Here is a 57499-nt window from a genome sequence, read left to right as displayed (position 1 = left end):
GACATCGAGTATACGATGTTTGAACTGCTGTTGAATCAACTCGAAGGATTGACGCGTTTTCATAAATTAGTTCCGAAGACCAAAGGAAAGAGCCATCGCCAAATCCTTACCTTGTACCGGGAAAGTGACAAGAAAGATAAAGCGTACATGATCGCGACTATTTCCAAACTCATCAACACGCCTGAATATGCAAGAGTAAACGATCGTTATATCCTTTCGCCCAATGGAAAGAAGATTCCAACGAAGGAAAAACATATCGTCGGATCGGAAGATATTTAACGAATCCAGAGCGCCAACCTCCCCAGGCTTGGGGAGGCTCCCTGACCGGGAGGCAGCTTGCGTCAAAGTCGGTCGCTCCTTATCCTTCGTCGGCGGCCTAATTATTACACGTGTTATAAAACAAGTTGTTAAGTCCAACCAATCACCGGGGTTAGGAGGGTGCAGAAAGATAATCATTTACAAGGGAGGGCAAAACAAAATGAAAGAGACATTTCAAGGTGAAGAGTACCGAGTCCAACTCCAGGTATTCGACCTAACGGGGGAAGATGTTCCCGTTAATTTCCAGATAGTTAAGCCAAATTTCTGCGTGACGACGTTGCCGGTTACAGCTCATCCTTCGACTCCGTTTTCTCGCGGCAATCAAGCTTATTATGGTCCAGACTTTGGAGCTGCTTGGGGAATTGTACGGGCATGGACAGAGCGTCCGAATTTATGTATGCCGGATCGATGGAAGAAGTATCAGGCATGGAGGATAGAGAAAGATAGAAAGTTTATTATTATAACTAAATAATTTACTTTAATGTGTTATTGGTGTATAATACAGATATAGTAGTAAAAGCAAGGAGAGAGACGACGATGCACTTTTCAGATGAATTTATTACGGATCTTCTTGAGCAAATCGATCTTACAGAGGTCATGGAGATCCACGGCATAGAGACGAAGCGTGGTCAAGGCAGAAACGATTATTTCGTCGCCTGGTGCTGCAGCAAAAGAGACTTCGATAATGGCCGTATTACAAAGGATAACATCTACAAGGGGAGCCGTCGTCCTCTTTATCAATGTAAGTCCTGTCAAAAGGGTGGAAACGCCATCAACTTTGTTCGGGAATACACCGGGAAATCGTTCCGAGATGCGGTCATTTGGCTGGCGAATCACGCGAAAATGGAGCTGCCTAACGAATTTAAGGACCCGCAGCGTCAAGCCTGGGAAAACCGGAAAGCTCACGCGCTCCGGGAAGCCATTTCCTTCTACCAAAGCAAGGAACATGATTATTTTCTAAGCCGGGGAATCAACCGTGAGGTTCTAAAGGTGCTCGGAGCCGGTTACGCTCCAGGTGGCCGGTCGCTCCGTTCTCATTTAGAGGCGATGGGTTTCACGAAGGAGGAACTTATCGACTTCCGCCTAGTCAATCCGGCGAACGGACACGACACTTTTTTCTACCGGGCTATTTTCCCAATTTACATGAATGGCCGGATCGTGGACATTTACGGCCGGGCAGTTGACGACTCCAAATCGAACGTGCGGCATTTCTATTTGTACGGCACCGATATTCTACACAATATTGATCGTATTGACCCAAAACGTGTTGTTAAACTGTTTGAGGGACATACCGATATGGCCGTGGCCGAATCGTTTGGAGTAACAAATGGCGTTACTCCAGGAGGCGCAGGGAAGTTTTCCGAGTTTCATGCTCGGCTCCTAAAGAAAAAGGGTGTAGAACGTGTAGCAATCCTGTATGATGGGGATAAGGCAGGGCAAAAAGGGGCGCTAGAAGCCGGGGAGCTGCTAGAGGCCGTAGGCATACAAGTTACAGTTGTGGAATTGCCAGAAGGCCAAGACGTTGCTAAAATGCTTAATGTTGGCGGAATGGACAAGCTGAATAGCCACTCGCGTCAAAGTAAGCCGTTTCGAAAATATAAAGCCTTTTGCCTTATGCGGGAGCTGCCGTTAGAATACATCCAGGACTTTCTGAATGAACAACAAAAAGGAGCCGTGCTTAAATGACTTCGGGAAATAAAATGAAAAGCGAATTGCTTAAAAAAGCTAAAGAGGCACATGCAGCCATCCAGGAGCAAATTGCTTACTTGGAATCCGATTTCTCGGACGATTATAACGTGATCCTCAATGGCGCTATATTGTCGCCGGATAAAATTGCTGCGGGGACAAGAATGATGGAGGCATTGCGTCCGGTAGAAGCTGGGCTTACGGCTGCAGCCTACATCCAATATCCGTTTGCTGTTATTATGCGTCAATTGAGCTGCCAGCGCTATTATTCATCCCAGCAAGCCGCTTCGCTGCTCGGGAAAACGAAAGTGAGTTTTCTGCGAGACTTTGTTTATGACATTTACGATCCGAACCTGAACGAAAAAGACACCAAAAATAAGATCGCCGGGTTTGTTCTTGGCCAAGGCGAACGGCCACCGTGGGTTATCTTTGCGGATTCGCTGGAGGAATATGCAAGAAGGAACGGCATTGAATTGAATGAAATTAAGGAAGACGAGAATGATTAAAGGAGTGATTAGCATTTAATGAAAGCTATTCGATTATTCCTTATTGCAGTTGCGATCATCGTTTTGACGATCGTCGGCATCTGGCAGTTTAAAAACCTAATAGGTATTGTAGGACACATTTAATTGTTTGTAACAAAGGGCCAGGCTCGGGTCGTTCTCCCTAAGCCTAGCCCTTTACATTTTTCGACGTTTTGAAAAAATAGATTGATAGATTTGGAAACACATGCTATATTGAAAAAAGTAAACCAATTGAAAATACAAATTCCTACTTCCTCCCGACGGATTCCGAGGCCCGGTTGGAGAGTGAAGTAGGAACGAGAACTGTCTATGTCTCCATTATAACCGATATTCTACTAGAATATCAATAGGGGAATCTATTTTTGTATGAAAAATGTAATACATTTTTCTACTAATAGATTCCCCAGCGGACCCGGAGCATAGACAGGTTGATTGAAAGAGTTTTCTTTCGCCAACCTGTTTTTTTATTTGCCTTTTTTCTAGCTATTTTGTTGACCCCAGGTAGTAACACTCTCCAACCAATAAGAGAGTGGTGCATACATAGAAAAAACCACCCGGCAGCAGAAGACCAGGTGGGAATTGTTTTAAAGAGAATCTTCACCCGTGTTTGGACCTGTTCCAGCAGATCCGAACACCATCTTGCATCAAACACAAAAACTGAATAGTTTTAAAAGGCGTTCGATTCGATTTTTCAAAAATCGATTATTGAAGGTCAGATTTCTTATTGCCTTTTTAGTATAACACGAGTAATGATTGGAGGCAATTAGGAAGATGGTCATGGTTAGCTCTCGCCTGGCTACGTGGTTACAGCATGAAATGAGGCAGGATACCACGCTAATCCCCTGTCCATCGTACCAGGCGGGAGCCTTACCCCTAATGTGCGATTATCTCCGGGTTGCTACGTTTTGGTCGTAGCCACTGGCGTGTAACCAACGCTAAGTGAAGCCGGCCTTGCCCCCGTTTTTCGATCATGTCGTGTAGACACTAGCACGGGCGGGGGCATGTTGGGCGTGTAGACACATAACCAAAAGCCGAGAGGTGAGTCCAACGTAAGGCATAACGAAGCTTGGCAGGGTGTGACTCCTTCCTGCCTTAACCGTTCCGAAAAGTTTACCGAAAGGTGATGTAGTAAAGCATCGTTTGTACCGCTACTGGAAACCGTAGGGGAAGATGAGACTACAGATGAGGGTGGCTGTGAAACTCGTGGTGAGGGGTAGATATATAGGAACCGTCAACTATCCGAGGGAATTTCCCTCATATACAGCGTGGCGACCGGCGATAACGTTGTTACCGGAATTGCTACAATTCACTGTTCCCAGGCCGCAGCCTGGTTTTATTTTTTTTGCGGCTATATCTCGGGATTGGGTGAATTGTGGCTTAAACCCATTAGCAAAAGAAATATTACCCTTCTCAGCCACAATTCATCCAATAAGGCAGGGAGGGGCGGTGGGGAGAATGTTTTAATAAAAGAAACGCATAGCGTTTCTACCTTTTCTAGCGGGCTGTGGATACCCCTGCTTAAATGATAGTATCTATCCACAGGGAGGACGCTGGATTGATTTATTTTATAAGGGAGCTTTATATAAGGAGCGAGTACTTGGAGAATGAAGGATATGTGGAGATTTTTTTTGGGGTGAGGTGGACGTAGCCCAAGCGAAGGCGCGGGAGCCCGTAGGCATTGCCGTTCCTTCCCGCTGCCCCTTCCGTCCGGAGCGTGCTGCAGCTCCGCCTTCCGCCGATCCGCCGGCGCTCCTGGTGCAGCCCGTAGGCGCTGCCGTTCCTTCCCGCTGCCCCTTCCGTCCGGAGCGCTGCAGCTCCGCCTTCCGCCGATCCGCCGGCGCTCCTGGTGCAGCCCGTAGGCGCTGCCGTTCCTTCCCGCTGCCCCTTCCGTCCGGAGCGCTGCAGCTCCGCCTTCCGCCGATCCGCCGGCGCTCCTGGTGCAGCCCGTAGGCGCTGCCGTTCCTTCCCGCTGCCCCTTCCGTCCGGTCCGGGTTCCCTTTTCTCGTTGTAACGTAATTTTTTTTGTAACGTAATGTAATTATGTAATTTGTAACGTAATATGTAATTATGTAATTTGTAACGTAATATGTAATTATGTAATTTGTAACGTAATATGTAATTATGTAATTTGTAACGTAATATGTAATGTGTAATTTGTAATTGTATTATGTAACAATATTGGATATAATAGAACTAATAGAATTAAAAGGAGGAATGAACATGAGTGCAATTTCGAAGGAAATGATTTTTGAGGCCGCGGATACGCTTGTGCAGCAAGGACAAACGCCAAAGGTCGCTTCTGTTCGCCAATTACTCGGAAAAGGTAGCTTTACGACTATCAACGAAGCAATGAAGGAATGGAGAAACGCTCGGGTTCCCCAGGAAGCTCCTGTCCGGGAGACAGCGCCGCAAGCTGTTTTGGATCGTTTCTCCACGCTTGGTAACGATATATGGCGTATTGCGATGGATCTTGCTAACGAAAGCCTGAAAGGTGAACGCGAAGCATTAGAAGCGGCAAGAGTGGAAATGGACGAACAGCAACGCGAAACCGCGGAAATGGCGGACGAGCTTGCTAACGAGGTTGAGGTACTTCGTGTTAAAAACGAGGAATTAACGGGCTTGCTGGATAACGAAAGAGCTGCGCATCATGAGACACGTACTTCTCTTCAAGCGGAAACCGATAAGGTTATTAAGTTGACTGCCCAGTTAGAGGCAGATACTAGACGAATTGATGATTTGAAAGAGGAAAATCGCAGCACTCGATCGCTTTTGGACCAGGCCTACAAAGATCGTGACCGGATGATTGAAATTGATCGGAAGCAAGCGGCGGAAATTGCACGTTTGGAAGGCCAGGCCGAGCAGAATAAGCGTGATAATGATAATCTTGCCGATCATTTAGGCCGAGCCCAAAACGAACGTGATAAGGCTTTAGAAGATAGTAAGAAAGCCCAAGAATTTGCACATGCCTCAGAGATCAAGGTAGCTACTCTCCAAGCTGAGATTGATTCACTCAAAAAGCAAATCGAACAACAATCTAAAATGTTCGAAACCCTGACGGCCAGTTTGAAAAAAGAACCTACAAGAAAGTCACAGGGAAGTTCCGACGAAATAAAATCATAGGCGCCCCCTCCCCATCCCGTTCCTAAAGAGAAGTCCCCTTTGGGGGGCTTCTTTTCGGTTCGTCAACCTTCAAGCCTCTAGGGTTTACAACTGGGGAATTTGATTGACGTCGTCCTTTTATACGATAAGATAAAGGAAAACCATTTGAACCAAATTAGTATTGTATTAATTTGAAATTTATTGTATGTTATAAATATATCATAATTAACGTTGAAAGGAGGTTTTATCATTTGTCCATCACATTGAAAGATGTTTACCCGAATTTGGAGAAAGATGATAAGGAAACGATTTTGCACGGCATCCTTATGAATCACTACGAGCAGCTAAAGGAAACAAAAGCTTTAACAATATTACGTGTGTTATACGAAACACACCCGGAGCCAATTGCCATTAACAAGCTTCATATCCGTATGGGAATTTCTCAATACAAACTATACGAGGAACTTGCACGACTTGACGGGGCCGGCTTTATCTATAAGAAGCTGGACAGCTCCGATCGTAGAATCACGAATATCTACATTTCGTCGCAAGGACTGTATGTTCTACAACAACACGGCGGTAACAAATAATTTGGGGAGGTTTACATAGTATGGCGGGGAAAGCAAAGCGTTTTGGTGGAGATGCAGGCAATTCAGCGTTCAAACTTGCGGTTGAAGGGCTTGAAGAGAGAATATATATTCCTTCGGTTTACTCGGAGGCCATCGTTGGCGAGAGCGACGACCGGGCCGAGGAAGAAGTTGCCGACATCTTGGATCACCTGGATTGCACCATTACAAGTCCATATTTGAAAGAGCAAAAGCGGTACATCATTGGCAACAAAGTTGTAAACGACAACCTGTTAGCGTCTTATATGCCGGTTGGGGTGAAAAAGTCCCGCGAAGAGTTCCCGTTCATTTTAACGCTCGTCGCCCTTGCGAGTGCAGCAATCAAAATGAATCCGGGCAAGAAAAGTATTTCGGCCGAATTTGAAGGCGGGATCTCCCTCCCTGTTAAGCAAATCAGTATAGAAGAGGCCCAAATTGCCGAGTCTCGGTTAATCGGCACTCACACGGTTGTCCTTCACTTGCCGGGCCAAGATATTAAAGTGACCTTACATATCCCGTTCGTGAAGTGCGGTACGGAGGCAGCTATCGCTGCGTACTTCATTTGCTACGACTATCAAGGGGCCGTAAAGAACGAAGACTACTTAAAGGCCATGCACATGTTTTTCGATCCGGGTGACGGTACAACGGAGTTCGCGGTTACGGTCGGGACTACATATAAGAAAGATTTAAGTAACGGTGTGCCGATCGGTGTTGCTACCTCCCTCGATCAAATCATCAATACCTACAACGGCAGTCATGACAATTATCAACTGAAAAGTCGTGCCCATGCCGTGAAGATTCTGCTTGACGTGAATCACCCGAAGCATATCGGCGTGAAAGAAGTATCCGTAAGGCCGCTGAAAGTACTTGCTGCCAATCTCGGGACGCAATTTACGAACCAATTGAAAATTGCGCAGGATACGCAATTCATTCATGGGCTGGGCGGCGGATCGCTGATCCTCCGGGAACATATTCATCCGATTATGGAAAGTCGCGGCTACAACAAAATTTCTTTCTTGCCAGAACCGGTTTTCACAAATGCCAATTCCCTTTTGATTTATGCCCTGTCGCCGCGCTTCCAAGCCTTTAAGGAAAAGTATTTTGCTCATGCGGCAGGTGAATAACCATGCCGAGGGAACCCAAGGTTTATAAGCCTGGGGATCGTTATAGCGGGTATCTTGGCCGGAAGACGCCGAAGGCTGTTTTAAAATGGTTGAGCATGCAAAGCGATTTATCCGAATCGTTGGTCAAAGCCATTGTGAATCAAATTCGAACCCAGGGCATGACAGATATAAGCGGAGTGGATGACATGGACTTTGGGCTTACTGCCCCATCACAAAGGGCTATGCCCTCCCCTTCTCCTGCTTCGATGCCGTATGTTATAGAGGAAACGAAGACGGCGGATTCATCTACCCCTGCAGTGGCGGAAATCGCCCCCGCTGCCAAGCAGGAGACGGCCAGCGCAAGTGCTGCTATGGACGGTGCTGATTCCACAATCCCACGCCCTAGTCGTACCGAAGAGGCCGAGAGTGCAAATCCGTCCGCTGCATGGGGCGGTCTGAAAGATGTAGGCGATGGAGAATTATTTTAATGCGATGAAAAGTGTATTACAAACGTATGAGAAACATCATACAAGTGTAATACACTATTTTTTTGGTTTCTTGTTGATGACTTTCAAACCTAATTGCTGCTGCGCTTTCCGTCCTAACCATGCAAGCTGCATCGCCTGTTCTTTCGTGATTGTCTCATTCTTGGACATTGGCTATTCCCCCTTTTCACCTATTTTTAATCATTATTGGCGAAAGAAAATTTTTTAAACATGCATGTCCTAGTCTCGTCCCTCATACCTTGGATTAGATGGAAAAGTGGACAAACGGACAAGTGGCCCATAGCTAGAGGGGGCATAATTACAAATTGAAGGAGAGGGAGTATCATGGGAAACCTAAACCCAATTTTTAAACCAATCATGCAGCAGCCACCGGCTAAGGCGAACCCGATCGGAGGCAGCACTCCTATTCCGTTGCAGGAAGTCCCCGAGAAGTCGCCGCGTCGAATGCGCTCCGATAAAAAGGATGATGTGAAATTTCCGGTTACAGAGGATATGTGGAAGGCATTGACTTGGGGGTATCGTCGTTATAAAAAGCTGCATCCGAAAGAAGAAATATTTCAAACCGGGTATAACTCAAAGCTGATGGAGAAAGCCCTTTCCCTTAATCCATCCTCTTTCGCGGAAGTAGAGTACAAGGACACAAAAGTCTATAAGCACGTCAAGCTGATCCAATTTTACAGTGACAAATTGTTTGATCTAACGCTTTTATGGAAATGTTCCGAACGCGAAGCTGCGTACCGTGTCATGTGGAATATTGTTAAAAAGGGGGAGCTGCTGTGAAGTCCGGGCAAGGCTTATCCTTAATACAGGAACGTATGGCGCAGTTATTCTTGCCGCCTCGAAAAGGTTTATTTACGCGAAGACAACGGCCCAAATGCATTTCGATGAACGTTCAGGCTTCCAAGGATGATATTTTCAGAGCCGACGTCCTCCTAGATGACCTCCGCCATATTAGCCATGACTCCGTGACTCCGTTCACTCTTGACGGTCTTATCTCCCTTCTCTACATCCAGTTCATTGACCAGATCATACAGGGCGATGTCGAAATTGAACCAGGGGTGCGCGAACAAATCGACCTCCTGGCATTGTCCTATGCTCTTATGACCGCTTATGAACAATATGTTCTCGGAAAACCCAAAGATGTAGAGCTGCAACCCGTAACGCCGAACCGCTATGTTCTTCAACCTGTAGCCCAGCCAACAATTCGACGCCGCATGTATGAAATTGAAATTGAGCTGGATCGATCCGCCGCGCTTCGTGGGGAAGTTACCCTTCGGGACATGCGCCATTTGAATCCAGCCATGCAGCTAAACCTTCCGCAGCTCATTGCGTTGCTCTTTGCTCAATTCATGGCCGCGATCCGCACCGGTAATCAGCGTGAAGTTTTGGAGGATCTAATCGAATCCGCAATCCGTTATTTTGGGGAATGATCCAATTCCCTAAAGAGGCGGCTAATTCCCGCGCCACCCCTAAAAGCGAAGCGACCCGGAGAAAAGCACTCCGGTTCCATTCGCTTTTTTTGCTGCGCTGAGCTCCGCAAAGCGGGGTACCTGGCGGAGCGGAAGTCCACCCCAATTTTCGCCCCCGTGAGGGGGCTGCGACCGCCATAGCATGGCGGCTCCGCAGTATCAACCCCACCAACCTCCCCAGGCTTGGGGAGGCTCCCTGGCCGGGAGGCAGGTTCCCGAACACAAGGTTCGGGAACGACATGCAGGGTCGGAGAAGGGAGGCCGCTTGCGTCAAGGTCGGTCGCTCCTTATCCTCCGCCGGCCTCCGGCCTCCGTCCGGTACCGCTCCCTCGCTTGACACGCTGCAATAATTTATAACGCGTGTAATACTTTCTCACACAAATGTATTATTTTTATCATACTTTTGAAATATATTTCTCATACATACTTATATGATAGTATACTTTTAATTTACTTTAGTATTTACTTTAATATCATTTTGTGTTACAATAATAACATAAACAAAGGGAATACACTACTTAGGAGGTACTAAAAATGTCCTATTTCACAATGGCTAGAGCTTACGAAGGAATTCGCCCGCTTAGCACCGAGGATCTTTTGACCGCAGTAAAAACAACACTGAACAACGAGGGTGATCTTTACATCGATGGCGTGCTTGTGATGTCCGTCCTGGGGATGACCATGGAAGACAATGCCCGCCGACTGGAAGCATACGGAATAAATCATTATATTGCTGGCGGCTGCCACCGGTTTAAATGGGCGGACGAAAGCAAAAACGTTCGTAAATATTACGTTCATTTCTTCGAGCATAGCTTTTGGAAACCAAATTGCATGGACGTGAAAATACATGATTACCGCACGAGGTTGAGTGAGCGGGAATTTAGTTCAATAGAGGACATCTTTGCCGCGATCCGTTTGGAATATCTCCCGCGGATCCCGGAAGAGAACATAAGCATTCTGGAATGGGATGACGAGGGGTGCCGATCGCACAAGTTGCTACCGGAGCAACAAAGCACCTGACCACCTGACCGGACGGTCTGAATAAATGGGCAGTCCGGATCTACTAAACAAGGAGCTGAAAAATACGATGCCAGGAAGGTATGTGGAGCACGATTTTGAGCGGATGAAGGAAGACCGCGAGGCACGGCACGAGCTGCTTCAATATGTTCGAATTATCGCCATAAAAGGGAAATTCAATATGCGATACGAATACGATTGGCTCCGGCGCGGTGTAAAGCGTTGGTATTGCTGGAATCTCTGCATTCAGTATGAACCGGAGGAAATGGAACAAATTTTAAAAAAAGCGCAAGAAGCTGGGGAAAGGATTCACATTGAGGAGTATCGCTATGAGGGGTGCAGTTAGTGTACGGAACGTGGGTTTATGCCGTAACTGGTCCGGGGGACTCTCCCCGACCTGGATTGGCCAGCAGCGAGGGAATAGTCATTAGCGACTCTCAAGACCGCTGGGGGGAATGGTGGATTATTTTATGGACCGATGGGGTTAGCGCAGGACGGCAGGAGCCGATCGCAAAGCATTCTCTACGGCCAAACACGAACGTGCAAGGAATCGGGGTTTATTACGAGGAGAAAGCGGAGGCGTGAGAGGTTGGCACAAGTCATTGGAAAGGAAATGATATACACCCGGCACAATACGACCATAATTCGCCGGGCAAATGCAGTTACGGAAGTGTTTCACGGACAAACTTTAATAGACAAGGTGAAAACGCCGTCGATCGGAACCGCCAAAGAGTTTGACGCCTTCTGCCGGGAGTACATGAATGGAGGAGTATACAAGCTCAAAATCGAGAATGTGAAGCGTCAGAAGAAATGCCGCCGGCCCTGACCGTTTCGATCTCGCCGCCCCGCGGTTCGGTCCTGCGGGGCGTAACTATTACGCGTGTTATACCGGGGCGCATCGGAATCACCGGTAGCGTGGGCTGCAGATGATCGGTCCGACCGCCCTCGACGGCGCGCCGAAAGCAAAGCTAGTCCTCTTCCGGAAACACTAGGAGCGTGAGCTGCAGCTGTCCCGTCTGGCCGCTCTCGCCGGCGTGCCGCCACAAAGCCGTTCCTCTTCCGGGAGCACCAGGAGTGCAAGCTGCAGCTGATCGACCCGGCCGACGTCGCCGGCACACCGGTGCAAAGCTGACCTTCCTCCGAAAGCATCAGGAGCGCGAGCTGCAGCTGCTCGGTCCGGACGCTGTCGCCGGCATGCCGGAGCAAAGCCGGTCCTTCTTCCGGAAGAACCAGGAGCGCGAGCTGCAGCTGCTCGGTCCGGACACCGTCGCCGGAGCGCCGGCACAAAGTCGGTCCTCTTCCGGAATCACCAGGAGCGCGAGCTGCAGCAGCCCGTCCGGTCGTCGTCGCCAGCGTGCCGGAGCAAAGCCGGGGTTCATCCGGAAGAATCAGGAGCGTGAGCTGCAGCAGCCCCGTCCGGCCACTGTCGCCAGCGTGCCGGCGCAAAGCCAGTCCTCTTCCGGGAGCACCAGGAGTGCAAGCTGCAGCTGATCGATCCGGCCGCTCTCACCGGCGTGCCAGAGCAAAGCCGGTCCTCTTCCGGAAGCACCGGGAGGGCGAGCTGCAACTATATGCCAGCTAAGAGTTACTTGTAGGCTGGAGCGAAGGCCCTAAAGGAAGCGAAGTGCTTTGCACTTCGCTTTGAATGTATTTTGCCAGGGGCGGATTCAAGGAAGCCCTACCACGCGAAAATCCTTTCGCGTGGAAAGCAAGTTGGTCGTCCGTCTACTTCTTTCGCTAATTGCTTGACTGTTCCCATCGCTTTCCCCGGCACCTCTAATCTTGGCAAAAGAAAAAGCCGGTAAAGCGTAGGCTGAGGGCATTTTTCCTTACGCTCCGACCTTACCACTACGCGCCTAGTCACAATGCAATGCCAGGCCCCTTCGGGGTGGACGATGTAGATTCAAGAAGGGGATCGTAGCCGGACTAAACCGCCCGGCTACTGATCCCTTTATTCAATGTCCAGCATTGCATTGTCGGCGCTTCGTGGTGCGGTTTTCCGCGTAAGGAAAAATGCGAGGGAGCTGATTCGCGAAGATGGTAAGAATTTCTCTGTATTCGTTAAAGCAAGTGAAGGAAAAAAGTGGACTTTATGATCTGACATCCAGGTTTATCCGTAGTCCAAAGGACGTGCATAAACTTCTAATCGAAGTTCTTGCATTACATGAAGAAGCATCCGAGAAGTTTGGGATCATCACTTTAAACACGAAAAATGCTATTGCAGGTATTCATGTTATCTCCACCGGCACATTAAATTCTTCCTTGGTTCATCCGCGCGAAGTGTTTAAAGCGGCAATTCTCAATAATGCCGCGTCGATTGTTTTATTTCATAATCATCCATCCGGGGATCCGACTCCCAGCAGCGAGGATGCAAGCATAACGGGCCGTATCGTGGAGTGCGGTAATCTGTTTGGTATCGAAGTCCTTGACCATATCATCATAGGAGAAGATAGGTTCACAAGTATGAAGGAAGCTGGGCTCTGTTAAGAGCCCGCCCTTTCGGACGGGGAGATAAGGTAGCAGCGCTGCCGCGCTGCCTTTATCCGCAAATTCGATTGCTGCGGCGGTCCTGCACGTTGCGCAGTCCTCGCCGCAGCAATCGAATTCACGCTAGAAAAAAAATACACCGCCCCGAAGGGCGGGTTTGGGGAAAGCGGGTTTGGTGGATCCCGCAGTTCACCTTTTAAATATAAGCTCAATATTGATTTGCTTTCAAGTATGTCCTTACACTTTTTTAAAATGTGAAATGTATGATATTTGCAATACAAATGTATGAGAAAAGTAATAATAAAGTATGATAAAAGTATGATAAGTGTATGAGAAAATTAAGTGGCACTGTCCCGAAGGATTCTTCTGGAGCGAAACTTTTGGGGTTGGGTGGAAAGCAAATTCTTTACTACTAATTACTTTTATATAGAAGTAATGTTTAGTCCAACTACTTCACATACTCATCATTCTTCATGGGCTAACTTTGCTCATTACCCCATGAATCCTAGATGAATTGACATTACTAGTATATAAAATTATGTGCCGAAAATGGGTCATTCCAGCAATTCCATAAAGAGATAAAGGAATGGGATATGTTACGATAATATTGGTGAGGATATGATGCTTAATAAACCTATTAAACCTATGCTATTGCAGCCTTCAAAGGAAATCATGCCGGACTCGAAGTATTTCCATTCCTTGAAGTGGGACGGCATTCGCGGGACGATGCATTATGATCGCAAGCGTATCCGTTTATTCTCCAGACATTTAACCGATTGTACGAATTCATTTCCTGAACTACACCAGGTTCAGTTGCAAGCCGATAACTGTGTAGTGGATGGGGAATATATTGTACTGACCGTAGAAGAAAAAGACGGCATTGCACGGCCCTGCTTCGATAGCGTCAATTTTCGATTCAAGGCAAAAAAGAAACAGCGGATCGAGCAGTTGATGCCGTCCATGCCGGTACATTTTGCTGCCTATGATCTTCTTTATCTAAATGGCCGCGATTGTACGCATTTACCGATCGAAAAGCGGCTACACCTGCTTATGGAGGTTGTCATTCCGTCCTCATTCATCTCGGTGACTCCTACGTATGATGACGGTGCTGCCCTATTCACGAATGTTCAAGCATTAGGGCTTGAGGGCATCGTGAGTAAAGCTCGCGGCTCCAGGTATTATTTGGACGCGAGGCCTCCGCTATGGTTCAAGACAAAGGCGTATATCTACAAGGAAATAGCGATTCGAAAAATTCATCTTGCGAAATTCGGTTGTGTAATGATGGATAAGCAGATGAACGTCGGTGTGCTGAAATTTGCGCCTCCGGCAGCTCGTAAACGGATCTATCAGGCGGCGCGGCCGATCATCCGATCAGTTCAGCAAGAATGGGCCGAGCTGGATGGAGAGATTCGCTGTCTCGTGAAATGCCAAGGATATACCAAACACGGGATGCTGCGATCGGCCAGCTTCGTTGAGTTTCTTTCCGTATAACGTATGTTATATTACATTTTGGATACGAAAAGAGAGGCGATCGTTCTTAACCCATTTTGCAAGATTTTAAAACCATATTTGGCCGCTAATTCCCGCCACCCCTAAAAGCGAAGCGACCCGGAGAAAAACACTCCGGTTCCATTCGCTTTTTTTGCTGCGCTGCGCTCCGCAAAGCGGGGTACCCGGCGGAGCGAACCACCACCCCAATTCTCGCCCCCGTGAGGGGGCTGCGACCGCCATAGCATGGCGGCTCCGCAAATATCAACCCCACCAACCTCCCCAAGCTTGGGGAGGCTCCCTCGCCGGTGGCAGGTTCCCGAACGCAATGTTCGGAAACGACTGCAAGGGTCGGAGAAGGGAGGCCGCTTGCGTCAAGGTCGGTCGCTCCTTATCCTCCGCCGGCCTACGGCCTCTGTCCGGTACCGCTCCTTCGCTTGACACGCTGGACTTGTGCCTTATTCCGAAACGGAGGAAAGCCGCGCCGCTGCTGATACTATCGCAAACTTCTTATTTACTTTCATGTCATTTTAGTTTATAATAGTAAATGTAGAGGTTACGATAATAACACTTGAAGGAGATGGCGAAATGTCCATAACGACAGAAAAAGCGTATTACCTAAATCTTGAAACGAGCAAAGTAGAATTGCATTTTGACAAGTCCGAGTATAAAGCGTTACCCGAGCAACAAAAGAAAGAACTTCAACGGTATTTCTTGTTTAGCGGCTCCCGTTCTGCTTGGGTTTCGAGGAGCACCAACAATCATTATTCTGCGATCCAGACGGCAAAGGAATTAGGCTTTGTGGATGGGGGTAAAATTGGGGAACGCCTTTCCTACGCCGAACAGCTGCAAAGGAAATCAGAAAGGGCCGAAGCAAGAGCCGAGCGATATGAGCAGTACGCGGACAATGCCGAACGCAGAGCAAAGGCAATGCAATCGGATTTTAAAGAGAATGCGAAAGATTGGTCATGGTTAACGCAGCCGAATATTAACAGCAGTAGAGGGAGAGCATTCACAAAACAGCGGGAGCGGATTGTGGAAAGATATGAACGGGGGTTTGAGGCATACAGAAAGAGCGAGTATTTCAAGGAACGGGCTGCGACTGCACAAGGTACCGCAAGTAGAGAACAGCTCAACAATAAGACATATCTGAATAACCGCATCGAAGAATGTAACAAGAACATACGAGCTTTACAGAAAAATATCGTAAAGGCCGAAGAATGCAATAATAGCGAGTGGATAGATTCGCTACTTGAAAAAATGGAGTATCAAATAGATAAATTAGCGTTTTTTCAGAACTGTATGGATGAGCTGGGGGGCGTTGCGTATAGCAAAGATAACGTCAAGGCTGGTTATCTTGTGAAAATTCGTGGTCGCTGGGAGACAGTGATTAAGGCAAATCCAAAAACGGTTGAGGCGAAGTGCCATGCATCCGGCTTGATCTTGAAAAATGCTTATGCCGAGATTCAAGAAATGAAAATCCCGGAAGGCTGGACAGACCAAAAGGAAAAGTTAGAAAACCCGTTTAAAGTTCGTGACATACTCATAACCTCATTCGCAAGTAATGCAATAAGGAAAGCTTTTCAAGTTGTTAAGACGACAGATAAGAATGTCGTTATTCAGGAAATCAAGGTCGAGAGCGGTCAACCTTTGATCGATCAATTTGTAAATGATAAGCAAGAACGCCGAGTTGTTAAAAAGGATCGAGCCGGTAATTTTGTGGCTAATTACGATGATTGGTATTTGTATTTGTATAAGGTCGCCGGGGCAGCTTCGTAAGCTGCCCGACCAACCCATAAGAGAGAAATCACGGGAGGGATTAAACATGGATCCGAAGTACATTGAGATTTTCAGGCAGCTGTATAGCAGACTCACCACTCCGCAAATTAACGAGGCTCTTAGAGCGGCAGGATTCACGCATTCCGATTGGATGGATTTTCTGGCATTCATGAAAGGCCAGAAGACAGAGTAAAGCCAAGCGCCGGATCAGCCTGCGCGAGCAGCCGCCACCCCTAAAAGCGAAGCGACCCGGAGAAAAGCACTCCGGTTCCATTCGCTTTTTTTGCTGCGCTGCGCTCCGCAAAGCGGGGTACCTGGCGGAGCGAACCACCACCCCAATTCTCGCCCCCATGAGGGGGCTGCGACCGCCATAGCATGGCGGCTCCGCAAATATCAACCCCACCAACCTCCCCAGGCTTGGGGAGGCTCCCTCGCCGGGATGCAGGTTCCCGAACGCAAGGTTCGGGAACGACATTCAGGGTCGGAGAAGGGAAGCCGCTTGCGTCAAGGTCGGTCGCTCCTTATCCTCCGCCGGCCTACGGCCTCTGTCCGGTACCGCTCCCTCGCTTGACACGCTGGGCTTGTGCCTTATTTCCGAAACGGAGGAAAGCCGCGCCGCTACTGATATTATCGCAAACTTGTTATTTACTTTCATGTCATTTTAGTTTATAATAATACATGTAAGGTAATTCATTTTGTTGTATGATAGATTTTAGTTAATAAGGTGAAAGGCGGGACGCCGGATCGATGACAAAGATTAAAGAGAATGCTGGGCTTATGGCGATTGTGGATCAACGACTAGCCGATTTGAAAGCAATTATTGAAAGCATGGATGAAAAAAGAGGTCGTAATTTTCTACAATGGCTGGGGACACAGAACCAATATTTACAGTGGGAGATTGGATTTAACCCCAAAAAGCTAAAGCGTTACAAGCGCGGAGACGTTGTACATATACAGTTTGGGTTTAATACCGGATCGGAACACGGCGGGCCTCACTGGGGAGTTATCCTAGATGATAATAAGAAATCAAGCCCGACAGCAATAGTCATGCCGCTAGGTTCGTTAGATGAAGAGCAAACGGAGTCAGATGTACATGCGGACGACGTATTTTTAGGGCAAATTACAAGCATCAATAGTAAGCTCGTCTATGGACTACCTAACCAAATACGAGCTATCAGTAAGCTTCGTATAACGAAGCCTAAAAAAATAGAAGATAAGACGTATCGACTTACGAATGACCAATTGGACTTAATAGATAAAAAAATCTTCCCGTTATTCTTTTCAAATTCCAAAGCTATTTATGAGGTTGCAGCATCCCTTTTAGAGGTCGCCAGCGGCAATAAAATGGATGAAGAATAATTGACATTGTTTATGTTTAAGCGTATAATTACAAGTGTCATAAACAGCGCCCTAGCGGCCCGGAAAACATACAGCAATCTAAAGAGAAAGCCAATCCCTAGCGGATTGGCTTTTGACGTTTTATACCCAGTCGCTCCAGACGGATCGGCTATTCTTTTTGTACAGAATGTTACTATAGTCAACTTTTTATTTACTTTAATATCGTTTTAGTGTATAATAGTAAATGTAAGAAGGACACAGTGCAAGGGCGAAGAGGGGGAACCTAACCCCTTCAAAAATAAAAGAGCAGCACAGTTTCCGCAAACTGTCTGCTCCGAGGAAGAAATTTGACCGTTCCTTCCTCCCAAATATACACCACCAAAAAAGGGAGTGCAATACACAAATGGCGATCGTGCATATTTTAGCAAAGCTCGTAGATTCTGAACAACCGTACACCTACATTTTTCTTTTGGCCCTGGGGTTTCTCACGCTGGCCATAGTGGTTAGGAACTGGATAATCGGCAGTATTGAGATAGTGACGGTAACGACGTATGAGTTCGAGTTTGAGGGTGACGACGATGAGCTGGAGCCGTGGCCTCTCCATCCAAGAATGACGTTAGAGCAAAGTGAGCGGATACTAGAAATCGGCTAATAAGAGCCCCCCTCTTTGCCACCTATGATGTAATACATGTCTCACAAAAAAGTAATACATTTCTCATACATTAGTATGAGAAATGTATTACTTTTTTTCGTTTCCGACCCATACGTCTGCCACGAGTACGCGCAATGCCCGCTTTTCTTTTGCCAATGGTATTTGTTTTATATACTAGTAATTCGTTTGCCCCCCGTCCTTATGCGGCTTTCGTGATTTCATTGACTTGGCGGTTCTGGCTCGACTTAACGAATCGCTGCGCTTTCGTCTGCACCAGCGTCTGCGCTGCTGATCCGGCAGTGACTATTGGAGCGCTGCTGCTCCGCCTTCTGACTCTCGGCCTCGCTTTCATCGTCGCTTTCCGGACGGCGATCCGCTGTCTGTCACCTATCGGACGCGGCATCTTTCGCCAAGCCAAAGCTCGGCGTAATGGCCTCGCTATGACGGTATATAGGAGCCGTCTACCGTATCGCCTACAGCTACGTCTAGCCCCCGTTAGAACGCCCAAATGGGGCGTTACGGAGGCGTAACATAGCAGGGCCAGGACGGGGGCGGCGCGAAGCGCGGCCCCGTTCCTGCCGACCCGAGACGTTAGTCGAGTGGTTGCAGGATAAATAGATGCGTCACGCATCTATTAAAGCCTTGCTGTGCAAGGCTGTTACGCGTTACACGCTTATTTTTTTCGTGCATCACATATTCGTTTTTTCCTTATGTAGCAAGGGATTTCAGTGTTTTCTTAGGTCTTTACCGCCTCTGGCATCATTTGGTATACTAGAAACGTGAGAAATTATGGAAAGCAGGGTGCAGCCGATGGCAAAAGGACGTACTAAGGCAACAGGCGAAACCGTCAGGAGTATGCCCCAGGTTCGAATACCAAGCGTTCTCTATCATGACCTGGAGAAAATTGCCGAGAATTTCAACACATCCATTACCCAGGAGGTAGAGAAGGCCGTTAGCGCTTACGTCAAAAACGTGCGAAACAAGCGTATTCAGGAAACTTCCTTACTAGGTGACATTTCAAGGCAGCTCAAGAGAATGGAGGATCGGCTTGCGGCTCTTTCGGCCAAACAGGGAATGGATACGGCTACGGCGGTGGAGCTGCTTCTTGTAGCGCTGGGGAACAAGCGAACGGACGACGAGATTGATCGCATGTATTGGGAAGCCAGGAAGAAAGCCGTTATCAAGTTTACAAGGAAGCTGATGAAAGAGGACTTTGACCCGGACGAGCTGGTTGCGGCGGCTGCGGAAGATGAGGAAGGTGAAGAATGAGCAAGGCCGCGAAGTCATCTAAGCGTTCGCTTGTCATGCTCCGACATATCTACACGAAGGATCTTAAACACGCTAAAAATCAAGTGTATTACATAGTGAATCGGTCCCAGGAGATGGAAAGGGAAGAACGGGAGATATTTGACGCGTCCTCCTCTAACCCGGATTGGGCCAAATTTGCGAAGGAGCTGGACAACCGATCGACCCGACACTTTAAGCAAATCAAATCTCACCATTTGACGATTTCGATGCGGAGGGCAGACTATGATCGGTACGGTGGAGATTATAAAAAGATGATTCGCGAGATGATGAAGGACTTGGAACGCGAGAAGGGAATGAAATTGGACTGGATTGCGGCCACACATATGAAGGCTAACAACCCGCACGTTCACGTCATCATCAAAGGTGTAGGGGTTAATGAGCAAGGGAAGACGAAGCGGTTATTTTTTAAACGAGAAGATTATAAGCAGATGCGGGGATCGCTATATTCTGTCCTTCGGGATAACCGAGCAAGACAAAGGACGATAGAACGAATGGCCCTGCGGGAGATGCAAGAGCTGCGAAGGCTTGAAAGGGAGCGAATGAGGGCAGACCGACAGCAGCAGCGAGAACGGGTTGGGCAAGTGCGGGATACTGCTAAAGTGGGCAGATCGATCTTCGTACAGATTCGCCAGCTCATGGCCGAGGAAGAACGGCAACGTGAATGGGAACAGCAACGAAATCGTAGAGGGCGGGGGGATGATCGATAAATGGGTGAACGTATACGCGCATTTGCAACGAATAAGAAAGTCATCGCGAATTTTGTTATTGCCATTATTTTTCTGTCCATTGTTGAATTTTATGGATTGGCTCTCCTGTCGCTAGTGATGGCCCAGGGGGGCGTATTCGATGTGGGGGATTCCTTTCAAAAGAATTACGTCAAAGCTCCCTTCTATACGGCCAAGGTTATAGTGAAGCCGGATCTTCCGATGCAAGCAAAGGCTCATCAAATTTGGCTCTCGTTGCAGCTCCCGGCGCTTGGCTTGGCACTGGCAACGATTTATAAGGCATCGAAGCATAACAAGGCGCTAAAAGCAAAAGATGCTTCTGACTATGGGGCACATGGAACCTCTAGGTGGGCGACACCTAAAGAAATTAAGTCATCGTACGTCAATATTGAAGAAAAGAAGGGTGTTTTTCTCGGCAAGATCAAAGATAGTTATTGTATTCACCCTATTCCTCCGACTGTCTACACGGAAGAGGATAAGAAAAAAATTGATCTAAACCAAAACGTAATTATTTTTGGTACATCGGGGGCTAAAAAAAGTAGAACTGTCGTTATTCCAAACGTATACAAAGCAATCGAAGATGGATTTTCTATTGTTTTAACGGATACTAAGGGTGACGTATACAATCAAACCGTCGATCTTTTAAAAAAGAATGACTATGAGATTAGGGTTCTGAACTATTTGCGTCCCGATCAAAGTGACGGATACAACAATTTAGATTTCCTTGCGGACGCATCCGAAGTCATTACTTTCGTCAATAACATTGTAAATAATACTGTCAATCCGCACTCTACATCGGATGAAATGTGGAAAAATGCAGAGCAAGCATACATAACCGCTTGTATTCTATATATCAAGAGTTTTAGGCCAGTGGAAGAAAGACATATGCCGTCCTTACTTGAGTTTGGAGTTTGGGGAGCCAACAACCAAACCGCAATGGACATTTTATTCGATTCGTTGCCGCCAAGGCATTTGGCCGTTCGTTACTACAACGTATTCCGTATTGCCGAATACCGTGTACGTTCAGGCATTTTGATCGGTTTTGCTACTCGTTTGCAATTGTTCCTAGATCCGGGTGTAGCTCATATGTGGTCCCGTAGTGATTTTAGCTTAATGGATCTAGGTAAGAAAAAAATGGCTTTATTCATCTTAATACCAGATAAAAACACGACATACAAAATGCCTATCGCTTTAACATGGTCACAGTTATACCAAGACTTGTATAGAGTTGCCGAGGAGAATGGAGGGAAGTGTCCCGTACCGGTGCGCTGCATAAAGGACGAGTTTTTGAATATCGGTACGATCGTTAATTTTGAAACCATAACGAGCACTTGCCGTTCTCGGGATATTTACCTCATGCTCATAATTCAGGCGTTGCCGCAGTTTAAAAATCGATATACCAATGATCGCTGGGCGGAAATCTGGGGAAATATGGACACCACAATATTCCTTGCGACAAATGATTTAGAGACAGCTAAATTCTTCTCTGAACGGATTGGACAAACAACTCTCCAGATTCAATCGATTTCAGAGGGTGGAAAGGATCAACGAACTAATGAAAACTTTGTTGGTAGGGCGCTTATGCAGCCTGCCGAATTAATGAAGCAAGATCGAAGTAAACTAATCGTTATGCAGAACGGCAGAAATCCGGCTGAACTTGATAAAGTTGATTATATGGAAATGGGGTATGAGTTTGAAAAGGGCGATTGGACGAAACTACCGTTACATTCGGACTTAGAAATTCCACTTGCCGACTATCGGGCCGAGCTAGAGGAATACATGCAAAAGGCGCTTGAACTGATGTCCGAACAGCAGGGGATCGTCTACAAGAAGCCGAGAGAAAAGAAGGACGAAGAGGGCGAGAGCGGCGAGGCAAAGCCTAAAAAATCTCGCAAGAAAGCGGAGGATGAAGTCGCCGCGACATCCGAAGGCGGCGAAGCGCCAAAACCAAACCGGAAGAAGAAAGAAACCTTGGCAGCGGATCCGGGCGCGGCAGCAAAACCGAAAGGCGAGGACCCAAGAGATGAAGGAGGCGGAGATCCAGGACCGGAGCCACCACCAAATGATGATTATGACATTTTTTAAGGATAGCGGGAAGCGGATGAACTAGGCCACTTCCCTTTTTCTATTGGCGAAAGAATCGTCCTGGCGCTACGATTCCGGCCGACGTCGCCAGCGTAGGTCCTCTTACGGAAGCACCAGGAGCGTGCATGAGCTGCAGCTGTTCGGTCCGGCCATCGTCGCCGGCGCGCCGGTGCAAAGCCGGTCCTTCTTCCGGAAGCACCAGGAGCGTGCGCTGCAGCTGCCGGTCCGGCCGTCGTCACCGGCGCGCCGAACGCAAAGCCGGTCCTTCTTCCGGAAGCACCAGGAGCGTGCGTTGCAGCTGCCGGTCCGGCCGTCGTCACCGGCGCGCCGAACGCAAAGCCGGTCCTTCTTCCGGAAGCACCAGGAGCATGAGCTGCAGCTGATCGATCCGGCCACTGTCGCCAGCGTGCCGGCGCAAATCCGGGCTTCATCCGGAAGAATCAGGAGCGCGAGCTGCAACTGCTCGGTCCGGACGCTATCGCCGGCGTGCCGGCACAAAGCCGGTCCTCTTCCGGAAGCACCAGGAGCGCGAGCTGCAGCTGATCAATCCGGCCACTGTCGCCAGCGTGCCGGCGCAAATCCGGGCCGCATCCGGAAGCACCAGGAGCATGAGCTGCAGCTGATCGATCCGGCCGTCGTCACCGGCGCGCCGAACGCAAAGCCGGTCCTTCTTCCGGAAGCACCAGGAGCATGAGCTGCAGCTGATCGATCCGGCCACTGTCGCCAGCGTGCCGGCGCAAATCCGGGCCGCATCCGGAAGCACCAGGAGCATGAGCTGCAGCTGATCGATCCGGCCACTGTCGCCAGCGTGCCGGCGCAAATCCGGGCCGCATCCGGAAGCACCAGGAGCATGAGCTGCAGCTGCCCATCCGGTCGTCGTCGCAAGCGCCGGCGCAAATCCGGGCTTCATCCGGAAGAATCAGGAGCGCGAGCTGCAACTGCTCGGTCCGGACGCTATCGCCGGCGTGCCGGCACAAAGCCGGTCCTCTTCCGGAAGCACCAGGAGCGCGAGCTGCAGCTGATCAATCCGGCCACTGTCGCCAGCGTGCCGGCGCAAATCCGGGCCGCATCCGGAATCACCGGGAGCGTGAGCTGCAGCTGCCCGTCCGGCCACTGTCGCCAGCGCGCCGGCGCAAATCCGGGCCGCATCCGGAATCACCGGGAGCGTGAGCTGCAGCTGCCCGTCCGGTCGTCGTCGCCAGCGCGCCGGCGCAAATCCGGTCCTTCTTCCGGAATCACCAGGAGCGAGAGCAGCAGCTGATCGCTCCGGCCGACGTCGCCGGAGCGCCGGAGCAAATCCGGCCTTCCTCGGAAGCACCAGGAGCGAGAGCAGCAGCTGTCCCGTCTGGCCGCTCTCGCCGGCGTGCCGGAGCAAATCCGGTCCTCTTCCAGGAGAACCAGGAGCGAGAGCAGCAGCTGATCGGTCCGGCCATCGTCGCCGGCGCGCCGATCCTCCGGAAGAAACCGGGGGCGAAAACTATAGATAAACATTGCTGTATTACGCATGTTATAATAAAAAAATAACCCTGGAGAAAACCTCCAGGGTTATTTTTTATTGGTTGTAGTCTGATCCGCCAGGAACAAATTTATCTATGATCGAATCTTTCATTTGGAAACTTGTTGTTTTCGTTCGTACTTCACCGTCTTGGAAAGTGAAAACAAACAGAACGCTGTATGTCCCATCTGGAATCATTGCCCAGTGTTTTTGCCAAGCCTCACCTTCCATTGATGCAGCCGTACCGGATAAAGTTATGGTTTGGTTATAAGTTGGTTTCTTATTTGCTTTGTCTGTCAGTAACATATCAGGCATGTCTTGATTCGGTTCTCCTAGGGAAAACTGAACGGATACCGTTGCTAAATTGTTCCCAGTCACAAAAGCTTCCACTGGTTCTCCACCAAAGAATTCAGCCATTTGTCTGTTGTTGCGTACTCTGGCTTCCTCAAAGGCTGTGTTATGTTTGAGTCCGAACGTATAAATTTGATTGTTGTTAAAGTAGAGCCAGGTATCAAATGACCAATCTGACCATGCATACCCATCGTAGACCCTTACTCTAACACGCAATTTTTGATTCTGCGGTAAGTCTTTGGTCGGAACATGAATTCCTGATGTGCTGGACGTATTTTGTGCAATCTGGCCAGAATCGTAAACAACATTGGTATTTGCTTCGTTTACAACTTGCAGCTGATATGCTTTGAAAACTGTTCCTTCGTCTGGATCAGTTTGTGTCCAGCTTAGTGTTGGTCTGGCGGTAAACACAATTGTGGGATTACTTTGTGTACCAGATGGATAAACCATAGTTGCTACTGGAGGCCTGTTCAGGAACATCCATGTCTGATCAGACCAAACCGACCATGTGAATCCGTCGAATACCCTCACCCGGACCCTTAATTTTTGATTTGTAGGCAAGTCACTGGGAACTGCCCAGCTTCCTATCGAAGAGGTAGAGCCTTGGTAGTATTGGCCGGAATCAAGGATCATCTTATCGTTCGCCTCATTGGTAATTTGAATTTGAAAATATGTGAATGTCGTTCCCGGGTCCGGGTCACTTTGGTGCCATTGTAGCGTCGGCCGCAGGCTGTTAAAGACTGTCGGATTATCTTGCGTACCGTCGGGAATGGTCATTACCGCAACCGGCGGACGATTGGTAACCATCCAGCCGATATTCGACCACCCGGACCAAACAAGGCCGTCATTGACCCTAACGGTAGCTTGATATTTCTGACCTAGCTGCAAGCTTTGTGAAATTGTCCATTGAGCGGTTGTTGCTGTTGTCCCTTGCGGCTGAATGCCCGAATCGACGACGACGTTGCCACTCTCGTCCTTGATAACGACCTCATACGCCGCAAAAACTGTTCCGGGATCAGGGTCCGTCTGATTCCACTTGATCGTGGGAGTCAGCGTGCTCACGTAGCTTGGGCTTGCTTGCGTTCCGTCCGGGAACGTTAACACCGCTGTCGGTGGATTATTTGAGATCGGTATGCTTACGTTAATACTCTGATCATACCAATCGCTCCAAAGCCCATCCTCTTGCATAACGGCCTCGCTGATGACGTAAGTGCCGCTTTGATTCGGCCGGCTCGGGAATCCGTAGGCCGCAGTTCCGTCTGGCGCGGTATACTTCCATATTCGGTCGAAGATACCGCGGTTATTTTCATAACCGGCTTGAAAGTTTGTCGTGCTTAGCCAGTGGTCCGGATCGTAGCTTTGATCCGTATATCCCAGCGTATGATCGGCGTTCTCATATACCGTAAAGACAGCAACCGGCAGGCGGACCGCCTTGGCGTACTGCGTGTACGGATCCGACAATTTGCTGTAGGAGCTGAACGTTCCGTCCGCATATGTGTACGGCGCCGGCGACGGATCGTCCGCGACCTGATAATCGACTTTGAAGTACCCGACTCGATTAAGCGAAGCGTTTGGCGAACTGACGACCTGATTATTGTATGAGTTAGCCGGAGGCACATCCGAGTAGCCATCCCCTGCATTAAGATATTTGTACGGCTGCTCGTTCGTAAATGTCCATTTCACCGTTTCCGGCCGTGCCGGATCGCCTTCAGGATCGTTGTAATTTACCGAGTACTTAATCGGATTGCCGACGACGACGACGTTGCCCAAATATTTCGTACCCGGTCCGTCCAGAACGGTAACGTTTTTAAACTCCGTACCCGCCTTAGTCGCATAAAGCCCGTACATGCCGTTCTCGGTGATAGTGGAGTCGTACACGTCGATGATCAATGCCCCGTTGACATAAACTTTGATGTGATCGGCAGAGACTTTGATTTTCCCACTTGCAAACGTGTTCGGTGCAAGCGGGAACGCCTTCGATTTTATGACCGTCCGAACGCCGTTTACATAAGCAACAAGAGAAGTGGTGTTCGTATCATTTTCGACCCGGTAAAAATTCAGATGGTCTTTCATTCGGAAGGAAAATCCAGACGTTTCGTTCGCCTTCGTTGTACTGGAAAACTTAAACGCGTAGGTGAACTCGCCGTTTTGATTGTTGGCTGACGGGCTATATAGCTGTCCGGACGTGAAATAAGGTTCTTTCCTGGCCGTAGATGTAAGCGAGCCGCTATAGTAAAACTCACGATCATCGTAATAGGTGTGCGCTCCTCCACCCGACGCCCTTGACTGCCAAACCGTATGCACTTGCAGTACCAATTCGCCTTCATTAACGATGTTCAGAGCTTGTATGTACGTGCCAACGTCCCAATAATCGCCGGCATCATTGCTTCCGTGGGCGAACGAGCCCACAGTCATTGTTTTGGTCAAAGTGCCATTGTTTAGATTGATTTGGGTTAATTGAACGGTTCCCCCGGTAGCCACGGCACAATATAGCTGCCCGTCTTTTGTTATGGCATAAGCTCCATGATTGCCGGCTGTAACTATGCAAGCGTTGGCAGGGACCGACCAAACGAGATTTCCGTCCCAATCGTAGGCTCTGCCTCCCGATGTGACAATCAGATTCTTGTACGTTCCGGCAATGGTTTCCCGGTAAGTCAGCTGAGCTTTTTGCAGGCGACTACCATCGGAACCCTTTCGGATGTACAACCAGGATTCCATAATGGTCGGGGCATATGTCGGTTCATCTGTAATGACATAAGCGAATCTGGACAAATCGGGACTAACAGCTGTAATTTTGCTGGGCGTGATATTATTACGAACATCACCGAAGTTCCAGTGATCGGTATCCGTAGATAAAACCGCCCATTGCTGAACGCCATCGACGTTTTTGACGTAATAGGCTCCAGAAACAGAATAGTACGGGGCCGCTCCGCTGTGCTTGTCTGGGCGCAGACCGGATGGATCGTTGTAATTTGATGCTTTATCCGCACAATAATTTGAGCATCCCCAGTCTAATTTTATAGAACTTGCAACCGTGTAGGGTTGGCTCAAATCAATCCCGTTATACGGGACATTGTTATTAGTCAAAATCGGTACATCGTAGACAGCCGCGTTCTTTAACGTTCCGCTGCTTGTTTTATACCAATTGGAACCGGTCGTCATCTCGCCATCCAACGAAGTTCGCGAATATCCGAGCAGCGCGTCCACAGAGATCGGCGTCGGCAAGCTTAGTGCCGGTGGATTGTACGCCCCTGCCATCGTGAACGTCGCACTTGGGGAATCGTTATCTACTTCGAAATAGACTGTCTTCGAATCTGATTTTTTATAGCCCAAACCTTCTTGAATAAACACGTCCATTTTACATTTGCCTACTCGCGTCGGCGTGTAGTAAATATACCCATTGGCGTCCCTGGAGACTGTTATAGACGTTTCATCTGCGTAGGAGCCGTTATTGTTTGTATCGCAGGTGATTTTGTTTGTATGGACTGCGATCGGATCATCATCAGGGCTGTAACTGGTATCCTGGAACACCATCTGATTTCCACGCATTCCCGTTCCGGGGTTAACGATTTGTGCAATCGGTGGCAAATCCGGAAGTACCGTAAGTATTTTGACATCCGGCCCCAAGGAACACAATCCCATGTTGTCGCAAACGCCCAATTTAATAGTGTAATCGCCAGGATTTGCATAGTAGGTCGAGTACGTATTATGCCAGTCATAACTAACGATGGAATTTCCTTTTGGGCTGTAACTGCTGGCACCACTAATTAGCGGCGTAAATGTTCTCCCTTCTACGACTTTCGGCGGAAGTGAAATGACCGGTATCGGGTTTGGATACATTACATCGAGACTTGCTGTTACTTTAGACGTATTCCCACAATAATCAGTCGCGTATACGTCAATTGAATGCGATCCGATCTCCGCCGCCGTTAACATCATGCTGAAACCAAAAGAATAACGATCATCGTGTGTGTACGGGTTGCCGTACAAGTCAACATATTTTTTTAACCATGCATCTTTTGCTATAGCGCCTGCCCAATCCCATGTGAAGTAAAAGGCATCACCGTCAGGGTCCCGTGGGAAAGGCGGCTTAGACTGATTGTCATAAATGATTTGCAAGTCCAGCCAATCGCCGGGAAACGCTTTGGTAGTTGGATTTACGGCACCACTATTGCCGTGGCCTACGAAGCCGGCCTTGAATACCGGCGGTTGATTGGAAGGGGTGCATGAATTTGGAGTTGTGATCGTAAATGGCTTTGGTCCGACGGTTTTTTCCGTACCGCATGAGGTCACAACCTTAAGTGTAACTGAGACGGTTCCTACCCCGATCCCTCCGGGATAAGGCGGGCCGTTAAAGCCTTGATTGCTGGCTTGTGTATTTGAAACAGACCAAGTTGAACTTCCTTGCGTAACAGTCCATGTTATAGTTTTCAGAGTGCAGCTATTCCCCCCCGTTACGGATACAGTTGGATAGAACGTATTTGACTGACCGAAGGGGATTGTTGGTTTTTCGATTGTAAAGTCGGCCTTGATAACTTCCGGACTCCCTCCGCTACCACTACAGGAAGTAGCTGAGGGCGTAAAGGGCTTACTTATTGTGTTATTGCTTTTGGATGCTTCATCAATTGCATTTGTGGAATCCAGCGATACTGTAATTGTTTTTTCAATGCCAGAGGTGAACTTATAGCTGAACGTTCGGCCAAGTCCGATGCCTCCGGCAGCTCCGCTCCAGTCGTCGGTTCGAACTAATGTACCATCCACTCGTATTTCCACTTTGAACGGCGTGGAAGTATCAGGGCCAATGTTTCTTAACTGATATTCAAAATTGACCGTATCTCCAACATTAAAACATTGAACTACTGGAACAATATCGCTCGCAACTAAGTCAGGCTTATCGATTTGTTGGTAAGTAACGTCTACATAGCCTTTATAAAAATATGCGTTCGCATACCATTCCGTTTGTACCTCCATGAGGTAGTTTCGGTCTTCGCCATATGGCTTTCCGGTTGGATCAGACGAACCGTAATAATCAATGCCACCATTTGAAGCATCACTAAGTCCTTTTTCGAACTTTCTGTAGATTTTTATATAATTTTCTCCGCTATTTGTTTTTCCCCAGTCATAGGGAATTACATCATTACTATATAGTCCTGGTTTTGCATAACCTCCCGTAATTCGGACTGAATCCTTCACAACTTTGTCGAGAGCTATAGTATTATTGCTATTATTTAAATAATCTTCTTTGCTGAGATAAAAGATTGAAGGCGGCGGTGGATCGTAAGAAGCCGTCACCCCAGCACCATAATAATTCCAATTCGGCGAGAAACCTTTTAAGCCGTCATATCTCAAGTCATCTGGATAAGCAATCATTGTAGAACTATTTCTAGCATGTCCTTGCGTAGGGATTAGTCCCGGGTATTGTGAATAGCCTGTTCCGTCATAGGTAGAAGTATCAGCATCAAATTGCATTATGGGAGTATACTTTCCTGTATGTTCCCATCCTTTTCCGTCAGGAAGCCTGTATATATGGTGACCAGGATTTGTAGATTCCTGGCTGTATAATGCACCAATTTGCCCCGCTAAATTAACCATGTTCAGATTATAACCTTGTAACGTAGCATTTGACGATTTGTCTAGGTTATTAACAAATAACTTCCAAGACTTTATTTCACCCGTCACTTGACCATCAAGTTTAAAGGTAAAAGATTTAGTGCTTTCAGGGGATACATATTCTTTTTGACTAGTGTCAGCTATAAGACTATCGAAATTAATGTAAATCCTCTTTGTTTGTGGAGCCGAAGCAGAAGCTGGCATATCGAGCAATGGGATAAGAAGTTGAATTGACAGTATGATAAGTACTACAAAATTAATAGGCTTGTATATTCTTCTCATTCAATTCACTTCCCAATAACAAAATTTAAATGCTCCGACTGAACCTTTAAATCTACCCTGGGTGTGTTGCCTAGTTTTAATATTCTTTCAATGTCTTCTTTTTTTCCATTGAAACCCAGCCAGCCTTGATACTCTCCAACTTGATCCATCCATATAGGTTTCAGATCGTTGTTCCGCGTAAATGAACCAATAAAATCGACCATCGATATGGATTGTCTAGGATAGAAAACGTAATGATCTTTCTTCGTTGTGTTTTTCATTGTGATATCGAATGCCATTGAGTATGAGTTTTCCCCATTTCCAATGCGTCCATCATTATAGAGATTGGAAAAAATAGAGTTTGGATCAGAATGATCGATAACAACAACTTTATTGATTACCATTTCAAAGCCTTCTCCGACATGGTACGTGAAGGGAAATTCTTTCACTCGGATCCCCCACATAGTTTCAAAATTACTGCCTCTCAATTCAATTTCTGCAAAACTGGCTGCTGCCTTATCAATTTCCAATTTTCCACCGTTGTTAGCAGTCAATACTCTCTCGACGATTGTCACGCTCTGCGCCCGTGTCGTCGCTTTATCCGTTCCCAATTCGCCACCGGCGAGTCCCTGGATCAATCCCGTTTTTGTGGCATTATACAAGAAGGATTTATCATCCATATGTACGGACGCATTTTGCAAATTTTTCGTTGTAGCACGGACACCAATTCTCGCCATTTCCAAGCGGCTTATTGGCGTATTCCAGTCACCTGTTGTAAAGTCGTTCCATCGATGGATACCGGCTTTCACAGCTGCATTGATGTAAGGGGTATACCAGTTATCTCCACTTCCCGACTTGGCAACCTCAAGCTTTAATGCGGTAACGGTCATCTTCATGAATTCAGCCCGACTTATGTTTTGTTCCGGTCTGAATGTTCCGTCCTCATAGCCGTCCAAATACCCTTTCTGTGTTGCCAATTCTATTGCGGATTTTGCCCAGTGACCTTGAATGTCCTTAAAGTTGGGCAGAGTGGTAGCCACAGCTAATTGATCAACTGAGCTTGCTTCAACGGGCATCACCGTCTTATTGCAGCCACTCAGAATCATAATGGAAGATGCTAGTAAAAAAATTTTCTTTTTCATGTCGTCACTCCTTAAAGTTAATGATGAATGGAATATATCATAATATAATACAAAAGTAAATTAATATTTTATTTTTGTATTATCCATGAATGGAGTTGATGATGTAACAATAACTTTCTGAAAATAAATTATAGTACCAATGGCATACGATCGTACACACTTCTAAAAATATATTTTTCGACAACAAGTTTCGACAAACATCTACATATATAAAGTGGTAATATGTTTTATGCATTAGTAAATAAGACGAATTTCCTAATTATTCTAAAATTTACTTCACTGATAAGGGCAAACTTCCCGAAAGGGGAGGGCGCAAAGCCACGGGTCTAAAGCATTAGAAATGTATGCTATGATAGCCGGGTTACCAAAGAAGGGTTCTAAAAAAGCCCCATATTTGGGGCTTTTTTTAATGTCAAAAACATTTATTATGTTGTATCTCATAGTTCTTTTTTCAATAATGCGGCTAATTTTTTTGGGGCGTCATTCCCATATTTTTCGATAAATTGCTGCATTTCAGGTATGAAATATAAGTCGAGGGCCTGCATAACTGAGTCCTTTATATCCATATCTTTGTCGACCTTTCTACGTTGAAGTGGTTTTTTGAAACGCACATCGATGTTCAGAGGGTACTTATCTGACAAATTTTTCACCTTCGCCCTTTCATTATATAATCCATCAATATACAATACAACTAGTAGATTAAGATATTAACAAACTAATATACTACTTGACTAGTAGATTGATAGATTTATATACTGGTAATAAATTCTCTTGTGCCATTATTCTACAGGAATTTTGAGTAGTTTGGTAGACAAGAGACCCCCATTAAACGTAAACGGAGGATTTAGATGTTTAATAAAAGATGGATTATTGTAGGGGTTATCGCAGCAGGTATTTCGGCCATGTATTTTGTGAATCAGAATTCCTACCCCAAGGTATGGGTAGCGTCAAAAAAAATTCCGAAAGGTTCAGTTTTAAAGAAAGATTACTTTCATATGGAGAAGGTGAAAGACAAAAAAGGCTGGATGATCGATGATGAGAGCTATTTTAATCGTACCTATGCCAAAGAAGCTATGAACCAAGATGAATATTTGAGTCGCAATGATATCGCCTTAAAACCGCTCATAGAGATTCAACCGGGAGAAGTTATCGTCGGCGTAAAAGCCATTAATAAAGATGAGGTTGTGGCCTGGCAGCTCCAGCGGGGCGATCAAGTATCTATTGAGTCTTATGATCGTGAGAAAAAGGAATCATTCCAAGATTCCCTTCTTACAAACCTGACAATTGTCGCTATGGTGAACCGTGATGGCTTGGACATCTCGGATGAAAAGGATTCCGACAGAGTTAATATAGAAGCCATTACGGTTAAAATGTCGAAGGAACAAGCGCAAAAATTTGATACATATGCCCGAAAGGGTGATATTCGATTAATGAAAGAACCAGATCCGAAAGGAGTAGCTAAACCGTGAACATCTTTCTTTCGATCAGCAAAGACGTTACCTATAAGAAAATCATGGATCGGATCGGGAAGGAGCACCAAACATCCGTAAATCTCAAGAGCTTGGGCCAGTTTATGGAAGCTATGTCCTCGCAAATACCGGACCTTATTATTGTTGATAAAAATATCGACTTCTATCCAAACGTCGCACAGCTTGAGGGTTCTATCGATATTATCGTGTTTACAGGACAATTTCCAAATCTCATGGACAAGCTCTCGGACAAAATGCTGAATAATCCAGTTCAAGTAAGAGCAATTGAACTTCCCGAAGTGATTCATGAGCCTGATCCGCCAGAGGAAGAGACAATAAAGGAAGTCGCTCCCGCTGACTCGCCATTTTTCAAAAAGCTTAAACAGCGAATGCCGAGTGCGGAGAGAGAGGTAGAAGAAGCAGTAAATGAAGTAACGGCGACGCATGAAGCAGTTGCGAGGGAAGATACTAAACCTAGAGCCGAAGCAGCCCCAACAGAGGTAAGCACGCAAGCTAAATCGAGCGCGCAGGAGGCGATAGAGCCGGATGATTCAAAGAACATTATCAAGACGATCAAGGAACGTAATAACTTAGCAAAAGAAAACGGGCAGCAAGAAGTTTCATCAACAATTAGAACGGGGGTCGTGGACAAGGACCGGAGCCGCTTTCTCAATCATGCTGTCGGTTATTGGTGCGTAGGTTCAAATGGGAAAACAACCCTCGCTCTAAATCAGGCGATATACCTCGGACAGCATATGAAAGTGCTGCTGATGGACTTAAACTTGGTCAACCCTGATATAGCAGATTACCTGAATATCGGGTATCCGAAGGGAAGGACGCTATATGACGCCTATCAAGCCTATTTGAACAAAGACCTTACGGCTGAAACGCTGGATAGTATATTCGTAGAACGGCACGGCATCAAGGTACTTGTCGGAAACCCCGATGTTGTAACACAGGGCGACTTTTCGGAACTGTTCTTTATTACGCTGCTCAAGACAGTTCGGCAGATGTTCGATGTCGTCATAATTGATATGCATACTGATCTTACGGCGGCAGCTGGAATACAACTCTTAAGCTATTGCAACCGGGTTATCATTCCAATCACTACAGATTCCTCTAAGCTCGTTCACACCAGGGCATATATGAACCTCTTTGTCCAAGGAGAAATTACCTTAGATAAAGTTGATATTATCCTGAATCAATTAGTGGAAGGAGGTAAGGTGAACGATTCTTTAGTTCAAGAAGCGGTCCAAAAAAAACCGATTGGCCGTCTCGCTCGGAGTAAAGAATTTACTCGATCTACCGAAGAAGCAAAGCCGCTTATTCTGACCAACTATGAGCCTCTTCACAAATTATGCAGGAAAATTGGGAAACCATATATCGAGGCAATGAAACAACTAGACCCGGCATTTAATGAAGAGGACGAGAATAAAAGATTCCTTGGTAAAGTACTTGACAAATTCTTCAAGAGGAGGGTGCAATCATCATGAACGAGGGTATGACTACTTTGGATATTTCCAAAAACCGGAGTGATCTTCGGGGTTATATAAAATCAAGCATCGAAACAGATGACAGTTTAAAAGATCGTTTTACGGAGAACGTCAAGTTAATCCAGGTAAATATCGAAAAAAAGAAGAAGGAAGCGAAACAACAGACCATCTCGGACGAGACATTATTTATCTGGATCAAAATGGAGATGAACCACAATCAACGTCTTGTCTTGGACGGTATGGACATTGATGCCTTAGCTTTATTATACTCCGATGCTTTTCGGGGATATGGGATTTTGCAGCCTTACGTGACGGATAACCGTTTTTCAGATGTAAAAATGGTGTCTTACGACAAGGTATTCACGAAAGGTAAAAACGGATGGGAACGCCAGCCCGTTCGGTTTAACAACCAGGATGAGGCCGATCGATTCGTTCAAGCCCTATTCAATAAAAATTCTTCGATCCTCAATGTTAAATTTCCATATAACAACTGCATCGACCATCAATACCGTTTCCGACTTAACGGATCGTTCGGGGACATAAACCCACTTGGGGCTTTTGTGGTCATTCGAAAACAGAATCATTACCAATTAAGCGATGGGCAGCTTATTAAGAATGGAACTACGAACGAACACATTCAAGCGCTTATTGAAGTCATCACTTGGTGCATGGTTTCCTTCTTCGTTTATGGCGAACAAAATGTAGGGAAAACGACTTTTCTCGGAAACTGCTTAGACAAGATTTCTGATCCGCGCTATGCCCTAACAACCTTTGAGGATACACCGGAGTTTTGGCTGAAAAAGACAAACTGGCATTCTCACATTACACGTCCCCATGTAGGGGAAGGTTTCGATCCGATTACCTTGGACACCCTGATTCAAAACTTTTTTCGCGAGTCCGGAGAATGGGGAACAGTGGGTGAAGTACGCGGACCCGAAGCGTTCACCATGCTGGGAGGGGCGTCCGGTGGAAATCCTTTTGGTTGCTCGGTACATGCCCCTACTATGGCATTGGCTTGGAAACGGTTGCTCTTTCTTTCCATTCGCATGTCTGGAATGAGAGAGGAAACCTTGGAGGCTTTTTTCAAGCTCTATTTCAAAGTCGGGATTGGCATGGCAACCGAGGGCGATATCAAAGTAGTCAACTCTATATCTTTCGAGGATGACGAGGGCGGATATATTGATGTATGGAAGCGTGTCCCAGAGCAGGGGTGGTTGTTTTCACCGCTGCCGAATTGGTTTGTGAATAAGGCAAAGAATAACCCTTTAATTCCAAGGGAGTTGTTAAAAAAGGCAAGGGTGATCTAATTATGATCTTCTACTTATTCCTTGCTTTGTCTATAGTTGCTTATTTTGTTGCCCGCTGGGATATGAAAGAACAAATTAATAAGACTAATCGGTTCTACGATGAGGAAGAGCAGACCAATAATGGACAGAGTAATGAGCTGGAGAAAATGTCACTTGCCTCCTATTATCTCTCATCCGGTATTGAAATTATTTCCTATCCGATGTTCATTGCAGCCACCATATTCTTTGCCCTTGGTATCAGCTATTTTGTACAGTACAAGCTTGATATGTGGTACATGAGCATTGCGGTATTCCTAGTACTCTATCGGATGGCAACCCAAAGCCTGATCAAAGGAAGCTATTTGCTCAAAAGGCGAATCGATTTAATTACACCAACGATTTTAAACAATATTAAAACGGCATACGCTGCTTCCTCCGAGGACGTAGCAAAGGCAGTTCGTATCGGTATCGAAGATACGTCTGAAAAATTTCAAAAGCCCATCCTAGATTTACTCGCGGGAATTGAGGAAAAAGGAGATCCTCTCGAACTGGCGGCGATTGCAAAACTCCATTACCGAAATATTACGATTCGCTATCTCATCGATGCGATTGCCGAGGAGAAAGTCCAGGGTGGCTACTTCGGCCAGAGGATCCAACAACTTCATGAAGAAGCCGAACAAATCAATGAAGCGGAGATGCAATCAAGAGCACTTACATTAGATTCAAGTATAGCTGTCTATTTTACAGCCATATTAATTTTGATTTTTGATGTAGCCCTTGCTATATGGAAACCGGAATATCTGGCTTTTTTCAAATCGACGCCTCTTGGCGAAGCATTCATGTTTGGTACGGTTATTATGGTTGGGTACACGATTATCCTCGCAGATTCAAAAGGAAGATTGGAGGACTGATGTTTTGATTGTTTTGATTTTCCTTAAAACGTTTCTATTATTTCTTGTCATCCTTAGCATCGGCTTATTAATCTTAAAGCCGCTTGAAAAATATACAACCTTGGGATCGAGCAAAATAAGTAAGTTTGGTTTCCGTGGTACGAATCGACAAAACATTGAGTTTAGAATCGATGAGGAATTAGAAAAAAAATTCATCAAGTGGTTTTCGCCCTCGTTTATCTCTTTTCTCAAACGTGCCGGCGTCAAGTCCATAGGCGAATTTCTTGTCATGAACCTAATAGCTGTCACTGTAACGATCCTAGCGGATTTAGTTGTCTTGTGGTTTTTTTTCGGATACTGGTGGATGGTCATTCCGTTTACAACATGCATGTTTCTTCCCATTGCTCACACCTTCGGAAAACTCCAGGAACATGAAAAAAGTCTCGTTATGCAGGCACCTATTTTTACATCGGTGATTAAACGTGAGTTTGCCCGTTATGGGGATTTTGAAATAGCATTCCGACGAGCATCTTGGGAAACGACTGGATGGATCAGTGGCGTATTTCTAAAGATGGCCGATTACCTCCAGGCAGTAAAAGGAGATGTATCCGGGGCGCTGCAAATTTTCAAGGAACTGAATAATCACGCTATTGCAGAGCAATTTTGCATTGCAATAAAAAACGGTATTGATACCAATAACGTTTCCGCCGGTTTAACGGATTGCTCCAAGACAGCAATTGCTGAAAAGAAAAAATATGTGCTTATTCAGATCAAAAAGAAAGATGCAACTATTTTTATGAACGTTGTTCTTCTGCTCTTTTTTCTCATGGGGCAGATAACATACATCCTTTTTGCCGCCACCAACAACACTTCTATCTTTATCAACTTCAATTAGCGAGGTGATTTTCGAACAAAGCAAAGCGTAGGTGTTGGAAATGGCCAACAAGAAAAAACGAAAAAAAAATTATCAGGGAGATGGGAAAAACATGGAATTTTTGAAAAAATTAGCCACCTATATTGCGTTTATTACAATCTTGGTGGTAGTGGCTGCATATAGCATTCCGAAATTGGAGAATAGCGGCAAGGGAGTTACAGATACCGGTGTTAACACCGTAACCACGGTATCAAGCACTGTAACGTCGAACTAATATAACGTGTGTTATATCGTTAATCGTAGTTGGAGGGATAGAAGTGGATGGATTTTATGGCGGAGTAATTGGTTTTTTCATTCAAATGTATTGCTTCGTTTTACTCATTGGTTTTTTCGTTTTTGGTATCGTTGTATGGGATGTCTCATCGACTATCAACCGAACAATTCCTATAGCTATGCAGCATGGCGGCGTTGATGCCGCCGTGCAGAGCGTAGTTAGATCCGAGCTTGAAGCAAGGCATATCACCGTTATATCTGTTACGGGAAGTGCTCCAAAGACCCCTTGGGGAAGCCAAATCAGCATGAAAATTCATGCCACATATCGGTTATTTGGCGTGGATCAGCCTGTAGGACAACAAGTAAAAGCGACCAGTACGTATAATCAGAGGCAATAACAATGGCAGCCTTTAAACACGGATTCCTAATTGCTGTCTTGACACTATGTACAATGGGCATCGTCGCCAGTCTTATTGCTTGTTTATGGCTTTATAACTATTTATACAATACCGTGAATCAATGCAATACCGCTGTTTATCAGGCCGTCGATTTTACGATCATTCGGGATCAGAACAAAATGAAATTCACTGATGCTAGCCAATCCATGAATTTCTTTCGCCAAACTTTACAAAACGCTTTTTCTTTAGATGGCCAGCTTAACCCAACAGCATCATCCCCGAAAGCTGTAGTCGGACAAGTTCAAATCGTCACTCTAGAGCTAAAGGATGAGGGCGCTCCGGCGTCACTTGGTAACACTTCCGTGAACATGAATACAGCGGTTCGATCCGTTATTAACGTTCCGGTAAAAGTTCCTTTAGTAGGTACTTTCACAAGTAAAGTTGACGTAACGACGATATTACCAATAAGTTACTGAAAAGGAGATGCACGTATGAAGAATCGCTATGCTAAATTTTTGAAGAAGATGATGAATAAGCAAATGTTTGCACGGGTTGCTATGATCAGCGCTGTAGCGTTATTTATGCTTATCCCAAATGCTTATGCAGTTAGCCCCGAAGCACCTCCAGGGGGACTATCGTTTCAGGGGGGAGCAAACAAATTAATAGGCTGGATGTTGTATATAATCCCAATCGGCGGAGGGCTCTATTGTACTTACTTATGGTGGACCGGAATGTTTGGTGTAGAAGATCGCCAGAAGAAGGCTGACGCAAAAGAGAATATCATGAATGTGATGAAATATGCCGGACTTGCTTGGATCGGTGATGCGGTAATAAAGGCAATTTTCCTCGCGCTCGGTATTACTAATGGAAGCTAAGATGTGAGAAATATATGATAAACAAACATTCGTTTAATTATCGAAAAGTCGCATTCTGTCTGATACTTCTTATTATCTTCCCGGCTACTCCAGCGTTTGCCAGCATTCAAGATTATGCCGTAAAAGGCTTTAATGCCGTCCTGAACAGTATTGCTACTGGAATAGCCTCTTGGATGTTCAAGTATTTACAGATGTTTGTTATGAATAGTACGGATTTAAGTAAGTTGGGTAAGAGCATTGGTTTTTATATGGGTTACACCCAATCATTAGGTATTGCTTTAGTTGGATATTTTACAGTACAAAAATTCTTTATCAATTTCGTAAAAGCGGGGATGGGCGAAAACGTCCCTCCCCCTGCAAAAATACTTGGCAAAGCCGTGGTGAGCGGCGTTATGACAGTTTCGGTTAATTTCATACTTGATATTCTAATCGGCATCAATAATGGGATTATCAAGGATATTATCAATATAGGCATAGATGTAAATGCTTTTAAGAGCATGTTCACAGCTCCAGCCGATCTATTAACTGCTCAGAGTGACTTTGCACTATTATTTCTCATCCTGGTTGTTTGCGGGCTTATTCTTTCCGTGATAGGTGGGATTCGATACGCGGAAATAGCATACTTGTACATTATTGCCCCTGTTTTAATGGCGGGAGATACAGCTACTAGTCTCATGGGTAACTTCTTCAAAACAGCCATAGGCATTATTTTTACACAAGCGGTACAAATCGTTGGAATAGGTCTTCTTATTTCATCTATTATGAATCTCGAAGCAGCAGATAAGTTATTTATATCAATTGGCTTCCTGGTCGTTTTAATGAGAGGATCAAAAATGCTTCGGGAATATCTCTATTCGAGTGGAACAGGAGACGGCCTTTCCTCAGCAGGATCTATGGCCGCAATGATGTTTCCTAGTTTAATGGCCCGTGGAGGGGCGCTCAAAGCCTTGGGTAGCGCTGCCGCGGCTAATGTGCCCGGGTTTGGAGGAATGACCAGTAGAATGATAGCACCATCGTTATCTACAAGAACGGGCTCATTTAGCACAAGATAATAGAGGGGTGTACACACAATGGGAAGGTATAAAATCCCCCGGAATGTTGGCAACAAGCAATTATGGGGAGGGATGGATTTTCGGGGATGGCTCGGGGCGCTCCCCTTTCTCTTAATTGCTATAGTTCTACTCTATTGGAGCTTTGGACTTTACAACGATGGAGTGAATCAATATGTATGTTACACGATTGGTGCGCTTGCGTTCTTTATTGGTTGTATTGGTTACGGTCTTTTCAAGCCGTTACCACAACTTACGGAGCGCCCGGTAGTCTTCATAATTCGGAGATTACGAGCTAAAAAGGCACAAAAGAAATTTAATTATGGTCGGATGGAAGAAGGGAGGGGGCCAAAATGAAATTTAGACTACCATTCATTAGCAAAAGAAATAATCCATCTCCCCAGCAGTTAACAGTACAGCAAGCCCTTCCGTTTGAAGGAATACAGCAGCATATTCTAAAAATGAAGGGTGATGGGATACGTTCATTAACCGAACTTAGCGATCTTATCAATACCAATCTACTTGATTTCGACCCCCAGGACGAGACTTCGGAAATGCAAGTTGTTTTGCGAGGATTTAAAAACCTATTAAACCAATTTCATGGGAATCGATTTCAGATCTATGTCTCGTCGGAGGCAATGGATGTAGACGACTATCAAAAATATTTGGACGATAAGATCGACCAAGAAGATGAAGATGCTTTTAGGATTGAGCGCCTAGATGAAGAGAAAAAATACATATCGGATTATGCACAAACCCATTGTTTTACGAAGTCCTTTTACCTTGTAACAGGTTCTGACTTGCGAAACGAACAAGATCGAGACGAGCAACTACGAAACATTAATAATGAATTGTTAAAAAGCATTCGAGGGATTGGCCTGCGCAACTCTAAACTCCGAGGCGAACCCAAAAGCGGCCAGGATTACGGTCGACTTCTCTTTGATAAGTTGAACCCCAGGCTTTCAAAAGCATACGGGAGGTTGGATAGTTATGGGATCAACGAACTTGCTCCGAACCCGGTTATCGACCATGATACGTATTATGAGATCGATGGTTATCTTTACTATATCTTTGCGGTTCGTGAGTTTCCGCGCGACCCTGATCCGTGCTGGATGGAAAAATTATATGAAGTAAACGGGCACTTTGACATTCTGATTGACCTACAAAAGAACAGGCAAGGCAAGGATCGGCTCGAAAAAAGCATCAGTAACGATATGGGGAACATTGAAACTGATTTAGAACGTCCTTTGTCGCATTCGCACCGCAAAAGGAAAGAGCAAGACTTTCGGGACGCAGAGCTTGTACTTGACGAGCTAATTAGCGATGAGGAAGAAGTATTTAATGTGTCGTGCTTCATCCTGCTAAGAGCAGAAAACCTGGATAAATTAGATAGCATTACAAGGGAGCTTCACTCCAAACTAAAAAACGTCAAGGTGATTACGACCAAACTCGAATACGAGGGATTAGACGGATTCTTTTCTGCTCTGCCGATCATGTACGAGTCTCAAAACAAACTTTATCAGCGCTATGGAAAGGTGATTCACTCAGGAGCGATCAGCGGTTTTTACCCCTTTGTACGGACTGACTTCCAAATGAGCACAGGTATTCGTAAGGGCTACAACACGGATAATAAATCACTCGTTATTGTGGACAGGATGGACCGAAAAATATTCAAAAATGGCAATGGTCTCGGCATTGGGATGTCTGGTACGGGGAAAACTCACGGTGCCGAAATGGACATCCTTCGTGAATTTTCCCAAGGTTATAAAATTCGGGTAGTTACACCGGAGCCGGGATTTAATTTTCATGTTGGAAATAAGATGAATCTCTCTCAAGCTTCCAGGTGGGTACTAAACCCATTCCATATCAACTCTTTCGTTGTCGATGTGGATGAGGAAGAAGGGGAGGACATCATTCACCCTGGAGAATACCTGCGCATTAAAGTTGGCCTAGTAATGCAGTTTATAAATTCACTACTTCCTTCTCTGGATGAGTACGAAAAGTCAAAGATGCATAAATCTGTTATTGAAACCTACAAACAGTACGAATACACGTTTGAAACTACTCAGGAACCAACAGAATTTCCAATTTTGGATGACTTGGCACATAAAATGAACGGTTCCGATCTTGAACGGGCACGAGTCCTACTTGATAAATTTGTAGACGGTGCATACGCTAAACTCTTTAACGGAAAGAGGAATTGGGAAAAGGATGACCTATTCGTTGCTAACGTCCGGGACGTTCCCCTGGAGATCCTTGCGCCGACAATGGAATTGCTCATCCAAGACTTTTGGGAAGAAATTAAACTGAACGGTAGTGCAATTAATCCGGTTCCTTACGGCCTTTATATTGACGAATTATGGTATTTTGGTGACGAAAGAAAACCACAAACGCTAGAGTTCATTTATCAGATTTACAAAAGAATTCGTAAATACATGGGCTACAGTGAAGGATTAACACAAAACGTTACTGACCTAATGAAACACCCGATGCTAAAAGCTATCTTCAATAACGCTGTATTCCATCGTTACTATCCAATGCGTTTCGAGGACGTAGATGCCTTACAGCAGCTTGTTCCTTTGACTCGGAAAGAAATTAAATTTTTGCAATCACAGAATGAGGAGCAGGGCACAAATCTCTTCATTATCGGTGAACACCGGATGAAAACAAAAACACAGTACAGTATGGACGAGCTGCGTATCCTTGATCCGAAAAAGTATGCCCTTCTACAGAAAGTAGGCGGAGCGGATGCCAATAAAGGTTAGGCTCGCGCTAGAGGCTATTAAAAACTGGAGGCAAATCGTAGTTATTGGACTAGCCCTCCTCATTGTTCCATTTGTTCTTATATCTTCTGTAGTGAATACGATCGTTTCAACATTTGTTGCTGACCCGCAGAATGCCCCCAATTATAAGGCTGCTGCAAGTGCAGAGAGCGGAGTTGATTGGAAAGCGGTATATGTAGTTGATTTTGTTCGTTATGACGGTAAACTGGAGGATGCTAGTCCATCATCCACAATCAGAGACGAATTTATATATTTTACAGAAGAATCGCACGAGGAGCAGGAGTCCTACATTGGTGACGATGGACAAGAGCATACGAGGTACTACACAGTGACCGAAAAAGTGAGGCATGTACGAACATTTGAAGAGGTTATTGATAGATTGGGCTTTGATGCGGACAAACGACAATTAGCCCATGACATGTATGACAACCTTATCGATGATGACGACGTTTACGGCGGGGACGATTCTGCAGCATTACCACCAAACATGCGTGCCATGTTCCAAACCTTACAAAATAGGTTCGGCATAGATTGGTATATCCTGGCCGGAATTTGGGAAGGACTCGGGCGTAACGTTCAAGTACCGCAGGATGTTTGGAATAGGTTCCAAACAGATGGAAACCAAAATGGGAATATTTCTCCAGCCGAACAGGAGGATCAACTATATACACTGGCGAATTATTTGCAGACACATAAAACAAATATAAACGATGTGCTCAGGATTCTCTTTCCCGGAAAGGAGCAGGACATACAGACTCAAATAAATGCCTATAAGAGATATTCCGATATCTCAGGTTCAAATTTAGCCATATGGCCAACTCCGGATTATCGCACGATTACTTCTAATTTCGGGTTACGAATTAACCCTGTTACTGGTAAGGATGAAGGGCATAAAGGAATTGACTTTGGGGCGCCAAAAGGCGCTGTTATTGTTGCGGCTTTTCCGGGTGAAGTTAAAAGCACGATTTCAACGGAAAACAGCGGAGGGTACGGAAATCTTACAATCGTTGAAAATTTGCAGTCACATGTTCAATATTATTATGCACATCAATCGAATTTTGCCGTATCTCCCGGAATGGTTGTCAAAGCCGGGGATTTAATCGGTTACGTCGGGGCTACAGGACAGGCTACCGGTCCACATCTACATTTTGAAATCAGGATTAACGGAACTCCCGTTGACCCCTTACCATATCTTAAAAATTAGAGCAGGGATGGAAAATGACAAATGAAAACCTAGTCGCTATTGCGATGGGGCTTTCCGAAGTGAGCACAGACATCCTCATGTATTTGGAAGGCCATTTGAGCGAGCCAGTCCGAACGACCGATCTATACTTGGCTATGATGACACACAGCGGCGTAGGACTCCAGAAAGTTCAAGACGAATTACAGCAACTCCGCGTCTCACTCTTAGTCAAAACGACACAGGACAAGAAGGATTATCGGATAACAAACATTGAGCTGACTGAGTTTGGACAAAAGCTTCTCGATCTAGGCCGAAACATTCAAGAGATTCCGTCGAAGCCGGTTTATGTGTTGGCGGACGAAACTATACTGCAGATCGGGCAGCTGCTCGATAAAGAACAAGAGAAAATCCTAAAATGCCTTCATGATGGCAGCATAGACATGAGTCTTGAGCTGTACGAGAAATCTACGAAGAAGAAAATTTCATACCGTGTATTCCAGAGCAAGGTATCGGCGCTGCTTACCGCACTTTTTATAGAGAGTTCAAAAAATGGTGCACGAAAGAGCTATGTTTTATCGAAAAACGGGCAGCGTTATTTCCAACTAAAAGGAATCAAAGAAAAGAAGCCGGGGGCAGGGATCGAATCCTGATCCTGGTTTTTCTTTTGCCGAGTGGTCGATCACAATAAACCACCCTAATTCTCGCCCCCATGAGGGGGCCGCGACCGCCATAGCATGGCGGCTCTGCAAATATCAACCCCACCAACCTCCCCAGGCTTGGGGAGGCTCCCTCGCCGGGATGCAGGTTCCCGAACGCAAGGTTCGGGAACGACTTTCAGGGTCGGAGAAGGGAAGCCGCTTGCGTCAAGGTCGGTCGCTCCTTATCCTCCGCCGGCCTAACGGCCTCTGTCCGGTACCGCTCCCTCACTTGACACGCTGGGTTTTGCGGGGACCGGAATTGGCTGACTATTCGAGCCACCGTCGCCGGCGCGCCGAACGCAAAGCTAGTCCTCTTCCGCAAGAAACAGGAGCGAGAGCTGCAGCTGCCCCGTCCGGTCGTAGTCACCAGCGCGCTAGCGCAAATCCGGTCCTCTTCCGGAAACATCAGGAACGCGAGCTGCAGCTGATCGGTCCGGCTGTCGTCGCCGGAGCGCCGGCGCAAATCCGGCCTTCCTCCGGAAGCACCAGGAGCGTGAGCTGCAGCTGATCGGTCCGGCCGACGTCGCCGGCATGCCGGTGCAAAGCCGGTCCTCTTTCGGGAGCACCAGGGGCGCGAGCTGCAGCTGATCGGTCCGGCCATCGTCGCCGACGCACCGGCGCAAAGCCGGTCCTCTTTCCGAAATCCTGGAGCACGAGCTGCAGCTGATCGGGTCCGGCCACGTCGCCGGCGCGCCGAACGCAAAACCGGTCCTCTTCCGGAAGCACCAGGAGCGCGAGCTGCAGCTGGCCGGTCCGTGATGCTGTCGCCGGCACGCCGGTGCAAAGCCGGTCCTTCTTCCGGAAGCACCAGGAGCGTGAGCTGCAGCTGATCGATCCGGACGCCGTCGCCAGCATGCCGGCGCAAAGCCGGTCCTCTTCCGGAAGCACCAAGCGCGTGAGCTGCAGCTGATCGGGTCCGGCCATCGTCGCCGGCGCACCGGTGCAAAGCCGGGCCTTCTTCCGGATGCACCGGGAGCGCGAACTGCGGCTGATCGGTCCGGCCATCGTCGCCGGCGCGCCGAACGCAAAGCCGGTCCTTCTTCCGGAAGAACCAGGAGTGCAAGCTGCAGCTGATCGGGTCCGGCCACGTCGCCGGCGCGCCGAACGCAAAGCCGGTCCTCTTCCGGAAGCACCAGGGGCGCGAGCTGCAGCTGATCGGTCCGGCCATCGTCGCCGACGCCGGTCCTCTTTCCGAAATCCTGGAGCGCGAGCTGCAGCTGATCGGGTCCGGCCACGTCGCCGGCGCGCCGAACGCAAAGCCGGTCCTCTTCCGGAAGCACCAGGAGCGTGAGCTGCAGCTGATCGATCCGGACGCCGTCGCCAGCATGCCGGCGCAAAGCCGGTCCTCTTCCGGAAGCACCAGGAGCGTGCGCTGCAGCTCATCGATCCGGTCGCTATCGCCAGCGTGCCGGCGCAAAGCCGGGCCGCATCCGGAAGAACCAGGAGTGCAAGCTGCAGCTGCTCGGTCCGGCTGCTGTCATGCCAGTCTAAAACTTTATTTGCAAATAATTATAACTCAAGTTATATAAACCTTTACCTGATATTAATTAATAAAATATTTACTTATATATCATTTTGGGATATAATGGAATTAAAAGGTATACTGATTGTTGTATGACTAAATAAGAGAAAATTAATGGATCGGCAGCGTTATTACCTGGAGGTCGCGGCGGGAAGTTTGGAAACATATTGCGGATAATTCACTGAATAGGAGTGTGCATTATGGAGGATCTAGCAAACATAATGAATATGATACGTAGTATTTCAAGCTTTATAGAGACACATAATATTATATCTATGCATATCTTCATGATTCTTGGCGTTTTGACCGTGGTCTCATTTCGTATAGTTAAAAACAAATAAAATACAACATTTCCAACTAAAAGGAATCAAAGAAAAGAAGCCGGGGCAGGGATCGAATCCTGATCCTGGTTTTTCTTTTACCGAGTGGTTGATCACAATAAACCACCCCAATTCTCGCCCCCATGAGGGGGCTTCGATCGCCATAGCATGGCGGCTCTGCAAATATCAACCCCACCAACCTCCCCAGGCTTGGGGAGGCTCCCTCGCCGGGATGCAGGTTCCCGAACGCAAAGGTTCGGGAACGTCTTTCAGGGTTGGAGAAGGGAGGCCGCTTGCGTCAAGGTCGGTCGCTCCTTATCCTCCGCCAGCCTACGGCCTCTGTTCGGTACCGCTCCCTCGCTTGACACGCTGGGTTTTGCGGGGCGGTAATGATTGAGCGTATAACATAAGTTATATTTTTTAATAAAATAAATTAATTATTTACTTACATATCAATTCGGTGTATAATGGAAGTATAAGGTATTATGCTTTTTGTATGACTAGATAAGGGAGAAAATTAATGGATCGGCAGCGTTATCTTTTAGATTTTTTAAAATTTCGACGATTAACTGGCAAATATCCTATAAATGATGCGGATGAAGAATTTGAAAAGGTGTTTGCAGAGTATATGAAGCACAGAAAGGTTGCTTCGTACTATAGTTTTGTCAAATATCTCACCGATAAGATTAATGGCGAAAAATAATATCGGGTGGGAATTTGGGGGAGTTCATGTCAAAACAAAGCGAAGTGGTAAAACTACTTAACAGGGCAGGTCTTTGGGAAACGAGATCAAAGCAAGCTGCCGCAAAAGGTGAGTATGATCGGGCAGGCAGACTCAGAACAAAAGCTTTACAGCTAATGGCAAAAGCTAATAAGGCTTTGGAAAATGGGGAACGTGTTTCTATTTGGAAGAAGAAGTAACTCAATCAATGAATAGGGAGCGTGCATGTCATGATAATGGAAAAAGGCAAGTGTGATTTATGTGAAGAGATTAAATTTGATGTATCTATGGTAACGGCTCCACGGGTAGGCGGGACTGATCCGGACGCTTTGGTTTTTGCTTGCCAAGATTGCTTAGAACGGGTTGATCGATTGAACGAAGAAACAAAATAAAATGATTTTACATATAGGAGGGAGCGAAGGAGCCCATATGAGAGCGTTAAAATCTGCATTATTGCTAGGTCTTATTCTAGGAATCATCTTAGTTTTTTTCATCGCTGCACAAAAATATAATTTACCAATCTTTTTTGAATGGTTGGTCTACCTTATTCCATGTATCATTATTGTGGTATTGGTACTTCGTAAATTTGAAACAATTCTTAGAAAATAAGGGTATTCGGATTTTGTGGTGGAATAACTGGAAAATAATATAATGAGGGAGGACTATGAAGTGGATACATCCATAATCCAAAGAACTGAGGCTCTTAGTAGCGCTTCGTTAATTTATGAAGACAAGACAGGTCACTATGATTTCTCTAACTTTAGTGATTTATTAAGTCATCTAATAACCGATTATATAAGTCACAAAAATAACGGGACATCCCCACACGGAGAACCGATTTTTCTCGAACTAAAAAGAACATCTAGTAAGAAGCTTGAAAAAGGAATTGATTTTTTTGCGACATATAAAGTTTTTGGGATACAAAGTAGGAAATACATTGAAACAATTTCTATATCATGCAAAGAATTGAGGGGCTACTTCATGACACGATTGGACTACATGTCTATACCGGACAGAGTAACACAATCCCTCTTGACCCTTGCGAAAAACGGATGTTATGCAACACTAGGTGATGAATATAAGCTGAAAAGCTATCTAGCAGAAATATCCGATCCTACACATTGGAAGAGCAATAAGAATGATGAATTTGGAAATTAAAATGCATCATTCCACCACAAAATCCGAATAGCCGAAAATATAAGCTGATGTGGAAATTAGGTCTAACCTGGGAATGTGTTAGTGAGGCGTACCGTCTCACCCAAGGGACTGAACGTTGGATTAGTCTGGAGAGAGCAAGTGGACGCTGGACGAGCCACCGCGCAATTGAAGATTGTCTATCGACCCTGCATGTCATTCGCTCGCAGTGGTCCGAGATCGGCCTCTTGGTTGAGGAATCTGCATGATGCCTGAATATGAAGTGAGCAGCTGCGCGGCGGAAAGCATAGTCTTATTAGATTCATTGGCGAAAGAGAACAGCACAAGGCAGGGGATTTCAATGCGAATTACGATGATGTCAACCTTATTAATGACTGGGTTATTACTTTCTTCTTGTGGCGCTCTTAAACAGGCCGACAATGCGGATATTGAAGTAGCATCAAAGGGTAGCCCCGATGGAACGGTTTCAGGAAGCGAAATACAGACCTTCGGAAAATTGTACAAAAATCGCGATGTTTCTATTTTCGTTCAAACCGGAAATAACATAGCAGCCAATCAGCCGGGATTTTATGTTGGTGATCCTGGAGCTGCCTGTTATGTATTAAAAGATGGACTAGCATCAAAAGGGAACGAATGTAACTTCGTAACAGAATCACAGATTGAGAGACAAGAGGACCAGGAGCATTACGTTAATACGTTCGGCCATTTCACCGTACAGCGGCATGAGGATAAACAAGGCGAATTGCGTTTATTGGTTTACAAACAAGTAATCCAAAAAAACAAGTAGCCGTATCTATTAAGCGGCCAATTTTCTAATTCTATAATTGGAATATTATGGATTGTTCAAACTGCCAATGAAAAATTTGAATTAGGAGGATACATCAATGGACGAAAAAATTGCAATTGACAGACTTGTGCAGAGAGTGAAAGATTACGCCAGCGGCAGGAAAAATGACGTTGCTAGAGGTGCTGAGACTCCCCGTTTAGCCGCTCTTCTTTTACAAAAATACGGGACTGGCGTAATTGATGCGGCATCTATGGTATTTGACAGTCCAAGGGCGGCTGATCCAATTTCTCAGGTCTTGGATGAAGAAACAACCAAAATTGATCCTCAATGGCGAGAACATACAAAAGAACGTTGGTCTGGACGACCAGCAGATATTGTTGCAAGGGTACCAAATGAATAATCTATTTAGCTTGTTGGAAATTGATTGGGCTATTTCCACCATAAAATCCGAATAACCTAAATATATTCGTTCGTAAGGAGAGGCGACAAAATGAGTTGGTTTACAGATCTATTTTTCTTCGCATTAGGTCAAAGTTCTCGTTCACGTTCTAATTGTGAGTGTCATGAAGAGAGTAAACCCGAAACAAAAAGTGAACCTTTGAAAGTCAACGCTCCGAGCGGTTCAGAGGAAACGCATAGATTACTATCAATGTTCCAGAACAAAGAAAAGGCTGTTATGGAAAGATACCGTTCAAAATGAATGGCGGTGTACATGATGGATCACGTATTCAAAGAGTGGGCTACAAAGCAATTGCAAAAGAAAACCTTGGATGAACCGAAGGAGTAAACCGATTAGAGAGGAGTACCCACGGCGATTTTTATAAATACATAATTTACTTTTGTACATTTTTATTTTATGATGGAAAAAAGTAACATCAAGAGGAGGAAACACATTATATGGCATCGTTTGAAAGTATTTCAGAAATTACGCTCTCCGACAAGGACCATTTAGTAATCTATGAAGAAGAAAGTTATGCCACAAAAGTACAGCCTTATATTAAGCAGCTTAAAACGGAGTTGGAGAAGAAAGGAGAAGGTCTATTTTTATTAGCAAGAGAGAATGACGAGCTTCATCAAGGCTTCTCGGATCTTCTCGATAGTGACGACATTCCTACCAATACCTATTTTGGTGGCAATGGTGATGTTATAAATAAGATTTTAGGAAGCATTCATGGTCAATACGCCGTTCGGATCGGGAATAAAACCTTTGGCGCTGTAAAGGCCCATCTAATCATTACCTTTGATCTTGACACTGTGCAATTCTATTTTCTGGAATACCTGAAACGTAATTCGGAACTTACATACCATTTGTTTATGAAGCGTGAATACTATGAAAGCAACGCACTGAATTATTCGCATAAGGAGATTTTGCCGAAGTTCAATTTTGAGATCATCGCTTAATCCGCTTTTACGGCGGCAGTTTATATGAGACCTCATTATCGACAAGGGGGATGTGAAAATGTTTTCCAAGCTCATAACTGGTTACTATATGGATGCATATGTAACGATAAAGGATGAAATTGGCGAAAGAGAGGTGCCCTTATTCCATTACAAGCCCAAATATCAAGGACAATTTCTTATAAGGGATCTTGTTGCTGAAATATTGATAATGAGACATTATCGCAATGAGAACAAGGAAAAGACCTTTGAAGTTGTTGATATTAAGGCGTCTTTTTACAGCGAGTTTATATTTGGGATAAAATCACCGCGACTCTCAATGAATGAGGAATCAAAGAAGAAAATGTTCGAAGCAATCGGATACTACATGTCCGCGTAAAACTGCATGGTTGCTAAGAGAGGCCGTCTCTAGGGGCGGTTTTAACTACAAAAAATCTAGGATGTAGAATATACATTCTACATCCTAGAATCAAATTTAAGGATGTAGAATGTGTATGGATGTACTTCGCTTCAATTCAAATTAAGGATGTAGAATGTAAGGAGTGTTTTGTTATTCGGAAAATACTTTCGCTTCTTTTTAGCTTCGGGGTGTTCTTGTTTATTTTGATTCGTTACATAGTTGCTAATGTGGATCGCCTATCGATTTCGGGTTATATTGTAACTGCACTTATGGACGTGTACCTCTTTTATGTGCTTGTTCAAGCTACAGGGTACTACAAGAGGCTTAACCGTCACTTTATAATCGATCGGGTCGAGCGAGACACGATTGAGATACGTAACTCAACATTATTTGGATTTTTTTATTTAACTTCTGATTCATTTAAGCAAAGGACCTATGAGTCCTGCCTAATACTTCAAAGTGAGTTGCCCAGACTTGGAGCTGCGGGGATCACAAAAATTCGGTTCTCCAGCATGACGATATTTGCACCGCGGAAATATATGGTACATCAAGGAGTGCCGACGTCAATGAACAAGTTTAATTATGCAATGGCAAAATTTTTGAATGTTTTCACTTGGAAGAACAAAACCTCCCCACAAAATGTGTATAGAACATTTGAATTTAGCCTTCAAGACTTTGACCATTTTGTTATTTACTCAATCAATCATCGTTATAAAAAAAGGACTTGGTGGTAATAGGCTGAAAAAGCCGCTTTGCTAAGGTGTGCGAAGATGATATAGCGATCGTAAAAATCAGCTAATAGAGGGGAAACCGATAGGAATGAAAAGAGTAACAAATTTCAGGTTGGATTTTCAAAAAAAACAAGTTGTGCAAATGCCGATTGATTCTACCTTACTTTCTTTCGCTGAATATAAAGACAAGTGGTTTGTTTATGCCCTTGTACCTTCCGATGTGGACGTACCGAAAGAAAGTTATGAGATATTAGTATGCGGTTCAATCGATACGGTGGAGGACAGTGAGAAGTTTATCTTTATACAAACCTATGTCACGAGATCAAGAGTGCTACATATTTTCTACAGGAAATTATAACGCATGTAATATGAAAGGTGGCATTATGGAGCCCTTTATCGCTTTCCTCCGCAGCCAAGAGTTGGACAGCAAAAGCATCACAGCCTATACAAAATCGGTTCGGGCATTTAGCGAATGGTTTGAGAGTAAGTACGAAAGGCCGGCAGAGCCGGAGACATTGGAGGATACCCACTTTATCGATTACCGGGGCTATTTGCTGAACATATTGAAACGTCATGCCCGGACGGTCAATAAGGAGCTGGCCGGGCTTCGCAAGTGGCTTGAATGGCATCAACGATCCGGGCGGTGGCCGAAGCGCATTGAGATCCGGGATGTAAAGATTCATACGCTAGGAATCGCCCCCAAATGGCTCAAACTTCCAGAAATCGGCGCTATCTTAAACGGAATTGAGAAGATAAAAAACCCGTTCTTACGTGCGCGTGATAGAGCCTTGTTATACTTGGAGCTTTATCTTGGGCTTCGCGACGATGAAGCACGATCGTTGCCCCTGGCCGATGTGGTACTTACTCGAGGGAGGGAAAAAATCGTCATTCGGCAGGGGAAGGGCGGGAAGTATGCTGAATTGCCGCTTGTGAGCCGAAAGCTCCGCCGCGCACTCCAGGAATGGATTGAACTTCGCAGCGAGAGCCCATTTGCGGAATCTCCGTTTTTGTTTGTCAGTTTTCGGTCGCAAACGATGAGCCGTAAAGCTTCCGATCGTATGCTGGGTCGGGTACGGAAGTTATCCAATGTCTCACATTTTACCAACCACTCTTTGCGTCATTCGTTTAGTTATCACTTTAGCTCCATGAGTAAGGATCTACGCATGACTAAAGATGTAGCCCGGCATTCCAGTATCCAGACTACGACGATATACACGCAGCCTAGCGAGGATGATGTCCGTTCAACACTTGCGAAATTGGACGAACTTTTTTAATGCAGTAGCAAAACTAACGATTAATCTTAAGGAGGGAACAAATCATGGTGTATCGTTTTCAGTTCCAGTCTTATCGTCGTATTTGGAAGCACACTAACACCTTGTTTTTAATGGTACTTACGGTTACCGGTGGCTATAGGGTACACAGCCTTCTTTCTCAATTGCTCCACGAAGATGCTTCACAGGGGCAATTTAGCTTATTTTTGCGTGGGGTTACAGCTCTATATCTTGTACTGGCACTCATCTCATTTATTAGCTTAAAGCTTTTCGTACCGCGAATAGGAAAAAGAATGAAGCTCGTATTAACGTTTCTCTATTCTGTTCTTGCCCCTTTTATTATTGTATCATTGGCCGGCCTTGCCGATTCACCGGGCGGCATTGTAGCCTTTTTGTTATATGCTGTGTCTGTTTTTATGTCTACTATGGAAACTAGAAAGCCTTAAATGGGGATAGGGTATGCTTATCTGCCCACACTCCCCTCTCTAAAAGCGAATGGACCTGGAGGAAAGTATTCCGGGTCCATTCTTTTCTTACTTCGGGGCAGCTGCAGCTCACGCTCCAGGTTCTTCCGGAAGAGGGCTGGCTTTGTGCCGGCACGCTGGCGACGGTGTCCGGATCGATCAACTGCAGCTTACGCTCCTGGTGCTTCCGGAAGAGGACCGGCTTTGTGCCGGCCGCTGGCGACGATGGCCGGATCGATCAACTGCAGCTCACGCTCCTGGTGCTTCCAGATGAAGCCCGGCTTTGTGCCGGTGTGCCGGCGACGATGGCCGGACGGGGAAGCTGCAGCTCACGCTCCTGATGCTTCCGGAAGAAGGACCGGCTTTGCGCCGGCAAGCTGGCGACGACGGCCAGACGGGGAAGCTGCAGCTCACGCTCCTGGTGCTTCCGGAGGAAGGCCAGCTTTGCACCGGCGCTCCGGCGACGGCGTCCGGATCGAGCAGCTGCAGCTCACGCTCCTGGTTCTTCCGGAAGAGGACCGGCCTTGCACCGGCGCACCGGTGACGACGGCCGGACGGGGAAGCTGCAGCTCATGCTCCTGATTCTTCCGGAAGAGGAGCGGATTTGCACCGGCGCGCCGGCGACGATGGCCGGACCGAACAGCTGCAGCTCGCGCTCCTAGTGCTTCCGGGAAGAGGCCCGGATTTGCGCCGGCACGCTGGCGACAGTGTCCGGACGGGGAAGCTGCAGCTCACGCTCCTGGTTCTTTCCGGGAAGAGGCCCGGATTTGCACCGGCGCGCCGGTGACGATGGCCGGACCGAACAGCTGCAGCTCGCGCTCCTAGTGCTTCCGGGAAGAGGCCTGGCTTTGCGCCGGCACGCTGGCGACAGTGTCCGGACGGGGAAGCTGCAGCTCGCGCTCCTGGTTCTTCCGGAAGAGGACCGGCTTTGCACCGGCGCTCCGGCGACAGCGGTCGGACTAATCAGCTGCAGCTCGCGCTCCTGGTTCTTCCGGAAGAGGACCGGCTTTGCACCGGCGCTCCGGCGACAGCGGTCGGACTAATCAGCTGCAGCTCGCGCTCCTGGTGCTTCCGGATGAAGCCCGGCTTTGTGCCGGTGCGTCGGCGACGGTGTCCGGACCGATCAGCTGCAGCTCACGCTCCTAGTTCTTCCGGAAGAGAACCGGCTTTGCGTTCGGCGCTAATAGAAAAAGGGAAGTGGCCTAGTTCATCTGCTCCCAAAGTCAATAAAATAAAAAGAGCCGCGATCCTACGGCTCTTTTTCGCTTATATGATGAATAGTTGCTGCAATACAATGATGGCCCTTTTTAGATCTTCATCGCTCTTTCCCGTTAGTAGATCTAAAGCTTCTAAAAATTTTTTATTGTGATTGACTGGAAGTCCATAATGGTAATCAAATAGCACTCTAAAATCAACATCAAGCGCTTTGGCGATTTTCTCTAACGTCAAAATCGTGATGTTTTGCTGGCCACGTTCTACCAGCCCGATGTACGAATGCTGTGTATCCACCAATTCAGCCAATTGTTCCTGGGTTAAACCCTTTTCTTTTCGAACTGCTCTGATTTTTGCCCCGATGAAAATTAACAAAGAAGTATCCACAATATCACGCCCCTATTCAGAAGTTTAATCTGGTTGTTACAGCCGAATAAGAGTGACAAATATTCAATTAATGATAAAATGGAATATATAATATCCATTATACTTAAAATAAATTTAAAATCATTGAGATAATAATTATAAAAAGGAGAGAACAGAAGGCTATATGTCAAAATTGGAAATTGTATTTGTAGTTGGGTGGACACTGTTAGGAATCGGTGGATTTGCAAGTAACGAGTATTCGAGAATGAAGGAAAAGAAAAAGCAAAAAGGTGAGGATGATAAAAATATAAATAACCAATCAAAATCCCGCCCAGTAGAGTAGGTTTGATTGGCTTACTATAAATTCAAATTTAAACTATAATACAAAAATTAATTATTTGTTCGACGTTCACACACTGCATCTGCAACTGCTGCCGAAGGTGCTTTCTTAAGGCTTGATTTCGGCGCTACAACCTGACGCCGAAGTTATCATACATTTCTCAATTGTCGTCTCTTCTCCTTCAAATTCGATGGTAATTTTGTGGAGGTCGATTCTCTGAATGAATCCCGTTATTGTGTGCTGGCGTTTGTCTCTATGGTAAACAATATTGACTTCTGTGCAGTTTTTTAATGCCGATCGCAGCGTGTGATGAATCTCCGCTATAGCATCCTCTGCCAACAATGGCTTTTCAGCATCGTTACGTTCGTTCCAAAGATCATTGAGCATACTACGATGTTCGGGAGACATAAGCGACACCCATTTTTGTCCACCTCGATCTTTTATGTTCATTTTACTTGTGCCCTCCAATCTTGCCTAGACGGTTCATTGCCGTTTCGAACGTGCTGCCCCGGAACACTACGGGATGACCGTATTTGGACTCCAGTTTATCCATGACCTTTCCTAGCGCACCTGCCCGCGCCTCTTTAACAGGGGAATCGAACAGACTTACTTGTATCTGATCTTCACCCACCAAATTGGTGATGCCGACACTCACATGTCGAATCGGCCCGTTAGGTGCTTCCTGAAATAGCTCCACTGACGCCGCATACAATTTATCTGGGTTCCGAGTGGCTTCTTGCAAAGTTAAAGATTTATTGAATGCAGGTATAAATGAATGAACGCTGTATCCGATCGACAAACTTATCGTTCTGCCAGCCGAGCAAATTCGCCGCAACCGACTTGCTATGTCATCCCAGTGGTATAACATAACAGGCAGCACTTCCTCCTTTGTATGGTCACGAAACAACGTTTGGCCATGAGAGTAACCCTTGCTCTCACCAAATTCCCACGGCTCGATCACCGGCGAAAAATCCAAGCCGTGAGAGTGGTAATACAGCTGTTCGCCCATAATTCCGTATCTTTTAGAGAGATTTTTTAACGATGAATTGGCAAGCCCGCCTAAAGTGTAGACTCCAGCGATATTCAGATTCCGCGCCATCCTCGAACCAATTCCCCATATATCCCCTATCGGATGGTGCCACAGCTTTTTTTCTACATCGTCATAACTGCACTCGGCAATGCCGCTGGCGATCCTTTTTGCTTCTACATCCATGATGACTTTCGAGATTAAACGATTTGGTCCAAGACCGATACTAACCGAAAGACCAAACTGATTCTTGATACTGCTCTGGATCAACCTCGCTGCCTCTAAAGGCGGACCCAGCCACTTTTCCGTGCCATTTAGTGTGACCCAATTCTCATCGCAGGAGTAGGGACGTATGGCTTCGAGAGGTACATAACGGCTAAGTAAACGCACAACCTCTACTGACCTCTCAAGGTACAAAGGCATCCGCGACTGAGCGACAATAATCCGCCGATCATTAGGAACCTCGTATAATCTCGAACCAGTCTTGATTTTGTATTCCGCCTTCATTTTTGGAGTCGCTGCCAGTATAAGGGATCCGCTTGCGACGACGAGATAAGTGGTCAATGGATCTAGCCCACGTTCAATACATTCAACACTCGCGTAATAGGATTTTGAATCGAGGCAGATAACTTGGTTGCGCGGCAATTTTTCGTAGTCCAGCATCATTGGCTATGGTTGCCTCCGAATTTTCAATAGTATTGCCGAAAGCTCAGCTTCCATCAAGCTACTAATCATTGTGAATTTATGTGTATATCCTCGCACTTTATAATCAACTTCAATGCCAGACCTTCCAGCTTTCGACGTAAGGACAAGAATACCGCGTTTTGACATCTCTTTTTTCACTTCGCGAATCGCCGGTTCAATAGCGCTCTCAACATCATTTAGGTAAAAAACCAAATGATTATAGATGATACCCTTGTGGGCTTTAATTGCTGCAATGTCTCTGTGAAGCATGCTCTGGAGCATCGGCAGCAAAGTGTGCTCTTTAATGAGGCGAATATCTGTTTCTGTTAAAATAGGATTCACACTCATATAAAATCACCACCAAAATAGAACATGTATTCCTATTAATTATACACCGAACATACGTTTGTTATGCAAGGGGAATATCTGGAAAAAATATAGAGTAATGAGGGGATTTTAAATGGGGGTGAGACCGCATCTGGAAGACCATGGACGCGAGCTGTCTGCCGTCGCCGGCGTACCGATCGCAGCGCGGCCCACATCCGGAAGAAGCAGGAACGACGGGCTGCGTTGTCGTCTGCCGGGAGCGAAAGACCACCCCAATTCTCGCCCCCGTGAGGGGGCTGCGACCGCCATAGCATGGCGGCTCCGCAAGTATCAACCCCACCAACCTCCCCAGGCTTGGGGAGGCTCCCTCGCCGGGATGCAGGTTCCCGAACGCAAGGTTCGGGAACGACATTCAGGGTCGGAGAAGGGAAGCCGCTTGCGTCAAGGTCGGTCGC

The 57499-nt window shown here is 46.2% G+C and carries 64 protein-coding genes and 1 riboswitch (1 of these 65 cut by a window edge); of the genes, 52 read left to right on the top strand and 12 right to left on the bottom strand.

What is annotated here, in order from left to right:
- The 15 genes from AC3G2T_RS35150 to AC3G2T_RS35080 all read left to right on the top strand — a co-directional run.
- A protein-coding gene (locus AC3G2T_RS35150) for a ParB/RepB/Spo0J family partition protein (protein ID WP_488438391.1) crosses the window boundary here: on the top strand, positions 1 to 279 show its end. The gene continues 2148 nt to the left of window position 1, outside the view; the window shows 279 of its 2427 coding nt (coding positions 2149-2427); the start codon falls outside the window, past its left edge; its stop codon occupies positions 277 to 279.
- A 199-nt stretch (positions 280 to 478) separates the two neighbouring features.
- Entirely contained in the window at positions 479 to 790 is a 312-nt protein-coding gene (locus AC3G2T_RS35145) for a hypothetical protein (RefSeq protein ID WP_488438389.1), read from the top strand.
- A gap of 65 nt (positions 791 to 855) precedes the next feature.
- A complete protein-coding gene (locus AC3G2T_RS35140; protein ID WP_488438388.1) occupies positions 856 to 2004 on the top strand; it encodes a toprim domain-containing protein in 1149 nt (382 codons plus the stop codon).
- Complete coding sequence (locus AC3G2T_RS35135) at positions 2001 to 2510, top strand: hypothetical protein (RefSeq protein ID WP_488438387.1); 510 nt, start codon at positions 2001 to 2003, stop codon at positions 2508 to 2510. Before AC3G2T_RS35140 ends, AC3G2T_RS35135 begins: the two co-directional genes overlap by 4 nt.
- Positions 2511 to 4166: 1656 nt before the next feature.
- Positions 4167 to 4478, top strand: a complete 312-nt coding sequence (locus AC3G2T_RS35130; RefSeq protein ID WP_488438386.1) for a hypothetical protein — start codon at positions 4167 to 4169, stop codon at positions 4476 to 4478.
- 270 nt (positions 4479 to 4748) lie between these two features.
- A complete protein-coding gene (locus AC3G2T_RS35125) occupies positions 4749 to 5648 on the top strand; it encodes a DNA-binding protein (RefSeq protein WP_488438385.1) in 900 nt (299 codons plus the stop codon).
- A gap of 230 nt (positions 5649 to 5878) precedes the next feature.
- A complete protein-coding gene (locus tag AC3G2T_RS35120) occupies positions 5879 to 6217 on the top strand; it encodes a hypothetical protein (RefSeq protein ID WP_488438384.1) in 339 nt (112 codons plus the stop codon).
- A 20-nt stretch (positions 6218 to 6237) separates the two neighbouring features.
- Positions 6238 to 7356 (top strand): hypothetical protein, encoded by a 1119-nt coding sequence (locus AC3G2T_RS35115; RefSeq protein ID WP_488438383.1) that lies wholly within the window; start codon positions 6238 to 6240, stop codon positions 7354 to 7356.
- 2 nt (positions 7357 to 7358) lie between these two features.
- Positions 7359 to 7823: a hypothetical protein gene (locus tag AC3G2T_RS35110; RefSeq protein WP_488438382.1), complete on the top strand. Its 465-nt coding sequence runs from the start codon at positions 7359 to 7361 to the stop codon at positions 7821 to 7823.
- A 342-nt stretch (positions 7824 to 8165) separates the two neighbouring features.
- Positions 8166 to 8621 (top strand): hypothetical protein, encoded by a 456-nt coding sequence (locus AC3G2T_RS35105; protein ID WP_488438381.1) that lies wholly within the window; start codon positions 8166 to 8168, stop codon positions 8619 to 8621.
- Positions 8618 to 9271, top strand: coding sequence for a hypothetical protein (locus AC3G2T_RS35100; RefSeq protein WP_488438380.1), 654 nt, complete (start codon positions 8618 to 8620; stop codon positions 9269 to 9271). The genes AC3G2T_RS35105 and AC3G2T_RS35100 overlap by 4 nt, the downstream gene beginning before the upstream one ends.
- A gap of 573 nt (positions 9272 to 9844) precedes the next feature.
- Positions 9845 to 10330, top strand: coding sequence for a hypothetical protein (locus AC3G2T_RS35095; RefSeq protein ID WP_488438379.1), 486 nt, complete (start codon positions 9845 to 9847; stop codon positions 10328 to 10330).
- A gap of 67 nt (positions 10331 to 10397) precedes the next feature.
- Positions 10398 to 10673, top strand: coding sequence for a hypothetical protein (locus tag AC3G2T_RS35090; RefSeq protein WP_488438378.1), 276 nt, complete (start codon positions 10398 to 10400; stop codon positions 10671 to 10673).
- Positions 10673 to 10912, top strand: coding sequence for a hypothetical protein (locus AC3G2T_RS35085; protein ID WP_488438377.1), 240 nt, complete (start codon positions 10673 to 10675; stop codon positions 10910 to 10912). Before AC3G2T_RS35090 ends, AC3G2T_RS35085 begins: the two co-directional genes overlap by 1 nt.
- A 4-nt stretch (positions 10913 to 10916) precedes the next feature.
- Positions 10917 to 11153: a hypothetical protein gene (locus tag AC3G2T_RS35080; protein WP_488438376.1), complete on the top strand. Its 237-nt coding sequence runs from the start codon at positions 10917 to 10919 to the stop codon at positions 11151 to 11153.
- Here AC3G2T_RS35080 and AC3G2T_RS35075 read toward each other — a convergent pair.
- Entirely contained in the window at positions 11129 to 11773 is a 645-nt protein-coding gene (locus tag AC3G2T_RS35075) for a hypothetical protein (protein WP_488438375.1), read from the bottom strand. The two genes, AC3G2T_RS35080 and AC3G2T_RS35075, sit on opposite strands and share 25 nt — an antisense overlap.
- A 591-nt stretch (positions 11774 to 12364) precedes the next feature.
- Between AC3G2T_RS35075 and AC3G2T_RS35070 the strand changes: the two genes are divergently transcribed.
- The 6 genes from AC3G2T_RS35070 (at position 12365) to AC3G2T_RS35045 (ending at position 18071) form a co-directional block, all read left to right on the top strand.
- Positions 12365 to 12814 carry a JAB domain-containing protein gene (locus AC3G2T_RS35070; RefSeq protein WP_488438374.1) on the top strand — a complete coding sequence of 150 codons (450 nt, stop codon included), beginning with the start codon at positions 12365 to 12367 and terminating at the stop codon, positions 12812 to 12814.
- A 618-nt stretch (positions 12815 to 13432) separates the two neighbouring features.
- Positions 13433 to 14305, top strand: coding sequence for an ATP-dependent DNA ligase (locus AC3G2T_RS35065; RefSeq protein WP_488438373.1), 873 nt, complete (start codon positions 13433 to 13435; stop codon positions 14303 to 14305).
- 585 nt (positions 14306 to 14890) lie between these two features.
- Complete coding sequence (locus AC3G2T_RS35060; RefSeq protein WP_488438372.1) at positions 14891 to 16081, top strand: DUF3560 domain-containing protein; 1191 nt, start codon at positions 14891 to 14893, stop codon at positions 16079 to 16081.
- A 46-nt stretch (positions 16082 to 16127) separates the two neighbouring features.
- A complete protein-coding gene (locus tag AC3G2T_RS35055) occupies positions 16128 to 16274 on the top strand; it encodes a hypothetical protein (protein ID WP_488438371.1) in 147 nt (48 codons plus the stop codon).
- 554 nt (positions 16275 to 16828) lie between these two features.
- Positions 16829 to 17440 carry a type II toxin-antitoxin system PemK/MazF family toxin gene (locus AC3G2T_RS35050; protein WP_488438370.1) on the top strand — a complete coding sequence of 204 codons (612 nt, stop codon included), beginning with the start codon at positions 16829 to 16831 and terminating at the stop codon, positions 17438 to 17440.
- Positions 17441 to 17822: 382 nt separating this feature from the next.
- Positions 17823 to 18071 carry a hypothetical protein gene (locus AC3G2T_RS35045; RefSeq protein ID WP_488438369.1) on the top strand — a complete coding sequence of 83 codons (249 nt, stop codon included), beginning with the start codon at positions 17823 to 17825 and terminating at the stop codon, positions 18069 to 18071.
- A gap of 199 nt (positions 18072 to 18270) precedes the next feature.
- On the opposite strand, the gene AC3G2T_RS35040 is transcribed toward AC3G2T_RS35045, so the two are convergent.
- Positions 18271 to 18474 (bottom strand): hypothetical protein, encoded by a 204-nt coding sequence (locus tag AC3G2T_RS35040; protein WP_488438368.1) that lies wholly within the window; start codon positions 18472 to 18474, stop codon positions 18271 to 18273.
- Positions 18475 to 18881: 407 nt separating this feature from the next.
- On the opposite strand from AC3G2T_RS35040, the gene AC3G2T_RS35035 reads away from it, so the two are divergent.
- Genes AC3G2T_RS35035 through AC3G2T_RS35025 form a run of 3 tightly spaced genes read left to right on the top strand, consistent with a single transcriptional unit; the run spans position 18882 to position 22189 of the window.
- A complete protein-coding gene (locus AC3G2T_RS35035; RefSeq protein WP_488438367.1) occupies positions 18882 to 19340 on the top strand; it encodes a hypothetical protein in 459 nt (152 codons plus the stop codon).
- Positions 19337 to 20086 (top strand): relaxase/mobilization nuclease domain-containing protein, encoded by a 750-nt coding sequence (locus AC3G2T_RS35030; protein ID WP_488438366.1) that lies wholly within the window; start codon positions 19337 to 19339, stop codon positions 20084 to 20086. Before AC3G2T_RS35035 ends, AC3G2T_RS35030 begins: the two co-directional genes overlap by 4 nt.
- Complete coding sequence (locus AC3G2T_RS35025; protein ID WP_488438365.1) at positions 20087 to 22189, top strand: VirD4-like conjugal transfer protein, CD1115 family; 2103 nt, start codon at positions 20087 to 20089, stop codon at positions 22187 to 22189.
- A 475-nt stretch (positions 22190 to 22664) separates the two neighbouring features.
- Here the strand turns inward: AC3G2T_RS35025 and AC3G2T_RS35020 are convergent, their stop codons facing one another.
- From AC3G2T_RS35020 to AC3G2T_RS35000, 5 genes are all read right to left on the bottom strand, one after another.
- Positions 22665 to 23099: a hypothetical protein gene (locus tag AC3G2T_RS35020; RefSeq protein WP_488438364.1), complete on the bottom strand. Its 435-nt coding sequence runs from the start codon at positions 23097 to 23099 to the stop codon at positions 22665 to 22667.
- A 245-nt stretch (positions 23100 to 23344) separates the two neighbouring features.
- Positions 23345 to 23680, bottom strand: a complete 336-nt coding sequence (locus AC3G2T_RS35015; RefSeq protein ID WP_488438363.1) for a hypothetical protein — start codon at positions 23678 to 23680, stop codon at positions 23345 to 23347.
- Positions 23681 to 23741: 61 nt separating this feature from the next.
- The gene (locus AC3G2T_RS35010; protein ID WP_488438362.1) at positions 23742 to 29927 is read right to left on the bottom strand and encodes a glycoside hydrolase family 78 protein; all 6186 of its coding nucleotides are present in this window, start codon (positions 29925 to 29927) and stop codon (positions 23742 to 23744) included.
- Positions 29928 to 29932: 5 nt separating this feature from the next.
- Positions 29933 to 31048: an S-layer homology domain-containing protein gene (locus AC3G2T_RS35005; protein WP_488438361.1), complete on the bottom strand. Its 1116-nt coding sequence runs from the start codon at positions 31046 to 31048 to the stop codon at positions 29933 to 29935.
- Positions 31049 to 31325: 277 nt separating this feature from the next.
- A riboswitch (cyclic di-GMP riboswitch) is annotated at positions 31326 to 31417 on the top strand.
- Between the two features lie 68 nt (positions 31418 to 31485).
- Positions 31486 to 31689 carry a hypothetical protein gene (locus AC3G2T_RS35000; protein ID WP_488438360.1) on the bottom strand — a complete coding sequence of 68 codons (204 nt, stop codon included), beginning with the start codon at positions 31687 to 31689 and terminating at the stop codon, positions 31486 to 31488.
- Positions 31690 to 31896: 207 nt separating this feature from the next.
- Between AC3G2T_RS35000 and AC3G2T_RS34995 the strand changes: the two genes are divergently transcribed.
- The 13 genes from AC3G2T_RS34995 to AC3G2T_RS34935 all read left to right on the top strand — a co-directional run bounded on the left by AC3G2T_RS34995 (position 31897) and on the right by AC3G2T_RS34935 (position 44271).
- Positions 31897 to 32517, top strand: coding sequence for a CpaB family protein (locus tag AC3G2T_RS34995; protein ID WP_488438359.1), 621 nt, complete (start codon positions 31897 to 31899; stop codon positions 32515 to 32517).
- A complete protein-coding gene (locus AC3G2T_RS34990; protein WP_488438358.1) occupies positions 32514 to 34010 on the top strand; it encodes a CpaE/TadZ family protein in 1497 nt (498 codons plus the stop codon). The genes AC3G2T_RS34995 and AC3G2T_RS34990 overlap by 4 nt, the downstream gene beginning before the upstream one ends.
- Positions 34007 to 35317 carry an ATPase, T2SS/T4P/T4SS family gene (locus AC3G2T_RS34985; RefSeq protein WP_488438357.1) on the top strand — a complete coding sequence of 437 codons (1311 nt, stop codon included), beginning with the start codon at positions 34007 to 34009 and terminating at the stop codon, positions 35315 to 35317. Before AC3G2T_RS34990 ends, AC3G2T_RS34985 begins: the two co-directional genes overlap by 4 nt.
- A 2-nt stretch (positions 35318 to 35319) precedes the next feature.
- On the top strand, positions 35320 to 36207 hold the full coding sequence (locus AC3G2T_RS34980; protein WP_488438356.1) for a hypothetical protein: 888 nt from the start codon (positions 35320 to 35322) through the stop codon (positions 36205 to 36207).
- Between the two features lie 4 nt (positions 36208 to 36211).
- Positions 36212 to 37081, top strand: a complete 870-nt coding sequence (locus tag AC3G2T_RS34975; RefSeq protein WP_488438355.1) for a hypothetical protein — start codon at positions 36212 to 36214, stop codon at positions 37079 to 37081.
- A 40-nt stretch (positions 37082 to 37121) separates the two neighbouring features.
- The gene (locus tag AC3G2T_RS34970; protein WP_488438354.1) at positions 37122 to 37334 is read left to right on the top strand and encodes a hypothetical protein; all 213 of its coding nucleotides are present in this window, start codon (positions 37122 to 37124) and stop codon (positions 37332 to 37334) included.
- A gap of 43 nt (positions 37335 to 37377) precedes the next feature.
- A complete protein-coding gene (locus AC3G2T_RS34965; protein WP_488438353.1) occupies positions 37378 to 37731 on the top strand; it encodes a hypothetical protein in 354 nt (117 codons plus the stop codon).
- A 2-nt stretch (positions 37732 to 37733) separates the two neighbouring features.
- Complete coding sequence (locus AC3G2T_RS34960; protein WP_488438352.1) at positions 37734 to 38207, top strand: hypothetical protein; 474 nt, start codon at positions 37734 to 37736, stop codon at positions 38205 to 38207.
- Between the two features lie 15 nt (positions 38208 to 38222).
- Complete coding sequence (locus AC3G2T_RS34955) at positions 38223 to 38606, top strand: hypothetical protein (protein WP_488438351.1); 384 nt, start codon at positions 38223 to 38225, stop codon at positions 38604 to 38606.
- 14 nt (positions 38607 to 38620) lie between these two features.
- A complete protein-coding gene (locus tag AC3G2T_RS34950; RefSeq protein WP_488438350.1) occupies positions 38621 to 39658 on the top strand; it encodes a conjugal transfer protein TrbL family protein in 1038 nt (345 codons plus the stop codon).
- Between the two features lie 350 nt (positions 39659 to 40008).
- On the top strand, positions 40009 to 42420 hold the full coding sequence (locus tag AC3G2T_RS34945; protein WP_488438349.1) for a VirB4 family type IV secretion system protein: 2412 nt from the start codon (positions 40009 to 40011) through the stop codon (positions 42418 to 42420).
- Positions 42404 to 43642 (top strand): M23 family metallopeptidase, encoded by a 1239-nt coding sequence (locus AC3G2T_RS34940; RefSeq protein WP_488438348.1) that lies wholly within the window; start codon positions 42404 to 42406, stop codon positions 43640 to 43642. Before AC3G2T_RS34945 ends, AC3G2T_RS34940 begins: the two co-directional genes overlap by 17 nt.
- A gap of 14 nt (positions 43643 to 43656) precedes the next feature.
- The gene (locus tag AC3G2T_RS34935) at positions 43657 to 44271 is read left to right on the top strand and encodes a hypothetical protein (RefSeq protein WP_488438347.1); all 615 of its coding nucleotides are present in this window, start codon (positions 43657 to 43659) and stop codon (positions 44269 to 44271) included.
- 184 nt (positions 44272 to 44455) lie between these two features.
- Here the strand turns inward: AC3G2T_RS34935 and AC3G2T_RS34930 are convergent, their stop codons facing one another.
- Positions 44456 to 45736 (bottom strand): hypothetical protein, encoded by a 1281-nt coding sequence (locus AC3G2T_RS34930; protein WP_488438346.1) that lies wholly within the window; start codon positions 45734 to 45736, stop codon positions 44456 to 44458.
- Positions 45737 to 46681: 945 nt separating this feature from the next.
- On the opposite strand from AC3G2T_RS34930, the gene AC3G2T_RS34925 reads away from it, so the two are divergent.
- From AC3G2T_RS34925 to AC3G2T_RS34860, 14 genes are all read left to right on the top strand, one after another.
- Positions 46682 to 46864, top strand: coding sequence for a hypothetical protein (locus AC3G2T_RS34925; protein ID WP_488438345.1), 183 nt, complete (start codon positions 46682 to 46684; stop codon positions 46862 to 46864).
- Between the two features lie 26 nt (positions 46865 to 46890).
- Positions 46891 to 47082: a hypothetical protein gene (locus AC3G2T_RS34920; protein WP_488438344.1), complete on the top strand. Its 192-nt coding sequence runs from the start codon at positions 46891 to 46893 to the stop codon at positions 47080 to 47082.
- A gap of 30 nt (positions 47083 to 47112) precedes the next feature.
- Entirely contained in the window at positions 47113 to 47274 is a 162-nt protein-coding gene (locus AC3G2T_RS34915) for a hypothetical protein (RefSeq protein ID WP_488438343.1), read from the top strand.
- 277 nt (positions 47275 to 47551) lie between these two features.
- Positions 47552 to 48040: a hypothetical protein gene (locus AC3G2T_RS34910; protein ID WP_488438342.1), complete on the top strand. Its 489-nt coding sequence runs from the start codon at positions 47552 to 47554 to the stop codon at positions 48038 to 48040.
- A gap of 241 nt (positions 48041 to 48281) precedes the next feature.
- Positions 48282 to 48824 (top strand): hypothetical protein, encoded by a 543-nt coding sequence (locus AC3G2T_RS34905; protein WP_488438341.1) that lies wholly within the window; start codon positions 48282 to 48284, stop codon positions 48822 to 48824.
- Between the two features lie 97 nt (positions 48825 to 48921).
- Positions 48922 to 49224, top strand: a complete 303-nt coding sequence (locus tag AC3G2T_RS34900) for a hypothetical protein (protein ID WP_488438340.1) — start codon at positions 48922 to 48924, stop codon at positions 49222 to 49224.
- Positions 49225 to 49314: 90 nt separating this feature from the next.
- Positions 49315 to 49524 (top strand): hypothetical protein, encoded by a 210-nt coding sequence (locus AC3G2T_RS34895; RefSeq protein WP_488438339.1) that lies wholly within the window; start codon positions 49315 to 49317, stop codon positions 49522 to 49524.
- A gap of 197 nt (positions 49525 to 49721) precedes the next feature.
- Complete coding sequence (locus tag AC3G2T_RS34890) at positions 49722 to 50225, top strand: hypothetical protein (RefSeq protein WP_488438338.1); 504 nt, start codon at positions 49722 to 49724, stop codon at positions 50223 to 50225.
- 58 nt (positions 50226 to 50283) lie between these two features.
- Positions 50284 to 50601, top strand: coding sequence for a hypothetical protein (locus AC3G2T_RS34885; protein ID WP_488438337.1), 318 nt, complete (start codon positions 50284 to 50286; stop codon positions 50599 to 50601).
- 840 nt (positions 50602 to 51441) lie between these two features.
- Positions 51442 to 51711, top strand: coding sequence for a DUF7352 domain-containing protein (locus tag AC3G2T_RS34880; RefSeq protein ID WP_488438336.1), 270 nt, complete (start codon positions 51442 to 51444; stop codon positions 51709 to 51711).
- A 25-nt stretch (positions 51712 to 51736) separates the two neighbouring features.
- Positions 51737 to 52627: a tyrosine-type recombinase/integrase gene (locus AC3G2T_RS34875; RefSeq protein WP_488438335.1), complete on the top strand. Its 891-nt coding sequence runs from the start codon at positions 51737 to 51739 to the stop codon at positions 52625 to 52627.
- Positions 52628 to 52671: 44 nt separating this feature from the next.
- Entirely contained in the window at positions 52672 to 53070 is a 399-nt protein-coding gene (locus AC3G2T_RS34870; protein ID WP_488438334.1) for a hypothetical protein, read from the top strand.
- 301 nt (positions 53071 to 53371) lie between these two features.
- On the top strand, positions 53372 to 53632 hold the full coding sequence (locus AC3G2T_RS34865; protein ID WP_488438333.1) for a hypothetical protein: 261 nt from the start codon (positions 53372 to 53374) through the stop codon (positions 53630 to 53632).
- Positions 53613 to 53750 (top strand): hypothetical protein, encoded by a 138-nt coding sequence (locus tag AC3G2T_RS34860; protein WP_488438332.1) that lies wholly within the window; start codon positions 53613 to 53615, stop codon positions 53748 to 53750. Before AC3G2T_RS34865 ends, AC3G2T_RS34860 begins: the two co-directional genes overlap by 20 nt.
- A gap of 604 nt (positions 53751 to 54354) precedes the next feature.
- Here the strand turns inward: AC3G2T_RS34860 and AC3G2T_RS34855 are convergent.
- Positions 54355 to 54687: a helix-turn-helix domain-containing protein gene (locus tag AC3G2T_RS34855; protein WP_488438331.1), complete on the bottom strand. Its 333-nt coding sequence runs from the start codon at positions 54685 to 54687 to the stop codon at positions 54355 to 54357.
- Positions 54688 to 54850: 163 nt separating this feature from the next.
- On the opposite strand from AC3G2T_RS34855, the gene AC3G2T_RS34850 reads away from it, so the two are divergent.
- Positions 54851 to 55009, top strand: coding sequence for a hypothetical protein (locus tag AC3G2T_RS34850; RefSeq protein ID WP_488438330.1), 159 nt, complete (start codon positions 54851 to 54853; stop codon positions 55007 to 55009).
- A gap of 105 nt (positions 55010 to 55114) precedes the next feature.
- On the opposite strand, the gene AC3G2T_RS34845 is transcribed toward AC3G2T_RS34850, so the two are convergent.
- Genes AC3G2T_RS34845 through AC3G2T_RS34835 form a run of 3 tightly spaced genes read right to left on the bottom strand, consistent with a single transcriptional unit; the run spans position 55115 to position 57065 of the window.
- Entirely contained in the window at positions 55115 to 55456 is a 342-nt protein-coding gene (locus tag AC3G2T_RS34845) for a YolD-like family protein (protein WP_488438329.1), read from the bottom strand.
- Position 55457: 1 nt separating this feature from the next.
- Positions 55458 to 56699: a Y-family DNA polymerase gene (locus tag AC3G2T_RS34840; RefSeq protein WP_488438328.1), complete on the bottom strand. Its 1242-nt coding sequence runs from the start codon at positions 56697 to 56699 to the stop codon at positions 55458 to 55460.
- Positions 56700 to 56702: 3 nt separating this feature from the next.
- Positions 56703 to 57065, bottom strand: coding sequence for a YhjD family protein (locus AC3G2T_RS34835; protein WP_488438327.1), 363 nt, complete (start codon positions 57063 to 57065; stop codon positions 56703 to 56705).
- Between the last annotated feature and the right edge of the window lie 434 nt (positions 57066 to 57499).

Source organism: Paenibacillus sp. sgz302191 (assembly GCF_057749925.1).
The sequence above is the reverse complement of the archived record's forward strand: the minus strand, read 5'-3'. Positions and strand labels throughout refer to the sequence as shown.

Excerpts from the sequence above, each read along its gene's own strand:
- AC3G2T_RS35145 (WP_488438389.1), top strand. The coding sequence starts at position 479 with ATGAAAGAGACATTTCAAGGTGAAGAGTACCGAGTCCAACTCCAGGTA.
- AC3G2T_RS35140 (WP_488438388.1), top strand. The coding sequence starts at position 856 with ATGCACTTTTCAGATGAATTTATTACGGATCTTCTTGAGCAAATCGAT.
- AC3G2T_RS35135 (WP_488438387.1), top strand. The coding sequence starts at position 2,001 with ATGACTTCGGGAAATAAAATGAAAAGCGAATTGCTTAAAAAAGCTAAA.
- AC3G2T_RS35125 (WP_488438385.1), top strand. The coding sequence starts at position 4,749 with ATGAGTGCAATTTCGAAGGAAATGATTTTTGAGGCCGCGGATACGCTT.
- AC3G2T_RS35115 (WP_488438383.1), top strand. The coding sequence starts at position 6,238 with ATGGCGGGGAAAGCAAAGCGTTTTGGTGGAGATGCAGGCAATTCAGCG.
- AC3G2T_RS35110 (WP_488438382.1), top strand. The coding sequence starts at position 7,359 with ATGCCGAGGGAACCCAAGGTTTATAAGCCTGGGGATCGTTATAGCGGG.
- AC3G2T_RS35105 (WP_488438381.1), top strand. The coding sequence starts at position 8,166 with ATGGGAAACCTAAACCCAATTTTTAAACCAATCATGCAGCAGCCACCG.
- AC3G2T_RS35095 (WP_488438379.1), top strand. The coding sequence starts at position 9,845 with ATGTCCTATTTCACAATGGCTAGAGCTTACGAAGGAATTCGCCCGCTT.
- AC3G2T_RS35090 (WP_488438378.1), top strand. The coding sequence starts at position 10,398 with ATGCCAGGAAGGTATGTGGAGCACGATTTTGAGCGGATGAAGGAAGAC.
- AC3G2T_RS35070 (WP_488438374.1), top strand. The coding sequence starts at position 12,365 with ATGGTAAGAATTTCTCTGTATTCGTTAAAGCAAGTGAAGGAAAAAAGT.
- AC3G2T_RS35065 (WP_488438373.1), top strand. The coding sequence starts at position 13,433 with ATGATGCTTAATAAACCTATTAAACCTATGCTATTGCAGCCTTCAAAG.
- AC3G2T_RS35060 (WP_488438372.1), top strand. The coding sequence starts at position 14,891 with ATGTCCATAACGACAGAAAAAGCGTATTACCTAAATCTTGAAACGAGC.
- AC3G2T_RS35055 (WP_488438371.1), top strand. The coding sequence starts at position 16,128 with ATGGATCCGAAGTACATTGAGATTTTCAGGCAGCTGTATAGCAGACTC.
- AC3G2T_RS35050 (WP_488438370.1), top strand. The coding sequence starts at position 16,829 with ATGACAAAGATTAAAGAGAATGCTGGGCTTATGGCGATTGTGGATCAA.
- AC3G2T_RS35045 (WP_488438369.1), top strand. The coding sequence starts at position 17,823 with ATGGCGATCGTGCATATTTTAGCAAAGCTCGTAGATTCTGAACAACCG.
- AC3G2T_RS35040 (WP_488438368.1), bottom strand. The coding sequence starts at position 18,474 with ATGCCGCGTCCGATAGGTGACAGACAGCGGATCGCCGTCCGGAAAGCG.
- AC3G2T_RS35035 (WP_488438367.1), top strand. The coding sequence starts at position 18,882 with ATGGCAAAAGGACGTACTAAGGCAACAGGCGAAACCGTCAGGAGTATG.
- AC3G2T_RS35030 (WP_488438366.1), top strand. The coding sequence starts at position 19,337 with ATGAGCAAGGCCGCGAAGTCATCTAAGCGTTCGCTTGTCATGCTCCGA.
- AC3G2T_RS35025 (WP_488438365.1), top strand. The coding sequence starts at position 20,087 with ATGGGTGAACGTATACGCGCATTTGCAACGAATAAGAAAGTCATCGCG.
- AC3G2T_RS35020 (WP_488438364.1), bottom strand. The coding sequence starts at position 23,099 with ATGAAGCCCGGATTTGCGCCGGCGCTTGCGACGACGACCGGATGGGCA.
- AC3G2T_RS35015 (WP_488438363.1), bottom strand. The coding sequence starts at position 23,680 with ATGTTTATCTATAGTTTTCGCCCCCGGTTTCTTCCGGAGGATCGGCGC.
- AC3G2T_RS35010 (WP_488438362.1), bottom strand. The coding sequence starts at position 29,927 with ATGAGAAGAATATACAAGCCTATTAATTTTGTAGTACTTATCATACTG.
- AC3G2T_RS35005 (WP_488438361.1), bottom strand. The coding sequence starts at position 31,048 with ATGAAAAAGAAAATTTTTTTACTAGCATCTTCCATTATGATTCTGAGT.
- AC3G2T_RS34995 (WP_488438359.1), top strand. The coding sequence starts at position 31,897 with ATGTTTAATAAAAGATGGATTATTGTAGGGGTTATCGCAGCAGGTATT.
- AC3G2T_RS34985 (WP_488438357.1), top strand. The coding sequence starts at position 34,007 with ATGAACGAGGGTATGACTACTTTGGATATTTCCAAAAACCGGAGTGAT.
- AC3G2T_RS34980 (WP_488438356.1), top strand. The coding sequence starts at position 35,320 with ATGATCTTCTACTTATTCCTTGCTTTGTCTATAGTTGCTTATTTTGTT.
- AC3G2T_RS34970 (WP_488438354.1), top strand. The coding sequence starts at position 37,122 with ATGGCCAACAAGAAAAAACGAAAAAAAAATTATCAGGGAGATGGGAAA.
- AC3G2T_RS34960 (WP_488438352.1), top strand. The coding sequence starts at position 37,734 with ATGGCAGCCTTTAAACACGGATTCCTAATTGCTGTCTTGACACTATGT.
- AC3G2T_RS34955 (WP_488438351.1), top strand. The coding sequence starts at position 38,223 with ATGAAGAATCGCTATGCTAAATTTTTGAAGAAGATGATGAATAAGCAA.
- AC3G2T_RS34950 (WP_488438350.1), top strand. The coding sequence starts at position 38,621 with ATGATAAACAAACATTCGTTTAATTATCGAAAAGTCGCATTCTGTCTG.
- AC3G2T_RS34945 (WP_488438349.1), top strand. The coding sequence starts at position 40,009 with ATGAAATTTAGACTACCATTCATTAGCAAAAGAAATAATCCATCTCCC.
- AC3G2T_RS34940 (WP_488438348.1), top strand. The coding sequence starts at position 42,404 with ATGCCAATAAAGGTTAGGCTCGCGCTAGAGGCTATTAAAAACTGGAGG.
- AC3G2T_RS34935 (WP_488438347.1), top strand. The coding sequence starts at position 43,657 with ATGACAAATGAAAACCTAGTCGCTATTGCGATGGGGCTTTCCGAAGTG.
- AC3G2T_RS34925 (WP_488438345.1), top strand. The coding sequence starts at position 46,682 with ATGGATCGGCAGCGTTATCTTTTAGATTTTTTAAAATTTCGACGATTA.
- AC3G2T_RS34920 (WP_488438344.1), top strand. The coding sequence starts at position 46,891 with ATGTCAAAACAAAGCGAAGTGGTAAAACTACTTAACAGGGCAGGTCTT.
- AC3G2T_RS34915 (WP_488438343.1), top strand. The coding sequence starts at position 47,113 with ATGATAATGGAAAAAGGCAAGTGTGATTTATGTGAAGAGATTAAATTT.
- AC3G2T_RS34905 (WP_488438341.1), top strand. The coding sequence starts at position 48,282 with ATGATGCCTGAATATGAAGTGAGCAGCTGCGCGGCGGAAAGCATAGTC.
- AC3G2T_RS34900 (WP_488438340.1), top strand. The coding sequence starts at position 48,922 with ATGGACGAAAAAATTGCAATTGACAGACTTGTGCAGAGAGTGAAAGAT.
- AC3G2T_RS34895 (WP_488438339.1), top strand. The coding sequence starts at position 49,315 with ATGAGTTGGTTTACAGATCTATTTTTCTTCGCATTAGGTCAAAGTTCT.
- AC3G2T_RS34890 (WP_488438338.1), top strand. The coding sequence starts at position 49,722 with ATGGCATCGTTTGAAAGTATTTCAGAAATTACGCTCTCCGACAAGGAC.
- AC3G2T_RS34885 (WP_488438337.1), top strand. The coding sequence starts at position 50,284 with ATGTTTTCCAAGCTCATAACTGGTTACTATATGGATGCATATGTAACG.
- AC3G2T_RS34880 (WP_488438336.1), top strand. The coding sequence starts at position 51,442 with ATGAAAAGAGTAACAAATTTCAGGTTGGATTTTCAAAAAAAACAAGTT.
- AC3G2T_RS34875 (WP_488438335.1), top strand. The coding sequence starts at position 51,737 with ATGGAGCCCTTTATCGCTTTCCTCCGCAGCCAAGAGTTGGACAGCAAA.
- AC3G2T_RS34870 (WP_488438334.1), top strand. The coding sequence starts at position 52,672 with ATGGTGTATCGTTTTCAGTTCCAGTCTTATCGTCGTATTTGGAAGCAC.
- AC3G2T_RS34850 (WP_488438330.1), top strand. The coding sequence starts at position 54,851 with ATGTCAAAATTGGAAATTGTATTTGTAGTTGGGTGGACACTGTTAGGA.
- AC3G2T_RS34845 (WP_488438329.1), bottom strand. The coding sequence starts at position 55,456 with ATGAACATAAAAGATCGAGGTGGACAAAAATGGGTGTCGCTTATGTCT.
- AC3G2T_RS34840 (WP_488438328.1), bottom strand. The coding sequence starts at position 56,699 with ATGATGCTGGACTACGAAAAATTGCCGCGCAACCAAGTTATCTGCCTC.
- AC3G2T_RS34835 (WP_488438327.1), bottom strand. The coding sequence starts at position 57,065 with ATGAGTGTGAATCCTATTTTAACAGAAACAGATATTCGCCTCATTAAA.